Origin of the sequence: Enterobacter vonholyi (genome assembly GCF_040834095.1) — a bacterium.
Classification (GTDB): Bacteria; Pseudomonadota; Gammaproteobacteria; order Enterobacterales; family Enterobacteriaceae; genus Enterobacter; species Enterobacter vonholyi.
In genome coordinates, this window is record NZ_CP162152.1 from 1,373,710 (window position 1) to 1,430,566 (window position 56,857).

The 56,857-nt window shown below is 57.5% G+C and carries 49 protein-coding genes (2 of these 49 running past the window's edge); 24 read left to right on the forward strand and 25 right to left on the reverse strand.

Annotated elements, in window-relative coordinates; genetic code table 11:
• Positions 1–774: the 3' portion of a 23S rRNA (adenine(1618)-N(6))-methyltransferase RlmF gene (gene rlmF / locus AB3N39_RS06485; RefSeq protein ID WP_172621908.1), read on the forward strand. The gene continues 138 nt to the left of window position 1, outside the view; the window shows 774 of its 912 coding nt (coding positions 139–912); its start codon lies off the left edge, out of view; its stop codon occupies positions 772–774.
• 48 nt (positions 775–822) lie between these two features.
• Here the strand turns inward: rlmF and ybiO are convergent, their stop codons facing one another.
• From ybiO to rhtA, 6 genes are all read right to left on the reverse strand, one after another.
• Entirely contained in the window at positions 823–3,036 is a 2,214-nt protein-coding gene (gene ybiO / locus AB3N39_RS06490; protein ID WP_143344856.1) for a mechanosensitive channel protein, read from the reverse strand.
• 125 nt (positions 3,037–3,161) lie between these two features.
• Positions 3,162–3,884, reverse strand: a complete 723-nt coding sequence (glnQ, locus tag AB3N39_RS06495) for a glutamine ABC transporter ATP-binding protein GlnQ (protein WP_028012446.1) — start codon at positions 3,882–3,884, stop codon at positions 3,162–3,164.
• A complete protein-coding gene (glnP, locus tag AB3N39_RS06500; RefSeq protein ID WP_014169254.1) occupies positions 3,881–4,540 on the reverse strand; it encodes a glutamine ABC transporter permease GlnP in 660 nt (219 codons plus the stop codon). Before glnP ends, glnQ begins: the two co-directional genes overlap by 4 nt.
• A gap of 84 nt (positions 4,541–4,624) precedes the next feature.
• Entirely contained in the window at positions 4,625–5,368 is a 744-nt protein-coding gene (glnH, locus tag AB3N39_RS06505) for a glutamine ABC transporter substrate-binding protein GlnH (protein WP_133294043.1), read from the reverse strand.
• A gap of 362 nt (positions 5,369–5,730) precedes the next feature.
• Complete coding sequence (dps, locus tag AB3N39_RS06510; protein ID WP_063408106.1) at positions 5,731–6,234, reverse strand: DNA starvation/stationary phase protection protein Dps; 504 nt, start codon at positions 6,232–6,234, stop codon at positions 5,731–5,733.
• 299 nt (positions 6,235–6,533) lie between these two features.
• The gene (gene rhtA / locus AB3N39_RS06515) at positions 6,534–7,421 is read right to left on the reverse strand and encodes a threonine/homoserine exporter RhtA (protein WP_133294044.1); all 888 of its coding nucleotides are present in this window, start codon (positions 7,419–7,421) and stop codon (positions 6,534–6,536) included.
• A gap of 354 nt (positions 7,422–7,775) precedes the next feature.
• On the opposite strand from rhtA, the gene ompX reads away from it, so the two are divergent.
• Positions 7,776–8,294 (forward strand): outer membrane protein OmpX, encoded by a 519-nt coding sequence (gene ompX, locus AB3N39_RS06520; RefSeq protein ID WP_023310884.1) that lies wholly within the window; start codon positions 7,776–7,778, stop codon positions 8,292–8,294.
• A 94-nt stretch (positions 8,295–8,388) separates the two neighbouring features.
• Here the strand turns inward: ompX and AB3N39_RS06525 are convergent, their stop codons facing one another.
• Entirely contained in the window at positions 8,389–9,972 is a 1,584-nt protein-coding gene (locus AB3N39_RS06525; RefSeq protein ID WP_133294045.1) for a phosphoethanolamine transferase, read from the reverse strand.
• A gap of 283 nt (positions 9,973–10,255) precedes the next feature.
• Positions 10,256–10,384: a manganase accumulation protein MntS gene (gene mntS, locus AB3N39_RS06530; protein ID WP_136195380.1), complete on the reverse strand. Its 129-nt coding sequence runs from the start codon at positions 10,382–10,384 to the stop codon at positions 10,256–10,258.
• A 183-nt stretch (positions 10,385–10,567) separates the two neighbouring features.
• Here mntS and mntR point away from each other — a divergent pair, with 183 nt between their 5' ends.
• The 6 genes from mntR (at position 10,568) to AB3N39_RS06560 (ending at position 17,582) form a co-directional block, all read left to right on the forward strand.
• Positions 10,568–11,041 (forward strand): manganese-binding transcriptional regulator MntR, encoded by a 474-nt coding sequence (mntR, locus tag AB3N39_RS06535; protein ID WP_023310887.1) that lies wholly within the window; start codon positions 10,568–10,570, stop codon positions 11,039–11,041.
• On the forward strand, positions 11,038–12,147 hold the full coding sequence (locus AB3N39_RS06540; protein WP_133294046.1) for an anion transporter: 1,110 nt from the start codon (positions 11,038–11,040) through the stop codon (positions 12,145–12,147). Before mntR ends, AB3N39_RS06540 begins: the two co-directional genes overlap by 4 nt.
• A gap of 101 nt (positions 12,148–12,248) precedes the next feature.
• Positions 12,249–13,343, forward strand: a complete 1,095-nt coding sequence (locus AB3N39_RS06545) for an HlyD family secretion protein (protein ID WP_047742414.1) — start codon at positions 12,249–12,251, stop codon at positions 13,341–13,343.
• Complete coding sequence (locus tag AB3N39_RS06550) at positions 13,340–14,911, forward strand: DHA2 family efflux MFS transporter permease subunit (protein WP_133294047.1); 1,572 nt, start codon at positions 13,340–13,342, stop codon at positions 14,909–14,911. The genes AB3N39_RS06545 and AB3N39_RS06550 overlap by 4 nt, the downstream gene beginning before the upstream one ends.
• The gene (locus AB3N39_RS06555) at positions 14,911–16,434 is read left to right on the forward strand and encodes an efflux transporter outer membrane subunit (RefSeq protein WP_136195382.1); all 1,524 of its coding nucleotides are present in this window, start codon (positions 14,911–14,913) and stop codon (positions 16,432–16,434) included. Before AB3N39_RS06550 ends, AB3N39_RS06555 begins: the two co-directional genes overlap by 1 nt.
• Positions 16,435–16,541: 107 nt before the next feature.
• Positions 16,542–17,582 carry an aldo/keto reductase gene (locus tag AB3N39_RS06560; RefSeq protein ID WP_133294049.1) on the forward strand — a complete coding sequence of 347 codons (1,041 nt, stop codon included), beginning with the start codon at positions 16,542–16,544 and terminating at the stop codon, positions 17,580–17,582.
• 113 nt (positions 17,583–17,695) lie between these two features.
• Here the strand turns inward: AB3N39_RS06560 and AB3N39_RS06565 are convergent, their stop codons facing one another.
• On the reverse strand, positions 17,696–18,799 hold the full coding sequence (locus AB3N39_RS06565) for a succinylglutamate desuccinylase/aspartoacylase family protein (protein WP_252092666.1): 1,104 nt from the start codon (positions 18,797–18,799) through the stop codon (positions 17,696–17,698).
• A 298-nt stretch (positions 18,800–19,097) separates the two neighbouring features.
• On the opposite strand from AB3N39_RS06565, the gene AB3N39_RS06570 reads away from it, so the two are divergent.
• Genes AB3N39_RS06570 through AB3N39_RS06580 form a run of 3 tightly spaced genes read left to right on the forward strand, consistent with a single transcriptional unit; the run spans position 19,098 to position 22,580 of the window.
• Positions 19,098–20,474, forward strand: coding sequence for a glycoside hydrolase family 1 protein (locus AB3N39_RS06570; protein ID WP_367897145.1), 1,377 nt, complete (start codon positions 19,098–19,100; stop codon positions 20,472–20,474).
• 51 nt (positions 20,475–20,525) lie between these two features.
• Complete coding sequence (locus tag AB3N39_RS06575; protein WP_367897146.1) at positions 20,526–21,848, forward strand: PTS sugar transporter subunit IIC; 1,323 nt, start codon at positions 20,526–20,528, stop codon at positions 21,846–21,848.
• A gap of 15 nt (positions 21,849–21,863) precedes the next feature.
• Positions 21,864–22,580: a GntR family transcriptional regulator gene (locus AB3N39_RS06580; RefSeq protein WP_115874566.1), complete on the forward strand. Its 717-nt coding sequence runs from the start codon at positions 21,864–21,866 to the stop codon at positions 22,578–22,580.
• A gap of 42 nt (positions 22,581–22,622) precedes the next feature.
• On the opposite strand, the gene ldtB is transcribed toward AB3N39_RS06580, so the two are convergent.
• Complete coding sequence (gene ldtB / locus AB3N39_RS06585) at positions 22,623–23,543, reverse strand: L,D-transpeptidase (RefSeq protein WP_023335026.1); 921 nt, start codon at positions 23,541–23,543, stop codon at positions 22,623–22,625.
• A 222-nt stretch (positions 23,544–23,765) separates the two neighbouring features.
• Here ldtB and AB3N39_RS06590 point away from each other — a divergent pair, with 222 nt between their 5' ends.
• Entirely contained in the window at positions 23,766–25,361 is a 1,596-nt protein-coding gene (locus AB3N39_RS06590) for an ABC-F family ATPase (RefSeq protein WP_008501187.1), read from the forward strand.
• Positions 25,362–25,444: 83 nt separating this feature from the next.
• Here the strand turns inward: AB3N39_RS06590 and AB3N39_RS06595 are convergent, their stop codons facing one another.
• Both AB3N39_RS06595 and AB3N39_RS06600 read right to left on the reverse strand, forming a co-directional pair.
• Complete coding sequence (locus tag AB3N39_RS06595) at positions 25,445–27,808, reverse strand: TIM-barrel domain-containing protein (RefSeq protein WP_367897147.1); 2,364 nt, start codon at positions 27,806–27,808, stop codon at positions 25,445–25,447.
• A 17-nt stretch (positions 27,809–27,825) separates the two neighbouring features.
• Positions 27,826–29,127 carry an MFS transporter gene (locus AB3N39_RS06600; protein WP_127730155.1) on the reverse strand — a complete coding sequence of 434 codons (1,302 nt, stop codon included), beginning with the start codon at positions 29,125–29,127 and terminating at the stop codon, positions 27,826–27,828.
• 288 nt (positions 29,128–29,415) lie between these two features.
• On the opposite strand from AB3N39_RS06600, the gene AB3N39_RS06605 reads away from it, so the two are divergent.
• Positions 29,416–30,489, forward strand: coding sequence for a LacI family DNA-binding transcriptional regulator (locus AB3N39_RS06605; protein ID WP_252092669.1), 1,074 nt, complete (start codon positions 29,416–29,418; stop codon positions 30,487–30,489).
• Here the strand turns inward: AB3N39_RS06605 and AB3N39_RS06610 are convergent.
• From AB3N39_RS06610 to AB3N39_RS06625, 4 genes are all read right to left on the reverse strand, one after another.
• On the reverse strand, positions 30,486–31,742 hold the full coding sequence (locus tag AB3N39_RS06610; RefSeq protein ID WP_133294055.1) for a DUF1479 domain-containing protein: 1,257 nt from the start codon (positions 31,740–31,742) through the stop codon (positions 30,486–30,488). The two genes, AB3N39_RS06605 and AB3N39_RS06610, sit on opposite strands and share 4 nt — an antisense overlap.
• 150 nt (positions 31,743–31,892) lie before the next feature.
• Positions 31,893–32,708 carry a Cof-type HAD-IIB family hydrolase gene (locus tag AB3N39_RS06615; protein ID WP_367897148.1) on the reverse strand — a complete coding sequence of 272 codons (816 nt, stop codon included), beginning with the start codon at positions 32,706–32,708 and terminating at the stop codon, positions 31,893–31,895.
• A 193-nt stretch (positions 32,709–32,901) separates the two neighbouring features.
• The gene (locus AB3N39_RS06620) at positions 32,902–35,334 is read right to left on the reverse strand and encodes a formate C-acetyltransferase/glycerol dehydratase family glycyl radical enzyme (protein ID WP_133294057.1); all 2,433 of its coding nucleotides are present in this window, start codon (positions 35,332–35,334) and stop codon (positions 32,902–32,904) included.
• A 4-nt stretch (positions 35,335–35,338) separates the two neighbouring features.
• Positions 35,339–36,238 carry a glycyl-radical enzyme activating protein gene (locus tag AB3N39_RS06625; protein WP_248173132.1) on the reverse strand — a complete coding sequence of 300 codons (900 nt, stop codon included), beginning with the start codon at positions 36,236–36,238 and terminating at the stop codon, positions 35,339–35,341.
• A 128-nt stretch (positions 36,239–36,366) separates the two neighbouring features.
• Between AB3N39_RS06625 and fsa the strand changes: the two genes are divergently transcribed.
• Positions 36,367–37,029: a fructose-6-phosphate aldolase gene (gene fsa / locus AB3N39_RS06630; protein ID WP_367897149.1), complete on the forward strand. Its 663-nt coding sequence runs from the start codon at positions 36,367–36,369 to the stop codon at positions 37,027–37,029.
• 89 nt (positions 37,030–37,118) lie between these two features.
• On the opposite strand, the gene moeB is transcribed toward fsa, so the two are convergent.
• Both moeB and moeA read right to left on the reverse strand, forming a co-directional pair.
• Complete coding sequence (gene moeB / locus AB3N39_RS06635) at positions 37,119–37,871, reverse strand: molybdopterin-synthase adenylyltransferase MoeB (protein WP_367897150.1); 753 nt, start codon at positions 37,869–37,871, stop codon at positions 37,119–37,121.
• Between the two features lies 1 nt (position 37,872).
• Positions 37,873–39,105, reverse strand: a complete 1,233-nt coding sequence (moeA, locus tag AB3N39_RS06640; RefSeq protein WP_367897151.1) for a molybdopterin molybdotransferase MoeA — start codon at positions 39,103–39,105, stop codon at positions 37,873–37,875.
• 187 nt (positions 39,106–39,292) lie between these two features.
• Between moeA and iaaA the strand changes: the two genes are divergently transcribed.
• The 5 genes from iaaA to gsiD are packed head-to-tail and all read left to right on the forward strand — an operon-like array spanning position 39,293 to position 45,515.
• Positions 39,293–40,231: a beta-aspartyl-peptidase gene (iaaA, locus tag AB3N39_RS06645; RefSeq protein WP_115876043.1), complete on the forward strand. Its 939-nt coding sequence runs from the start codon at positions 39,293–39,295 to the stop codon at positions 40,229–40,231.
• An 11-nt stretch (positions 40,232–40,242) separates the two neighbouring features.
• Positions 40,243–42,114, forward strand: a complete 1,872-nt coding sequence (gene gsiA, locus AB3N39_RS06650) for a glutathione ABC transporter ATP-binding protein GsiA (RefSeq protein ID WP_115874576.1) — start codon at positions 40,243–40,245, stop codon at positions 42,112–42,114.
• Positions 42,115–42,137: 23 nt separating this feature from the next.
• Positions 42,138–43,676, forward strand: coding sequence for a glutathione ABC transporter substrate-binding protein GsiB (gene gsiB, locus AB3N39_RS06655; RefSeq protein ID WP_115874577.1), 1,539 nt, complete (start codon positions 42,138–42,140; stop codon positions 43,674–43,676).
• A 5-nt stretch (positions 43,677–43,681) separates the two neighbouring features.
• Complete coding sequence (gene gsiC / locus AB3N39_RS06660) at positions 43,682–44,602, forward strand: glutathione ABC transporter permease GsiC (protein ID WP_111963862.1); 921 nt, start codon at positions 43,682–43,684, stop codon at positions 44,600–44,602.
• A 1-nt stretch (position 44,603) separates the two neighbouring features.
• Positions 44,604–45,515, forward strand: coding sequence for a glutathione ABC transporter permease GsiD (gene gsiD / locus AB3N39_RS06665; protein ID WP_115874579.1), 912 nt, complete (start codon positions 44,604–44,606; stop codon positions 45,513–45,515).
• A 63-nt stretch (positions 45,516–45,578) separates the two neighbouring features.
• Here the strand turns inward: gsiD and rimO are convergent, their stop codons facing one another.
• A complete protein-coding gene (gene rimO / locus AB3N39_RS06670) occupies positions 45,579–46,904 on the reverse strand; it encodes a 30S ribosomal protein S12 methylthiotransferase RimO (RefSeq protein WP_133294064.1) in 1,326 nt (441 codons plus the stop codon).
• A 216-nt stretch (positions 46,905–47,120) separates the two neighbouring features.
• On the opposite strand from rimO, the gene bssR reads away from it, so the two are divergent.
• Together bssR and AB3N39_RS06680 are read left to right on the forward strand one after the other, a co-directional pair.
• Positions 47,121–47,504, forward strand: a complete 384-nt coding sequence (gene bssR / locus AB3N39_RS06675; protein WP_111963863.1) for a biofilm formation regulator BssR — start codon at positions 47,121–47,123, stop codon at positions 47,502–47,504.
• A gap of 106 nt (positions 47,505–47,610) precedes the next feature.
• Complete coding sequence (locus AB3N39_RS06680) at positions 47,611–48,729, forward strand: PQQ-dependent sugar dehydrogenase (RefSeq protein WP_133294065.1); 1,119 nt, start codon at positions 47,611–47,613, stop codon at positions 48,727–48,729.
• On the opposite strand, the gene AB3N39_RS06685 is transcribed toward AB3N39_RS06680, so the two are convergent.
• Entirely contained in the window at positions 48,730–49,356 is a 627-nt protein-coding gene (locus AB3N39_RS06685; protein WP_111963865.1) for a glutathione S-transferase family protein, read from the reverse strand.
• Between the two features lie 240 nt (positions 49,357–49,596).
• Here AB3N39_RS06685 and dacC point away from each other — a divergent pair, with 240 nt between their 5' ends.
• Positions 49,597–50,802 carry a serine-type D-Ala-D-Ala carboxypeptidase gene (dacC, locus tag AB3N39_RS06690; RefSeq protein WP_143344870.1) on the forward strand — a complete coding sequence of 402 codons (1,206 nt, stop codon included), beginning with the start codon at positions 49,597–49,599 and terminating at the stop codon, positions 50,800–50,802.
• Between the two features lie 66 nt (positions 50,803–50,868).
• Here dacC and deoR read toward each other — a convergent pair whose 3' ends face one another.
• The 3 genes from deoR to AB3N39_RS06705 form a co-directional block, all read right to left on the reverse strand.
• Positions 50,869–51,627, reverse strand: a complete 759-nt coding sequence (deoR, locus tag AB3N39_RS06695; RefSeq protein WP_008503427.1) for a DNA-binding transcriptional repressor DeoR — start codon at positions 51,625–51,627, stop codon at positions 50,869–50,871.
• Positions 51,628–51,694: 67 nt separating this feature from the next.
• Entirely contained in the window at positions 51,695–52,303 is a 609-nt protein-coding gene (gene ybjG, locus AB3N39_RS06700; protein WP_111963866.1) for an undecaprenyl-diphosphate phosphatase, read from the reverse strand.
• A 7-nt stretch (positions 52,304–52,310) separates the two neighbouring features.
• Entirely contained in the window at positions 52,311–53,039 is a 729-nt protein-coding gene (locus tag AB3N39_RS06705; protein WP_143344872.1) for a phosphatase PAP2 family protein, read from the reverse strand.
• Positions 53,040–53,207: 168 nt separating this feature from the next.
• Between AB3N39_RS06705 and AB3N39_RS06710 the strand changes: the two genes are divergently transcribed.
• Positions 53,208–54,440, forward strand: a complete 1,233-nt coding sequence (locus AB3N39_RS06710) for an MFS transporter (RefSeq protein WP_367897152.1) — start codon at positions 53,208–53,210, stop codon at positions 54,438–54,440.
• A 59-nt stretch (positions 54,441–54,499) separates the two neighbouring features.
• Here the strand turns inward: AB3N39_RS06710 and AB3N39_RS06715 are convergent, their stop codons facing one another.
• Together AB3N39_RS06715 and AB3N39_RS06720 are read right to left on the reverse strand one after the other, a co-directional pair.
• The gene (locus AB3N39_RS06715; RefSeq protein WP_367897153.1) at positions 54,500–55,312 is read right to left on the reverse strand and encodes a Cof-type HAD-IIB family hydrolase; all 813 of its coding nucleotides are present in this window, start codon (positions 55,310–55,312) and stop codon (positions 54,500–54,502) included.
• Positions 55,302–56,516: an MFS transporter gene (locus AB3N39_RS06720; RefSeq protein ID WP_325848046.1), complete on the reverse strand. Its 1,215-nt coding sequence runs from the start codon at positions 56,514–56,516 to the stop codon at positions 55,302–55,304. The genes AB3N39_RS06715 and AB3N39_RS06720 overlap by 11 nt, the downstream gene beginning before the upstream one ends.
• 81 nt (positions 56,517–56,597) lie before the next feature.
• On the opposite strand from AB3N39_RS06720, the gene AB3N39_RS06725 reads away from it, so the two are divergent.
• Positions 56,598–56,857: the beginning of a TetR family transcriptional regulator gene (locus AB3N39_RS06725; protein ID WP_325848472.1), read on the forward strand. The gene runs 292 nt beyond the window's last position; the window shows 260 of its 552 coding nt (coding positions 1–260); the start codon lies at positions 56,598–56,600; its stop codon lies beyond the right edge, outside the window.

The window sequence follows — 56,857 nt, forward strand, 5'->3', positions numbered from 1 at the left end:
GCTGACCCGCAGGCGGTGAAAATGCTGAACAAAGCCCTGCTGGCGCATTTTTACGGTGTGGCTCAATGGGATATTCCGGAAGGCTTTCTCTGTCCACCCGTACCGGGCCGGGCTGATTACATTCACCACCTTGCTGACCTTCTTGCCGAAGGTAATGAGGGTGTTGTTCCACAGCAGGCCACCATTCTGGATATTGGCACCGGGGCAAACCTGATTTACCCGCTGATTGGCGCGCATGAATACCAGTGGCGCTTTACCGGAAGCGAAATCGGTGACGAGGCCTTTGCCAGCGCCCAGGCGATTATCAACGCTAACCCGGGATTAAGCCGCGCCATTCGCCTGCGTCGACAGAAAGATACGGCTTCGATCTTCAACGGCATTATTCACAAAAACGAAAGCTATGACGCCACGATGTGCAATCCACCTTTCCATGATTCGGCGGCATCGGCCCGTGCGGGCAGCGAGCGCAAGCGCCGCAACCTGGGTCAGGCTGAGGATGCCGCGCTGAATTTCGGTGGTCAGCAGCAGGAGCTCTGGTGTGAAGGGGGCGAAGTGGCGTTCATCCTGCGCATGATTGCGGAAAGCAAACAGTTTGGGCGTCAGGTGAAGTGGTTCACGACGCTGGTATCCCGCGGAGATAACCTGCCGCCACTTTACCGCGCCCTGACCGAGGCGGGCGCCGTAAAAGTGGTGAAAAAAGAGATGGCGCAGGGTCAGAAGCAAAGCCGCTTTATCGCCTGGTCGTTTATGGACAATAACAAACGTCGCAAATAGCACTCCGTCGTAGGCCGGGTAAGGCGAAGCCGCCACCCGGCAACCAGGCTACAGCGTCGGCTCCTGCGGAGGGAGCGGCGATGCGGGCGGCGGCAATACCTGATACGTCTGCACGGGCATCCGCACGTTCGCCAGATCGAAGTGTTTTTTCACCATGCTGTCGAGGGCAAAGCGCACCGTCCACTGCTTCAGCGGCTGGGTGGTGAACGACACGCGCAGGGTAAACGCCGTGTTCGTCAGCCCGACAATGCCGGCAAATGACGGCTCGCCAATCACCAGTCCGCGAATATCCTCCATCTGCATCAGCTCTTCTACCGCATCGCGCAGCGCCTGTTTCGCTTTATCGGCATCCTCATGACGATCCACATCGTAGTTCGCCACCACGGAACCAATGCCGCGCACAAAGTTGGCGAAGGTGGTTATCGAGGACCAGGGAATGATGTGGTACGCCCCGGTGTCCTGGCGCACGCCAACTGAACGGATGGACATCCTCTCAACGGTGCCGGTTAACGGCCCGATGGTTACCAGATCGCCCGTGTTCATCCCGTTCTCAAACTGGATAAAGATGCCGGTAATAATATCCTTCACCAGCGTTTGCGACCCGAAGGAGATCGCCAGGCCCAGGGCACCGGCACCGGCCAGCAGCGGGGCGATATTCACCCCGATTTCCGACAGCACAATCATGATGGTGATGGTACTGATAATGACCGCCAGCGCGTTACGGAACAACGTTAACAGCGTTCTTGCCCGAGCGCTGGGCAGGGGACGGCCGTGAATATCCGACACCAGACGGTTCTCGATAAGGCTCGCCAGCAGCGTCCAGCCGACGGCAGAGAAGAACAAAATCAACGCGATGCGAATCAGGATGTCGACCGTTTTCTCACCCGCACCGTTGTGCAGCCAGTTCCAGAAATCAAACAGGCTCCAGGCATTCAGGAGCAGCATGATCGCCACGCAGACGGTGAGGATGCGCGCCACCTTCAGCGATACCGACATCCAGCCGTTTACCCGTTTTTGCAGTTCCGGGTAATTACGCTGTACCTGCGGCGACAGGGTGATGGTTTTCGAGATCCATCGCGAGAGCAGCCCCGACACAAACGCCGCGATCCCGATAATGGCCAGGCTTTTGAACGTCGCCCCCATCATAAATTTCAGGCTATTGCCTGGGTCGAACAGCGAGAAGAAGCACAATACGATGAAGTAGGCGCTTGCCAGCCAGTGCCACACCAGGGCGAAAGCGCGGATAAAGAGGCTAAAGAACGAAAGGGAGCGATCGGCCAGATTCAGCAGGCTTTGGGTAATGGTTTTTTTATTGTGGAAGATAAGATACAGCGACCAGACGGTAATGCAGATCATGATAATGACGTTTGCCAGCGCGCCAAACTGGACGTTTACCTGGTTGGAGATGATCGGCACGGCAACCAGCAGACCATAGCCAATCAGCCCGCTGAGCACGCTCAGACGCAGCGCCCAGTACCTGGCGCTCGCATCGCGAATTGAGAAGGGACGTAGCTCCGGTACGTGCGGACAAAAGAGTAACCGCAGCAGCGCCTTGAAGAACTCGATCAGGGCAAAGGCATTCAGGAAAAGCGACTGCTGAAAGGCGATGGTTTTATTGCCCGCGTTCAGCCTGTCGGCGAGCATCTGGCCTAAAAACAGCGTCAAGGCCAGCAGCAGTAAATCGATGATAAACGCTGAGGCTATCATCAACGGCAGGTGCAGCCAGCTGCTTTTATGCTGATTCTTCCTTCGTCCCCATTGTCCCATTTTGCGGTACAGCGGCCACGCGCACAGGCGCACCAGCCAGTAAAAAAGAAATACCGCACCGGCCAGCATCAGGAACTGCGTGGCCGCGGCGGTAAACGTGTGTGGGTTAAACGGCTTATGCGGCGATCCAATCAGGTTGCGGTAGAGCTGAGCAAAGCGCGAGGAGAGGGCTTCCCCATAGTGGCGGCTTACGTCGGTGACATTTTCCAGCACCGTTTTTTGCTCCTCCACCTGGGGAGGGGTGATGACAGGCACCGGCTCCTGCGGCGGCGTGGCGGCCACTTTCCTCAGCTGGCTGATGAGTTCCTGCCGGGAAGTGTCGTTCTCAAGGACGTCGGCGAGGGCGCTGTAGGCGGCTTTTTTCTGTTCGACATCCGGTTCCGGCGGGGGAGTATTTTGCTGGCTGGCGGTTGTTCCGGTGGTCACGCCGGGGATCGCGACGGCGAACGATGACGCACTAAACAGGCTAATCAACAGTAACAGGATCCACGGCACGGCGTCCTCCGGTGAAAATGTCGAACAAAATGATAAGTATAGAAGTCGGGACGCGGAGGGGGATTTTTGGGAACAATCTGGCGTAAAAAAGCCGGGCATGCCCGGCTTACGTGTAAAGCGAGAGATCAGGATACGTGCTGCAGGAACTCCTGCAAACGCTGACTCGGCGGGTTCGCAATCAATTCCTGCGGGTTACCGTCTTCCGCGATACGGCCTTTATCAATAAAGATCAGGCGGGACGCCACTTTCTCAGCGAAGCCGATTTCGTGGGTCACGATAACCATCGTCATCCCTTCTTCCGCCAGATCCTGCATGACTTTCAGCACCTCGTGGCGCAGCTCCGGGTCGAGTGCGGACGTAGGCTCATCAAACAGCATCATTTTCGGTTTGACCGCCAGGGCGCGGGCAATCGCCACGCGCTGCTGTTGACCACCGGACAGCTCGGAAGGGTAGTGGTGCGCGCGTTCAGCCAGGCCGACTTTCGCCAGCAGATCTTTTGCCAGCGCTTCCGCCGCCGCTTTGTTGGCACCGCGCACGCGCAGTGGGCCAAACATCACGTTCTCCAGCGCCGTCAGGTGCGGGAACAGGTAGAACTGCTGGAACACCATGCCCGCTTCCTGACGAATCAAGCGCTCGTCGACTTTCGGGTCGTTCACTTTCAGGCCGTCGACGATCAGATCGCCGCTGGTGATCTCTTCCAGCTTGTTGATGCAGCGCAGCAGGGTGGATTTACCGGAGCCGGATGGCCCAATAATCACCACCACTTCACCCTGTTTAATGTTCAGATCGATATTGTGCAGCACCTGGGTTGGACCAAAGTGCTTGGAAACGTTTTTAAATTCAATCACAGGATTTTCATCCTTCTTTCAAGACGACGCAGAACGAAGCTCAGAACCAGAGTAATGATCAGGTAGACAACGGCTACCGCACTCCAGATTTCCAGCGCGCGGAAGTTGCCAGCAATGATCTCCTGACCCTGACGGGTCAGCTCGGCCACGCCGATAACAATGAACAGCGACGTATCTTTAATGCTGATGATCCACTGGTTGCCGAGCGGTGGCAGCATGCGACGCAGCGCCAGCGGCAGAATAACGTGGCGGATCGTTTCGCGACGAGAAAGACCTAACGCCAGACCGGCTTCACTGAAACCTTTATGAATCGACAGCACCGCACCGCGGGTGATTTCCGCAATATAGGCACCTGAGTTGATCATAATGGTGACAACGGCTGCGCTGAACGGGTCGATGCGCAGGTCGGTGAATGCCATTGGCAGGGCGAAGTAGATGAACATGACCTGCACAACAATAGGTGTGCCGCGGATCACTTCGATGAAAACCAGTGCGATGTGGTTTGCGATCCAGCCGCCGTAGGTGCGAGCGAAACCGGCGACAAGACCGATAATCAACCCACCAACCAGACCCAGGACCGAAATCCAGAGGGTCATTTTAGCGCCTTCAAGCAAGATAGGAATGGCAGGCCAGATGGCGCTCCAGTCAAACTGCATGATAATTTCCTGTTACTGTTACCGTGTTTCAAAAATAGCAGGGGCGAAAGGTCGCCCCCGAGTGAACGTCATTTTTACGTCTTATTATTTAGGCTCGGTACCGAACCATTTTTTGTAGATTTCGTTATAGGTGCCGTTCTCTTTCAGCGTTTTCAACGCGCCGTTAACTTTCGAGCGCAGGTCGTCGCTGCCTTTCGGGAACGCGATACCGTACTGCTGTGCTTCCAGAGACTCGCCAACGGCTTTGAACTTACCGTTACCGGCTGTTTTGATGAAATACAGGATGTTAGGCGTGTCGTGCAGAACAGCGTCAGCACGGTTGGTGCCGAGTTCCATGTACGCGTTGTCGATGTTCGGGAACTGGCGCAGGTCTTTGGTTTTGATATTTGCTTTCGCGTAATCAACAGAACCGGTGCCGCTCTTCACCGCAACTACTTTGCCGTCGAGATCTTTCACGCTTTTTACGTCGTTATTATCGGCTTTGACCATGACCAGCAGGCCGCTTTTGTAGTAGCCGTCAGAGAAGTCGATCGCTTTTTTACGTTCATCGGTAATGGTGATACCTGCCAGCGCCAGATCAACGTTCTTGGTTTGCAGTGCCGGGATAATGCCGCTGAAGTCCATAGGCTTCAGGGTGTAATCCAGTTTGAGTTCTTTTGCGATAGCGGCCCACAGATCCACATCAAAACCAACGTATTTATCACCCTGTTTGAATTCAAACGGAACGAACGCCGTGTCGGTCGCCACAACCAGTTTGTCGGCAGCCTGAGAGGACACTGCAAAAGCCAGGGTAAGTGCAGCCAGTGAAACTTTTAATACAGACTTCATAGCATTTCCTTTTATATCCACGGGGCGATCCCCTGCGAGAACAGCTGGCACAATGAAAAAATCGTGCCAACTTTACAAGCTATTGTTTTGCAAAGGGGATGATGTCATGCATTGCACAATTAATGGGGCAATGAGGTTTTATTGCACCAAAGTGGAGCACTGTTTTGGTGCGCTTCGTTTGGCTCAACTGACGGGGAGATATTTAGCGTAAATTCTGACGAAAAAACAATCTTCCGTTAACGGTTGTGTGAGGTGATTATTACAATTTTTTCACTTTTGCACTGTCTCAGGCAAAAAACGTGCACCATAGATGTGCAAAACCCTCACCGGAAGGCGAGGGTTGGATAGAAATTTCGTATGAATTATTCGATGTTAGATTCGATGAACCACAGGAATTGATCCAGGTCGCGGGACGCGGCGGTAAAGATATCTGCAGTATCTTCATCTTTGGCTTCGCCAATCGCTTTGCGTACATCGTTTGCCACAATTGCGTAGCGGTCCGCCAGCTCTTTCAGGTGATCCTGAACGGTATGGATATCGAGCGGATAACTCTTCAGAGGCGTTTTGCTGTTGATCACCTGTGTGGTTCCCAGCGCCACGCCGCCTAGCTGAACGGCACGCTCAGCCATCGTATCGAGGTGGGTAACCAGTGCTGTGCGGAAGCCATCCAGCATTTCATGAACGGCAATAAAGTTTGCACCGCGCATATTCCAGTGGGCCTGTTTGGTGATCAGCGAAAGATCGATGAACTGGATCACCTGGCGATTCAGCAACTCAATGGTCGCTTTTTTGTCGCTGTCCGGTACATCGTTACGGGTATAAAGCAGATTAGACGCTTTCGTTTTCACCAGTTTAGCGGTACTCATAATCTCATATCCTCTTGATGTTTATGTCCCAGGTAATTACGGAACTAAGTATAGCACCGGATTTTTTCTCTGCGGTTTGGCTGTGCCTATCGGTTTAATAGCGAGAAGTGGGTTGAGAATTTAATTTATTGAAATTAATGACTAATTTTTAAATTTATACAGATCAATCTTAATTGCTGGATGGGGACGCAAACGTAGAGGGATATTTCGAAAATAGCGCAAAGTGTGTAAGAAATTATAACGTCTGTCTTTCTGGCCTTTATTCTGCATGGCGTGGAAGCCATGCAGAATATATGGCCTTAGCTGATATCCACCTTTTCAACTTTAGGTTCCGGGCGCATAGTGAGCGTAGAGCCCATTGAAGCCGCGATAATCGAGCAGAGCGCCAGCGTCTGGGTCAACGTGAGGGTTTCGCCGAGAAACACCATTCCGGAAATGGCGGCAAGGGCAGGCTCCATGCTCATCAGGGTGCCAAATATGCGTGTCGGCAGACGCGTAAGGGCAATCATCTCCAGAGAATAGGGGAGTGCGGTAGAGAGAATCGCGACTGCCAGCCCGATGGGCATGACGGACCATTGCCAGATAGATACTGTTGCCTGCGCCATGCCGATGGGCACAAATACGATGGCCGCAATCAGAGAACCCAACGCCACCGTTGCCGGACCGTGCTCTTCGCCTGCACGCTGTCCCGTGAGAATATAGACAGCCCAGCAGGCGCCTGCACCCAGCGCCAGCGCGGCGCCCGTCAGATCAATCTCAGCGACACTCTGGCCCAGGGGAAGCAGGAACCATAAGCCCAGAACGGCTAGCACTACCCAGATAAAATCGACCGGACGTCGCGAGGAGAAAAGCGCCACCGCCAGCGGACCGGTAAACTCCAGCGCGACGGCGATCCCCAGCGGTATCGTCTGAATAGAGAGGTAGAACAGATAGTTCATTGCTCCCAGGGAGAGTCCATAAAACAGCAGGGGTAAACGCTGCTCCTTTTTGAAGCGCAGACGCCAGGGTTTGAAAATGACCACCAGTATCGCAGTGCCCAGCACGATACGCAGGGCTGTTACCCCGGGCGCACCGACCAGCGGAAAAAGTGATTTTGCAAGCGAAGCACCGCTTTGAATGGACAACATGGCAATGAGTATCACTGCGACCGGCAACCAGACCGACGATGTGCGGGATAACCCAGGCATCCTTTCTCCTGTCAGCTTATGTCAAATGAGGTAAAGGTTGCAGTGTAAAGGAAATATGCGGCAACGGTTGAGGCGCTGTTGAAAAAAAACCACGTGAAATCCGTAAAATGGTTAAGCGCTGGTGGATTTATCGCCTGTCAGATTAGGAATAATCTGGATGAATGTAACGGCGCAGACGCGCACTATGCGCATTTAGTAGTGAAAATTGCATGTGATTTGAAAGAGATAGCTTAGGCTGGAAACGTTCTGTTACAGGAAAGGTTTCATTAGACATCACGAATCACAAAGAGTTTCGCAAATTTTTTTGATATATTTAAAACTTACGGACTTACTTGAAGCACATTTGAGGTGGTTATGAAAAAAATTGCATGTCTTTCAGCACTGGCCGCTGTACTGGCTGTTTCCGCAGGTACCGCTGTAGCTGCTACTTCTACTGTTACTGGTGGTTACGCTCAGAGCGACTATCAGGGCGTGATGAACAAAGCTAACGGCTTCAACCTGAAGTATCGCTACGAGCAGGATAACAACCCACTGGGCGTGATCGGTTCTTTCACCTACACCGAGAAAGATCGTTCTGAAAACGGCGCATACAACAAAGGCCAGTACTACGGTATCACCGCTGGTCCAGCTTACCGTCTGAATGACTGGGCGAGCATCTACGGTGTTGTAGGTGTTGGCTACGGTAAATTCCAGCAGACTGAAAACCAGAGCGAAAGCCGCACTGCAAGCAACAGCGACTACGGTTTCTCCTATGGCGCAGGCCTGCAGTTCAACCCAATCCAGGACGTTGCTCTGGACTTCTCCTATGAGCAGAGCCGTATCCGCAACGTTGACGTTGGCACCTGGATCGCGGGCGTAGGTTACCGCTTCTAATCACTTCGGTGATTAAATAAAAAATCCGCCCACTGTGGCGGATTTTTTTTGTCTTTTCTCTCCCCCCGTAGGCCAAGGTGAGAGCATCGAACCGCTACTTATTCTTAATATCAAAAATATCCGTACCCAGATGGTTGTAGTCAACTTTCTGTAACTTGAAGTTGGTAACGTACACTGGGGGAGCTTTCTTGTTAGAGACAAACGGGTAAGCCGTTTTTATCTGTTCGGCCGTAATCCCCGTCCACTGCGAGAAGAACTGCAGGAAATCATTTGCCGAACGGCGCGCTTTAATAACGCGATGCGTTTTATCATCACTCGACAGCACCATAAACGGCACCTGGAAGTTCTGCTGGAACTTGTCATCGTGCGCCAGATACTGCACCTCTTTACCACGCTCTTTAAACGCCAGCCCGTGATCCGAGAAATAGACCATAGAGAAGCTGTCGCCCGTATTGCGTAGCTGATCGTACAGCTTGCTCAGCAGATCGTCGGTTTGCGTCATGGTGTAGAGGTAGCACGAGGTCTCTTTGGACTGCACGAACTCCGCGTACTTCCCGCCAGTCCGATCGCAGGCCTGCGGATGCGACCCCATCAGGTGCAGGACGATCAGCTGAGGCTGCGTGCGCGGGGTGGCGAAGACCTGTGCCGTCATTTTCAGCAGCGCTTCGTCTTTGGTGTTTTTGTCGGCTTCAAAATCGCCGTTTTTCAGGAACTGCACTTCGTCAGCCCGTTTGGCGATGCTGGCGATGGCCGTATCGTATTCGCCAATTTGCCCCTGATTGGAGAACCACCAGGTCTGATAACCTGCGCGGTTTGCCAGAGTGACAAAATTATCCTGATACTGCGGTTTACCATCTACCACTCGGTTAAGGGTCAGACCGAGCGATTTCTGCGTTGAGCCGCTGGCCGCGACATAATCGGTAAACAGAGTGCCTTTGACCGAACTCGCAAACGGGGTGTTGTCCCAGTGGCCGCCAAACGCCCCCATTGCATCGCGACGCGCGCTTTCGCCAATCACCACCACATAGGTGTGATATTTCGGCTTAACGGCCAGCACGTTCCAGGTGTCTTTCATATTGGAAAGCTCAGCCATGCGCGCCTGTTCGTCGAGAACCTCTTTATTATTTACAACAACGTCTTTAACGAAGCGGAAAACCGGATAGCCGATATTGATGAGCCTTAACTTACCGTCCCAGGGAATATTCTGGATGGGGGCGACAAACGCCACGGCAATGCTGAACACCAGACAGAGTATTTCGATCTTACCCCAGGATTTTTTCTCGCCCGACTGACGGCGGATGGCAATAACGCCCAACGCGAAGATAAAAAGCCCGACCACATAGCTGTACCACGGGAAGATCGTCAGGATCTCGGTCGACTCTTCCATATTGGTCGAGTGCAGCGCCAGCAGGGTATTAAAGTTTGGCGAGCCGTAAGCCTGACCGAACGGGAAATAGAGTGCAGCAACCAGCGAACAGATCCCGATTACTGTTTTTTGCACGCGCGGGGCGGCTCGCCACAGCACATGCAGAATGCAGGTGAAGGCTACCGCGTAGAGCAGACTAAAGGGATAACCCAGCGCAAAGTTAATCAGTAATGACTGCAAAAAGTAAAAACCCGTCCACGGGCTTAAGGCCCGGCTGCGGGTAACAACGGTATCTATCAGGGTTACATTCATAGGTCACTATCATGGATGAAAACGCCATGTGCTCACCCTGGCGTCAAGGGTCATAACCTGCCTGACAGTGCGTGGAGAGGGAATGAGGGTCCGCTTCAGCGAGCCGCAAATTGTGCAGGGCTGCAAGAAGATAGTGCGAGCGCTAAATAATATCAACAGTTGCTAAGCAGATGTTTTGCGAAGGGGATTGCAAATCCGTAAAAAAGATCGGGAATAAGGCGGCTGAAAGCCAGTTTACAGCGAGAATGTGACGGGAAAATGAAGCGGCGTACCGCAACGCCGCTTAGTTGGAAGTTTTATCGTCCTGATGCGGTTTGTTGTTAAACATATCGCACAGCATGTTCAGCAGCATTAAGCGCACTTTAAAGGGGGAGTGGGTAAACACGGTCATGCACCTCTTGAATTCATTCATAAGACCTCCTGAGTTTTGATCCCTTCGATCCATGAAGGGTGACTGCATTACATACAGATATAGCACAGGCTATATTGTATAGCTATGGCTATTTCGTTAATTTTTTGTGCTTGCAGAGCTATGGTTTACAATGTGCGCTCTCGAAACCGGGCGCTGGAAGCGTCACCCCACTGAGGAAGTACAATGAACCGTCGCGCAGGTCATCCGACAATGAGGAAAACGACGCAACTGGTGAATGTTGAAGAACATGTCGAAGGTTTTCGCCAGGTCCGTGAAGCGCACCGGCGTGAACTGATTGATGATTATGTTGAACTCATTTCCGATCTGATTCGTGAGGTTGGTGAAGCGCGCCAGGTCGATATGGCCGCCAGGCTGGGGGTTTCACAGCCAACTGTCGCTAAAATGTTAAAACGCCTGGCCTCCGTGGGCTTAATTGAAATGATTCCCTGGCGCGGTGTTTTTCTGACGCCGGAGGGGGAGAAACTCGCGCAGGAGAGCCGCGAGCGCCATCAGCTTGTCGAGAATTTTTTACTGGTGCTGGGCGTCAGCCCGGAGATTGCCCGCCGGGATGCGGAAGGCATGGAACACCACGTCAGCGAAGAGACGCTGGTGAAGTTTCGCGAATTTACCCTTAAATATGGTCCCTCCGCTGAATGAAAATCCCTGGACTGCAGGCCCTGGCACGCGATCGTTTCTTCCATCTCTTATTACTCATTGGCGCAGGGTTAAGCCTCTTTGTGCCGTTTACGCCGCAGGCCTGGCCCGCCGCGATTGACTGGCGCACCATCATTACCCTGAGCGGCCTGATGATGCTCACCAAAGGGGTTGAGCTGAGCGGCTACTTTGACGTTCTTGGCCGTAAAATGGTGCGCCGCTTTGCCACCGAACGCAGGCTGTCCCTGTTTATGGTGTTTTCTGCCGCGGTGCTGTCGACGTTTCTGACCAACGATGTGGCGCTGTTTATCATCGTGCCCCTCACGCTTACGCTGCGTAAGCTGTGCGAGATCCCGGTCAGCCGGTTGATCATCTTTGAAGCGCTCGCCGTCAATGCAGGCTCACTTCTGACGCCTATCGGCAATCCGCAAAATATCCTTCTCTGGGGACGTTCCGGGCTGTCGTTCGCCGCCTTTACCTGGCAGATGGCCCCTCTGGCGCTGGTGATGATGTTGTCGCTGCTGGCGGTATGCTGGTTTGCGTTTCCTGATAAAAAACTGCAGTACCACAGCGGCACAACGGGCCCGCAGTGGCAGCCGCGTCTGGTGTGGAGCTGCCTCGGGTTATACATTGTCTTTCTCTTTGCGCTGGAGCTGAAGTATGAGCTGGCGGGCGTCCTGCTCGTTGCCGCAGGCTTTGTCGTCCTGGCGCGTCGCGTTCTGGTCAGCGTGGACTGGACGCTGCTGCTGGTCTTTATGGCGATGTTCATCGACGTGCATCTGCTTATTCAGCTCCCGGTACTGCAAAGCGTCCTGCACAGCGTCAGCAGTCTGCCGCAGGCAGGGCTGTGGCTGACGGCGATTGGCCTGTCGCAGTTTATCAGCAACGTGCCTTCCACCATTCTGCTGCTCAACTATGTTCCGCCGGACACGCTGCTGGCCTGGGCGGTGAACATCGGCGGGTTTGGGCTGCTGCCCGGCTCGCTGGCAAACCTCATTGCCCTGCGTATGGCCAACGATCGTCGTATCTGGTGGCGCTTCCATCTCTGGTCAATCCCGATGCTGGTTTGGGCCGCGGCGATCGGTTTCGGAATATTCCTTCTCATATAGTGCGCAATTTGTCAGTTTTTCCTGGCAAACGTATAGCAACGTCCTAGCTTTAGTGAACGGCATAGTGTGATGCCGCTCACTGACAGGACCGTTGCTGAACTATGGCTGAAGATCAAAACCCGCCTGCTGACGAGCAGGACAAAAACAATAATGAGCGTAAGCGCCCGGGCAAGAAACCGTTAATTATCCTCGGCATTGTCGTCGTGGTAATGGTCGTCGTGGCGCTGGTCTGGTGGTTTTTAACCCGTAACGAAGAGACGACCGACGACGCCTTTACCGACGGCGACGTGGTGACGATTGCCCCGAAAACGGCGGGCTACGTCACCGAGCTGCGCGTACGTGATAACCAGCGCGTGAAAAAGGGCGATCTGCTGGTGGTCATAGATCCGCGAGATACCACCGCGCAGCGCGATCAGGCCCAGGCCCAGCTTGGGCTGGCTATCGCGCAGCTGCATCAGGCCCAGGCGCAGCTGGCGCTTTCAAAAGTCCAGTATCCCGCCCAGCGTGACGAAGCCAAAGCGCAGGTGCTGAAAGCGCAGGCCGATCTGGCTAACGCACAGGCGGAGTACCGTCGCCAGCGCGGCGTCGACCCGCGGGCAACCACCCAGCAAAGCATTGATTCCGCGAACGCTCAGCTGCGTAGCGCCCAGGCAGGGCTGGCCAGCGCCCAGGCGCAGCTGGAAGTGGCAGAGCAGGTACAGCTGCAAATCCGCCAGCAGGAAACCAACGTTGAAGCGCGCGAGCGTCAGGTCGATCAGGCGAAAGCGCAGCTTGAAACGGCCAATCTGAATCTCTCTTACACCGAAGTCCGCGCCCCGTTCGACGGATTTGTCACCAAACGCAACGTGCAGCCCGGCACGCTGGTGCAGGCGGGAACGGCGCTGTTCTCACTGGTTTCGCCGAACGTGTGGGTGGTGGCGAACTTCAAAGAGTCCCAGCTTGAGCGCATGAAGCCGGGCGATAAGGTCACCGTGTCCGTCGACGCGTGGCCGGATATGGAGCTTGAGGGGCACGTAGACAGTATCCAGCAGGGCAGCGGCTCGCGCTTCTCCGCCTTCCCGGCAGAAAATGCTACCGGTAACTTCGTCAAAATTGTGCAGCGCGTGCCGGTCAAAATCGTGATTGATAAAGGCCTCGATCCGAACAAACCGCTGCCGCTGGGGCTGTCGGTTGCACCGAAGGTGACGGTGGAATGACGGATCACAGCCACGACAGCTGGAAGCCCGCCAGCAATCCGTGGGCGGTGGCGATTGTCGTCACCCTGGCGGTGTTTATGGAAATTCTGGACACCACCATCGTCAACGTGGCGCTGCCCCACGTGGCGGGTTCGCTCTCGTCCAGCTATGACGAATCCACCTGGGTGTTAACCAGCTACCTGGTCGCGAACGGCATCGTGCTGCCCATCTCGGCGTTTCTGAGCCGGGTATTCGGCCGCAAACAGTTCTTCCTGATCTGCATCGTCATGTTTACCGTCTGCTCGTTTCTGTGCGGGATTGCCACCGAGCTGTGGCAGATCATCCTGTTCCGCGTGATGCAGGGCTTTTTTGGCGGCGGGCTGCAGCCCACGCAGCAGTCGGTGCTGCTCGACTACTTCAAGCCGGAGGACAGGGGCAAAGCGTTTGGGCTCTCATCCATCGCGATTATCGTTGCACCGGTCCTCGGCCCGACGCTGGGCGGCTGGATCACCGACAACTACTCCTGGCGCTGGGTGTTCTTTATCAATATTCCGGTGGGGATTGTCACGGTGCTGGCGATCTACCAGCTGCTGGAAGATCCGCCGTGGGAGAGCAAATCAAAAGAGAAGCTGACTATCGACTGGACGGGGATCGGCCTGATCGCCCTGGGGCTGGGCTGCCTGCAGGTGATGCTTGACCGGGGGGAAGATGAGGACTGGTTCTACTCGAACTTTATTCGTACCTTCGCGGTGTTAACGCTTATCGGCATTATCGGTGCCATTTACTGGCTGGTGTATGCCAAAAAGCCGGTGGTAGATCTGCACTGCATGAAGGACCGCAACTTTGCCATCTCCAGCCTGCTGATGGCGGGGATGGCGATGATTTTGTACGGCAGTTCCGTGGTGATCCCGCAGCTGGCGCAGCAGGACCTGGGCTATACCGCCACCTGGTCCGGGCTGGTGCTGTCGCCCGGGGCGGTGCTGATTGTGCTGACTATTCCGCTGGTGCTGAAGCTGATGCCGGTTGTACAGACGCGCTGGATTATCGCCTTTGGCTTTACCTGTCTGGCGGTGTCGTTCTTCTGGTCGCGCACGCTGACCCCGGATATCGACTTCGAGACGCTGGTGCTGTTCCGCAGCGCCCAGTCGCTGGGGCTGGGATTCCTGTTTGTGCCCCTGACCACCATTGCCTTTATTTCGATCCCAAGACGGCTGAATGCCGACGCGGCGGCGCTGTTCACCATGTTCCGCAACGTGGCGGGCTCGGTTGGGATCTCGCTGTCGACGGCGGCCATCACCGAACGGTCTCAGGCGCACAGTGCGCATCTTGCGTACCACGCCTCACCGTTTAACGAGCAGTTCCAGCTGGCAATACGCGAAAGCGCCCAGGCAATCCAGAACTTCACCACCCAGGTAGGGGACCCCATCGGGATTGCCACCGGACGCATGTACCAGACCATGATTGAGCAGTCGCGCTTTTTGGCCTACATCGACGTCTTTACCATCCTGAGCGCCGTGGCCTTGTTACTGATTCCGTTTTGTTTGTTGCTCTCGCCGGTTAAGAGCGAGGGGAGTGCAGGAGCACATTGATGATACACAGACGTTTACACCCCCTGATGATAATGATGATGCTGGCAGGCTGCGCCGTCGGGCCGGACTATCAGCCGCCCGCGCCGCCTGCCGTCACGCACTGGAACGATAAGGTCGACAGCACGGTGAAATCGCAAACTACCTCCGCCGCGACAAACCCGCGCTGGTGGAAAACCTTCGGTTCGCCGCAGTTAAATAGCCTGGTTGAGCGCGCCATCGCCGGGAACCTGACGCTGCAGCAGACGGTGCTGCGCATCGCCGGAGCGCGTGAGCAGATTAACCAGGCGGGCGGGGCGTTTTACCCGTCGGTGAACGGCAATCTGCAGGCGACGCGCCAGCAGCTCGGGCTGGAAGGGGAGCTGAAGTCCCACGGCGTGTACGACCAGCTGGATAATGTCGATCCTGAGCTGCGGGGCGCGTTAGGCCCCCTGACGCAGCCGATCAACCTCTACCAGGGCAGCTTCGACGCTCAGTGGGAAATTGACCTGTGGGGCAAGGTACGCCGGCAGGTGGAAGCCGCCGAAGCGCAGCAGAAAGCCGCTATCGAGCAGCGTAACGACGCGCTGGTGTCGCTGGAGGCGGAAGTGGCGCGCGCGTGGCTCCAGCTGCGCGGGGCGCAGAGCATTATCGCCACGCTGAACACCCAGATTAAAAGCGCGCAGCAGACGCTGGATCTGACCGAAAGCCGCCAGCGGGGCGGGCTGTCGCCGCAGATGGATGTAGAAAATGCGCGGGCGCAACTGGGCAACCTGGAGGCGCAGCTGCCGCAGTACCAGGCGCAGGAGCGGCAGGCGATGAACGGTCTGGCGATCCTCCTCGGCAAGCCGCCGGGTGCGCTCGATGCGGAGTTACAAAGCGTGCAGCCGATGCCCGCATTGCCGGATATCGTGCAGACCGGCATTCCGTCTACGCTCGCGCGACGCCGTCCGGACGTGCGCGAAGCTGAGGCGAACCTCCATGCTGCCACGGCGCAAATTGGCGTCTCGGTGGCGGAGCTGTTCCCGAGCTTTACCCTCTCCGGGCAGTTTGGCCTGCGCAACAGCGAAACCAACTGGCTGACCGACTGGAGCAGCCACTTCTACAGCTTTGGCCCGCAGGTCTCCATTCCCATATTCCAGGGCGGGCGGCTGGTCTCCAGCGTCAAGGTGGCGCGCGCGCAGCAGGGGGCGGCGGTGCTGGACTATCGTCAGACGGTGCTCACCGCGCTTGGCGATGTCGAAAATGCGCTGGTGAGCTATCGCACCGACCAGCAGCGTGAGGCGGGCCTGGCGAAAACCATTGATGCCCTGCAAAACGCCTTCGATTTAGCCAGCGACAGCTACCGCCAGGGGATCGCCAGCTTTATCGACGTGCTGGACGCCCAGCGTCAGCTGGCGCAGGCCCAGCAGCAGCGCGCGCAGGCGCAGGTGCAAAGCGCCCTCGATCTGGTGGCGCTCTACAAGGCGCTCGGCGGCGGCTGGGAGCCGTATCAGCAGGTGCAATTACCGGACTACAGCGTCTTTGGCGACGCCCCGCGCGGATAAATATTCAGAGGATTGGGCAAGAAACGGACAGGAACACCACATTCGCGATGGCTGAGGGGCGGGTATAACTATCGTGTACCCCTTAAACGACATGCGAGGATTATCTTATGCGTTATCAAAAACTGGGCAATACTGGACTGTTCGTTTCTGAACTCTGCCTCGGCACCATGACCTTCGGCGGTGAAGGCGGCATGTGGGGCAAGATTGGACAGCTCCAGCAAAGCGAAGCAGAACAGCTGGTGGGCCGCGCGCTGGATGCCGGGATCAACTTTATCGATACCGCGGACGTTTACTCGGAAGGGCGTTCGGAGGAGATCGTCGGCCAGGCGCTGAAAAACCTGAAAATCCCTCGCGAGAACGTGGTGGTCGCGACCAAAGTGTTCGGCGAAACCGGAACGGCAGGGGTGAACTCGCGCGGCAGCTCGCGCTATCACATCATCAGCAGCGTGAAGGAGAGCCTGCGCCGCCTGCAGCTCGATCATATCGATCTCTATCAGCTGCACGGCTTCGACCCGGCCACGCCGATTGAAGAGACACTGTATGCGCTGGATAACCTGGTGCAGCACGGCCACGTGCGCTATATCGGCGTCTCGAACTGGGCGGCGTGGCAGATTGCCAAAGCGCTGGGCATTTCCGAGCGTCTCGGGCTGGCGCGTTTCGCATCCCTCCAGGCGTATTACACCATCGCCGGACGCGATCTTGAGCGCGAGCTGGTGCCGATGATGCAGAGCGAAGGCGTCGGGCTAATGGTCTGGAGCCCGCTGGCAGGCGGCCTGCTGAGCGGAAAATATGGCCGCGACGGGCAGAGCGAAGCCGGTAGCCGCCGTCTGGAGTTTGACTTCCCGCCGGTGAACAAAGAGCGCGCCTTTGACTGCGTGGACGTGATGCGCGTGATTGCCGAAAGCAAGGGCGTCTCCGTCGCGCAAATCGCGCTGGCCTGGCTGCTGCATCAAAAAGCCGTGACCAGCGTGATTATCGGGGCCAAACGCGTCGAACAGCTGGACGACAACATTGCCGCCACCGGGATCCGCTTAAGCGAAGACGAGCTCAAACAGCTGGATGCGGTGAGCGCGCTGCCGCGGGAATACCCTGGCTGGATGCTGGAGCGTCAGGGGGAATATCGCAGCAATCAGCTAGCGCAACAGTAACCTTTTTCATCAGGAGATTTTAAATTTCTTTGCCCATCGTTACAGCAATCGGCGAAAGCGGCTTATTTCACTGAGCATGCTTTTGCCGATTCAACGATGGGCTCTGGCGGAAATCAGCAACCGTCTTTGCAGGTTGCCGCTGGATTTTGCTCAAGAACTCTTACCAGCAGGGCTCGGGGTTCTCTTACTACATCCGTTCCAGCTGACAGTACTTTGCCGTCCCGCTCTGCTGAATACTTCGCGACAACATCACCGAATGCATTTCGCTGCAGGGCGACTTCTTGCCCTGCTTTTACCGTATCGCCGGGCTTAACGAATACTTCCGCAAACCCACCCGTGGTCGCTCGTATTGAACTGATAGCATTACCAATATACGTTTTATTGCTGCTGGCGGTTGCGCCGATTTTGCCTTCAATCACCTTATAATGGATCAGTACATTGCGGGCACCTTCTACACCCCGGGCAATCATATCCTGCTGGTAAATCCTCGGCTCTCCCGTCTCGGCCGTTATCGCCGGGATACCATTTTGAATAAAGGTAGTTTCCATTGAGCCGGCTTCACCGGGATCTTTCTTAATTTGATCTGCCGGAAAAAGTTCTGCAATAGTCCGGGCATCCGCATTGCGGTAGTCAGCATAAATGAACAGCGGATAAGCCGTTCCGGTAGACTGGGTGTGATAGTCAATCGCCAGGTCGACATTTCCCTTGTAAACGTTATTCCACATCATCCATGCCTGACGCTCGGCAGGGTTACCCGTTTCTTTTCCCGGATGCACGCGGTTGTAGTCGATCGTCTCACCCCCATCGGTTGAAACGGACCATGTCCGGGAGACCCTTTCAAGTCCAGAACGGTTTGGACCAATAATGCCAATAACGCTGCCGTTCATTTTTGCGGGGTCCAGTTGTTCCATTACTTTTTGTACGATGCGCACTCCGTTTAGCTCATCCCCGTGGACGCCCGCCTGCAGCAGAACTTTCTTCCCGTCCGTTTTCCCTTTTGCCACCATGATGGGTACATACCAGCGCTGTCCCGTTCCTGTCTCAACCCCCTCGAACATGAAGCGATGTTGTCCTGCTGTCAGGTCTGATACATCCAGAGTCGAGATGACCGGCACTCCCTGTACCTTATCACCCGTATACACCGTTGCCGCGTAAGTCATTGAGCATGGCAGCGCTAAGCTGAGAGCGAATGCGATACGGCCAGTAGATATCTTCATGAGCGTCATTTTCCATTTGATAGAGTTAAGATTTTTATTTTCCGGCCTGGGCCGTGGTTCGTGCTCATTAAGTTAATAGTGATTTTATGAGGCCAGCCAGCGGCACGAGCGGGAAATGTGATTTTGCATAGGCTAAGGCACCGGCTTCAATAACAGGGTTTGCGCGATTCATTTCCTGCCCGACGTTTTCTTTCCGACATGTCTCACAAAAAACGATCCTCCGCTTTGATCGACATGCCATCTTCACCTATATGACTAGTCATGAATTTTTAAATGACTAGTCATATAGGGAGAGACCATGAACAATCAGCTGCCGGCAAACTTTTTATGGGGCAACTCGGTATCGAGCATGCAGACGGAAGGTGCCTGGAATGAGGGCGGAAAGGGGATGTCTGTGTACGACATTCGTGAAGCCGGGGAGAATGTCTCCGACTGGAAAGTGGCGACCGACTCCTATCACCGCTACCGGGAGGATTTCGACCTGATGCAGGATCTGGGGATGAACTGCTACCGCTTCCAGATCTCATGGAGCCGCGTCTGCCCGCTGGGTGACGGCCCGTTCAACGACGAAGGCATCGCGTTTTACGACCGCTTTATCGACGATCTCATCGCCCGCGGCATCGAGCCGATGATCTGCCTGTACCACTTCGATATGCCGCTGGCGCTGGCGCAGGAGTACAACGGCTTCAACGACCGCCGCGTGATGGACGCCTTTATCCGCTACGGCAAAAAGATGATTGACTGCTATGGCGATCGCGTAAAGTACTGGCTGACCTTCAACGAGCAGAACATCTTCCATATGCCGGAAGCGTTTCGCATATCCGGCTACATTAAAGGGGAGAAAACCCTGCGCGAGCTGTACGAGCTGCAGCACCACACCATGGTGGCGCACATGTCGCTGACCGAGTACCTGCACCAGACCAAACCGGGCCAGCTGATGGGTGGCATGCTGGCGCACCAGCTGATCTACCCGGCCACCTGCAAACCGCGCGATATTTTCTGCGCCCAGCAGTACGACGAGTTCCTCAACCAGAACCTGCTGCGCGTCTTTGCCGGGCAGGGCTACAGCCCGGCGGTGATGGCGGTGGTGGAGCAGGAGGGCTTTGGCGATATCTACCGCGCTGAAGATTTAGCGCTGCTGGCGCGCACCAAAAACGACTATATGGCCTTCAGCTACTATGCCAGTAAAACGCTGGACAGCGATGCGATCCCGGAAGGCACTCCCGTGAACTATTACCTGCTGCACGGCGAGAAAAACAATCCGTACCTGAAAGCCACCGAGTGGAACTGGCAGATAGACCCGCTCGGTTTTCGCACCATCATTACCCGTTATTATAACGACTGGCGCCTGCCGGTATTCCCGATCGAGAACGGCATTGGGGTGATTGAGTCCTGGGACGGCGTGAACCCGATTGAGGACACCTACCGCATTGACTACCACCGGGCGCATATCAATGCCATGAAAGAGGCGATGTTCGAAGACGGAGCAGAAGTTCTCGGCTACCTCGGCTGGGGCCTGATCGACATTCTCAGCTCTCAGGGTGATATGCGTAAGCGCTACGGCGTGGTCTATGTCAACCGTGAAAACCACGACCTGAAAGACCTGAAGCGCGTGCCGAAGAAGAGCTACGCGTGGTTAAAACAGGTTATCCATACCAACGGACGCGAGATGTAAGCCGTACGCTGCCAGGCCGTTTTTGTGACTGATTGATGGGAAATATCCGCTATGTCTGAAACAAAAATAACACCGCACATGCAGTCTTTTGTCGATAAATTTGTAGAGTTCTCGGCGCGCCTGGCAAACCAGGTGCACCTTCGCTCCCTGCGCGACGCCTTCGCCACGGTGATGCCCATTTTCATCCTCGCCGGTCTGGCGGTGCTGGTGAACAACGTGGTGTTTCCGTGGATTTTTCACGGCGACACGCTCGCGCAGTGTAAGGTGTGGGGCGAGGCGATTATCAACGGCACGCTGAACATCGCCGCGCTGCTGTTGGCCCCGATGATTGCCTGGTCGCTGGCGCGCAACAAAGGTTTCGACAATCCGGTCTCGGCAGTGGTTATCGCCGTCAGCAGTTTTATCATCATGATGCCGATGCGCTTACAGGTTACGCCCGTTGGCAGCGACGCTGCGGTGAACGTCACGCAGGTGCTGACGTTCGCCAATATCGGCTCAACCGGCATTTTCGCCGGGGTGCTGATTGGGCTGCTCTCAACGAAAGTGTTTATCGCTATTTCGCGCCTGAAGGCGCTGCACATATCGCTCGGGGAAAATGTGCCCCCGGCGGTGAGCAAATCCTTTACCGCGCTGATCCCGACGATCCTCACGCTCTCCCTGTTCGCGGTGCTGGCGGCGATACTGGCAAACGTGCTGCATACGGACCTGATCCATCTCATTACGACCTTTATCCAGCAGCCGCTGCGGCTGATCAACACCAGCCTGCCGGGGACGATTTTTATCTACAGCTTCGGTAACTTCCTGTTCACGCTCGGCATTCATCAGTCAGTCGTTAACAGCGTGGTGCTGGAGCCGTTCCTGCTGATCAACACCAACGAGAACATGCTGGCCTTCGCCAACGGCCAGCCGATCCCGCACATCATCAACAACATCTTCGTGCCGACCTTTGGCATGGTGGGCGGGACGGGCAGCACCATCTCGCTCCTGATTGCCATCTTTATCTTCTCCCGACAAAAGTCGGCGAAGCAGGTGGCGCGTCTGTCGCTGGCGCCGGGCCTGTTTAACATCAACGAACCGGTGATTTTTGGCCTGCCGATTGTGTTTAACCTGCCGCTGATGATCCCGTTTGTGCTGCTGCCCGCGATAGGCATTTACGTCGCCTGGCTCTGTACCACGCTGGGGTTAATGTCGCGCTGCGTGGTGATGATCCCGTGGACCACGCCCCCGATTCTCAGCGCCTGGCTGGCGACGGCAGGGGACTGGCGGGCGGTAGTGGTGCAGTTGGCAATCATCGTATTTGGTGTATTCTTCTACCTGCCTTTCCTCAAAATTGCCGAGCGAGTGGCCTTGAAAAACAGCGGGATAGAAAACTAACTGAAAGGAAGGACGATGGCGGCGAAGTACATCACCATAGCGCGGGAAATCAAGAAACGCATTATCAGCCAGCAGTACGCCGCCAATGAACCGCTCCCGGACCAGTTTGCGCTGGCGGCGGAGTTCAGCACCAGCCGGATGACCATTCAGCAGGCGATGCGCCAGCTGATCGTCGAAGGTCTGGTCTATACCCGTCAGGGCCAGGGCACGTTTATTCGCAAAAACTTCCTCCAGCTCTCGCAGTGGGATCTCTCCGGCAGCGACTACTTCGGCGCGACTAAAACCTGGGAACACCTGGGCAAGGTAACCAGCCAGGTGGTGCATTTTGAGCTGCGCTTCCCGAACGAGAAAGAGCAGGCGTCGCTGATGATCAATGCCGATGCGCCGATCTATGACTTCATTCGCCTGCGTTTGCTGAACGGTGAACCTATGTCGCTGGATTCCACGGTGATGCCGATGAATCTGGTGCCGGGCCTGACGAAAAACCATCTTGAAGGTTCAGTGTTCCAGTACGTGCAGGAGACGCTGGGGCTGAAAATTATGGGGTCGTATCGGGTGGTGCGGGCGCTTAAGCCCAGCGCGCTGGACAGGGAGCATCTGGTCTGCGAGGAAACCGATCCGGTTCTGGAGGTGGAGCAGGTCATTTATCTGGAAGATGGCACAGCGCTGGAGTATGCCCACTGTCACTATCGGTACGACCACGGCGGGATTGTGATCGTGAATAACGGGTAAAAAAAAGCGGGCAACGAGGCCCGCTTTTTTAATGCTTCTCTATCAGTTCAAACGCACCGGCATACCGGAGCGGTTCTGCACGGCCTGGTCAACAATCGCCGTTTCTACGTCAGGCTGAGAAGTCACCGCCTGTACCGCGCTGTTCAGCGTAACAGGGACGACTTCGTTGTTGTTGATCTGGTCTTCGCTGGTGGACAGCGGGTTGTGCACTTCGATGTAGCGGCTGCCGTCTGGCTCAGAGGTCGCTTTCACCGGTTCGTTGATGAACTGCACGCGCGTACCGACCGGCACGTTTTCGAACAGGAATTTAATGTCATCGTTACGCAGGCGCACGCAGCCGTGGCTCACGCGCAGGCCGATACCGAAGTTGGCGTTAGTACCGTGGATAGCGTACAGGCGACCAATGTACAGGGCATACAGACCCATCGGGTTATCCGGGCCTGCCGGTACTACGGCTGGCAGCGGTTCGCCCGCAGCGATGTATTCCGCGTGCATTTTGGCAGTCGGCGTCCAGGTTGGGCCCGCTTTCTTACGCTCGACTTTCGTGGTCCAGTTCATCGGGGTGTCTTTACCCAGCTGGCCGATACCGATTGGCAGCACGATAACGGTGTTGGTGCCTTTCGGGTAGTAATACAGACGCATTTCGGCACTGTTAATCACGATACCTTCATGAACGGTATCCGGCAGGATCAGCTGCTGAGGAATATTCAACACGGTACCCGCTTTTGGCAGATACGGGTCAACGCCCGGGTTTGCTTCCAGCATGTTAGACAGGCCCAGCTGGTACTGCGCCGCGAAATACTCCAGCGGCTGAGAGTTACCTTCTGGTACCGTCACAACCTGGTTCTGGCCTACCAGACGGCTACCGTCTGTTGGCAGGGGATACGTCACCGCAGACGCGGTCTTACAAAAACCTACTACGGCTAACGCCGCCGCAAAAAGCGTTGTTAATTTCATGTTCATGTTGTGCGAGGTATCTAAGCCATTCTGGCGATGAGTTGATAAGTCTGAATCTGTGATGGGAGCGCATTATATGTGCATTCCCGCTAACAGGGAATTCAGATGTGTACGAAATCACATTTTTTTCGATTTTGTTAAAGTTTAGTGGATTGCCGCAACACGGGATCTCAATTCGGAATTGTGGCATAATGCCGTGTTTATCACACTTTTCGCAGGAATCTCCCCGTGTTAGTTACCAGCAACGTCACTATGCAGTTTGGCAGTAAGCCGCTGTTCGAAAACATTTCCGTCAAATTTGGCGGCGGCAACCGTTACGGCCTGATTGGTGCCAACGGTAGCGGAAAATCCACCTTTATGAAGATCCTCGGCGGCGATCTGGAGCCGACCCTCGGCAACGTCTCGCTCGACCCTAACGAGCGTATCGGTAAGCTGCGTCAGGATCAGTTCGCCTTCGAAGAGTTCACCGTGCTCGACACCGTGATCATGGGGCACGCGGAGCTGTGGGAAGTGAAGCAGGAGCGCGATCGCATTTACGCGCTGGCCGAAATGAGCGAAGAAGATGGCTATAAGGTGGCCGATCTGGAAACGCAGTACGGCGAGATGGACGGTTACTCTGCGGAAGCGCGCGCGGGCGAGCTGCTGCTGGGCGTGGGGATCCCTGTTGAACAACATTACGGCCCGATGAGCGAAGTCGCGCCAGGCTGGAAGCTGCGTGTGCTGCTGGCACAGGCGCTGTTCTCTAACCCGGACATCCTGCTGCTCGACGAACCGACGAACAACCTGGACATCGACACCATCCGCTGGCTGGAGCAGACGCTGAACGATCGCGACAGCACCATGATCATCATCTCGCACGACCGTCACTTCCTGAATATGGTCTGTACGCACATGGCGGATCTGGACTACGGCGAGCTGCGCGTGTATCCGGGCAACTACGACGAGTACATGACGGCGGCCACCCAGGCGCGTGAACGTCTGCTGGCGGACAACGCCAAGAAGAAAGCGCAGATTGCCGACCTGCAGTCCTTCGTCAGCCGCTTCAGCGCTAACGCCTCTAAATCGCGTCAGGCAACCTCGCGTGCGCGTCAGATTGATAAAATCAAGCTGGAAGAGGTTAAAGCCTCCAGCCGTCAGAACCCGTTCATCCGCTTCGAGCAGGACAAGAAGCTGTTCCGTAACGCGCTGGAAGTGGAAGCTCTTACCAAAGGCTTCGATGAAGGCCCGCTGTTTAAAAACTTCAACCTGCTGCTGGAAGTGGGCGAGAAGATTGCCATTCTGGGCGCCAACGGCGTGGGTAAATCCACCATGCTGAAAACCCTGGTCGGCGAACTGCAGCCGGACAACGGCACCGTGAAATGGTCCGAAAACGCGCAGATTGGTTACTACGCGCAGGACCATGAATATGAGTTCGAGAATGACCTGACCGTCTTCGACTGGATGAGCCAGTGGAAGCAGGAAGGCGACGACGAGCAGGCGGTGCGCAGCATTCTGGGTCGTCTGCTGTTCAGCCAGGACGACATCAAGAAGCCGGCTAAAGTGCTTTCCGGTGGCGAGAAGGGACGCATGCTGTTCGGCAAGCTGATGATGGAAAAACCAAACATCCTGGTGATGGACGAACCGACTAACCACCTGGATATGGAATCGATCGAATCCCTGAACATGGCGCTGGAGATGTATCAGGGCACCCTGATCTTCGTCTCTCACGACCGTGAGTTCGTCAGCTCCCTGGCGACCCGCGTGATCGAAATTACGCCAGAGCGCGTGGTGGACTTCACCGGTAACTACGAAGATTACCTGCGCAGCAAAGGTATCGACGGCTAAAAAAAAGCCCGGTGGCGCTTCGCTTACCGGGCCGACGGGTGACTTTGTAGGCCGGGTAAGGCGAAGCCGCCACCCGGCAATCTTCAGAGCACCCACTCACTCCTTTCAACCCCGTTCACCCGCAGCGTACGTTTCTCCCCCGCCGGTAACGACACTTTCAGCGCTTTCCACGCTGGACGATAATCCCCGCGCGCGTTCACCTTCAGGTTGATGGTTGCGCCGTCGCACACCATCTCCCAATCCACCCACAGCGCATTGCCGTTCTGGTAGCCCCAGCTTTCACCGTCGTCTTCAAACAGCAGCCCCGAGCTTGTGCCGACGCCTTTAATCGGGAACAGCTTAAGCTCGCGGGTCGTATCTTTTTCGGCACTCACATGCGTGATGCGCTCGCTCAGCGGCAAACCGGCCCCGGCGCGCACCAGCAGCGGCAGTTTTTCCAGCGGCGCATCGAGAACGATGGATTGTCCGCCCGCATACCACGCGTGGGTGTAAAAATCGTACCAGCCCGTTTCGTTATCCGGCAGCCAGACCCGGCGCTCGCGCTGCCCGGCTTCGACGACGCTGGCGACCAGCAGGTCGCGGCCAAGCAGGAAGTCGTCGCACTCTTCGAAGGTCTGCGCATCGCGCTCGTGGTCGAGGAAGGTCGGGCGCAGCATCGGCTCGTCGTCGGCGTGCGCCTGCCAGAGCAGGGTGTAGAGATACGGCAGCAGGCGGTAGCGCAGCTCAATCGCGCCGCGAATGGCAGGCGTGACGCCCGGATACATCCACGGCTCGTTGACGGTGTGGTCATCGTTCCACGAGTGAATGGTAAAGCGCGGGTGCATCACGCCGTTCTGCACCCAGCGCACGAACAGCTCTGCGTCCGGCTTGTCGCCGGAGAAACCGCCGACGTCGTGGCCGACGTTGAACAGCCCGGACAGGCTCATGCCCAGCCCCATGCGGATGTTATAGCGCAGCGTGTCCCAGCTGGTGCGGTTGTCGCCGCTCCAGGTCTGAACGTAGCGCTGCATCCCGGCGCATCCGGAGCGGGAGATGAGATACGGACGTTTTTCTGGCGCAAAGCGCTGCTGCGCTTCCAGCGAGGCGCGCATCATCAGCAGCGGCATGACCGGGCGAATATGCTTGATGGCGATCTCCTTGCCGAATCCAAAGCAGCGGGCTTCTCCGTCCCACACTTCATATTCGTTGTTGTCGTTCCAGGTAGAGTCGATGCCCATCTCCAGCAGCTGCGTAGTGACGCCGTTCTGCCACCACTGCACCGTCTGCGGGTTGGTAAAGTCGAGGTGCGAGCCTTCGTCATCCCAGAAGCTGGAGCGTTCGGGTGCATCGGTTTCCGAATCGCGAATGAACAGGCCGCTCTCCGCCACTTCGCTGTAGCGCGGATGGTCCTGCAGCAGGCACGGCTTGATGTTAGCCGCAAGCTTCAGTCCCGCGTCGTGGAACGCCTGGCTCATTACCTTCGGCTGCGGCACCTTGTCGTAGTTCCAGTTGAAGACGTAGCGCTTGCCGTTGATGGAGGTATAGCCGGAGGAGAGCTGGAACGAGTCGCACGGAATGGCGTGCTCTTCGCACAGGCGGATGAAGTTCATCAGCTGGTTTTGCGCGTCCGGCGCGTCGGTGTAGTGCATGGTCGAACCGCTGTAGCCCAGGCTCCATTTCGGTCCGAACAGAGTTTTCCCTGTGAGGCGAACAAAGGCTTTGGTAACGTCCAGCACGCGTTCGCCGGTAAAGATGTAGTAGTCGATATCGCCCGCTTCCGCCTGCCAGCGGCGATAGGCGGTATGGTAGTTGTCGATCTCGTTGCCCAAATCCAGCCAGCAGCTGCTCAGGTTGTCGTAGAACAGGCCGTAGCTCACGTCGTCGCGGCGGGTGATAGTGAAAGGAATATGCTTGTAGAGCGGGTCGGTGCTGGCGGCGTTATAGCCCATGGCGTCGAGGTTGCGCATCTCATAGCGTTTACCGTTGCGCTGCAGATCGCCCGCTTTCTCGCCCAGGCCGTAGAAGCGCTCGTCCTTGCGGCGGCTCAGGTAGTGCGCCGCGCCGTCGCCGTGGGCGTTCAGCAGGTAGGCGCTGGTGGGGCGGTCGTTGACCAGCGGCTGCCACTCGCCCGCGTCATTGCGATAGTGCCACTCCAGCCACAGCGGCTGGTGCACGGTGACGCGCAGCTGTTCGGTTGCCACGGTTAACGTGTCGTCCTGCTGCGTCAGCGTCCAGGCCGGGCAGGTGAAGCCGCTGATATCGTCACGACGGCGGCCTTCCCACGGCACGTCTTGTTCCGGCGCGATGCTCCAGGTGCGGTCCAGCGCCAGCTCGCCCTTGCGTTTGATCAGCACGCGGAACAGGTTCTCTTCCAGCACATACAGGCACAGGCGGTGCTGGTTATCGACCAGCAGTTCCAGATGGTTTGCCGACTGCGTATCAACGGTCCAGTTTTTCAGGGTTTTCATATGCAATACATCCACTATCAGGCGCGCTTGGCGCGACGTTCAGCAATAAATGCTACCAGGAAGACGGCGCCAATCAGGTCAAAGAAGCCCATGGCGATAAAGAGCGGGTTAAAGCCGATTTTGTCGGCGGTCACACCGATTAACAGGGAGAACAGGAAGCTGGCGATCCACGCCGCCGAGCCGCGCATGCCGTTGACGGTCGCCATCTGACCTTTGTCGAACGACTCCACGACCAGGGCGCTCAGCATGCAGGAAATAATCTGGTGCCCGAAACCGCCGATGGAGATCAGCACGATGGTGATATACGGGTCGCGGGTAATGGCCACGATCGCCAGAGAGATCATCAGGAACGCGCCCGTCACGGAGCTGGCGACGACCGAGTTAACGCGTGAGCAGCCGAACATGCGGGTGTACAGACGCGTCAGGTAGCCGCTCGCCACGCTGCCGAGGTCGGCGGCGAGGAACGGCAGCCAGGCAAACATCGCAATCTGCTTCAGGTCCATGCCGTGCTCTTTGGCGAGGTACAGCGGTACCCAGAAGCTCAGCACCGCCCAGGCCGGTTCCGCCATAAAGGCCGGGATGGCGATACCGTAGAAGCGTTTGTTTTTCGAGACGGTTTTCAGCGCGGTCAGGAAGGGCAGCTTCACCGCAGGCGGTTCGTTGTCCTGCTTGATAAACGCCAGCTCGTCCTTGCTCAGGTTCGGGTGCTGCTCCGGGTTGTGGTAGAACGCCCACCACAGGATCACCCACAGCAGCGCCAGCACGCCGGTAAACATAAACGCGCCCTGCCAGCCAAACGAGGCGTGAGCAAAGTAGATGATAGGCGGAGCCAGCATCGCGCCGATGGAGAAGCCCACGCCCGCCCAGCCGGCGGCAACGGGACGCTCTGATTTCGGGAACCATTCGCCGATGGTTTTGGCGTTCGCCGGGGTAGCGGCGGCCTCAGAGGCACCCATAAAGAAGCGCAGAATGGCCAGGTGCAGCCAGCTTCCGGCACCCGCGTGGAAAATACACATCAGAGCCCAGATCCCGGCGCAGACCATAAAGCCAATCTTCAGGCCAATGACGTCAATCAGCCAGCCGCACAGGGGCTGGAAAATGGTGTAGGCGATCTGGAAAGCTCCTACGATCCAGGAGTACTGCTCGGTGGTGATCCCGAGGCTCTCTTTCAGTTCCGGGGCGAGGATCCCGAGCGAGTTTCGGGTGATGTAGTTAACGGTAACGCCAAGTAAGAACAGCACCAGCACGTACCAGCGCAGGTTCTTGATGACGCGACGGGTTTTGCTTGTCGCAACGGTGTTATTGATGTCCTGACTCATTTTACTCTCCACAAGACGGACGGTAAGGGGACGGAGGTTCAGGTGTCACACGGATTTTTATGACTTTGATTTTTATCCGTTTAAAATTCTTAATCTGGTATACAACTAGTATGGAAGTTGTGTGACAAGTTCACCTTAAGGAAGAAAATGAGTGGGCAAAAGTGGATTTTGTGCAAAATTTCTCATAACTGACGAAAAGCCTCTGGCAAGATGGTATTTATGTCAGTAATTGCCTGACGAATACGCTATGAAAATTTTTTCATTTCACAAATGGAGCCAGATCACAAAATGGACAAAAGGCTAAAAATCACCGAAATCGCGGCCCGCACGCAGCTCTCGATCAGCACCGTGTCGCGGGTGCTGGCGGGAAAAGCGAATACCAGCGAAAAGGCGCGCACAAAGGTGCTGGCGTGCGCGCGGGAGCTGGGGGTGATAGAGGGTATGGCGGCGGGACGGCTGCTGCTCAATAGCCTGGTGGTTTTTGCCCCTCAGCGTGCGTTCGACGAGCGGTCCGACATCTTTTACTACCGTGTGATCCAGAGCGTGAGTAAAGGCCTTGCATCTCACGATGTGCGCTTGCGCTACTGCGCGCTGGAAGAGAACGATAGCGATGCCCAGCTGTTTCTGGCGCGCATGAATGAGGCGGATACCCAGGCGGCAATCCTTCTTGGCATCGACGACCCGCATATCCACGATCTGGCTGTGGATGTCGGCAAACCCTGCATGCTGATTAACTGCCGTGACCGCCACATGCGCCTGCCTGCCGTCGCGCCGGATCATCGCGCCATTGGCGAGCGGGCGGCGGAATATCTGTTTGAGATGGGACACCGTGAGGTAATGAGCGTGCTGTGCCTGCGCCGCTATACCATGGAGCTTCGCCTGGCGGGGATCCGCGACGCGTGGCAGTCTCACAACCTGAAATTCAACGACAAGCGCGATCTGCTGGTGGTGCCCAGCTTCAGCGCACGCGAAAGTGAACAGGTAGTCAGCAGCTGGCTCAGTGAAATGCAGGGCAAGGATTTGCCAACCGCATTTTTGGTTGGCGGCGATTTTATGGCGGCGGGCACCATCAGCGCATTGCAAAAAAGAGGATTGCGCGTGCCGCAGGACGTGTCGGTGATGAGCATTGACGGGTTTAACCTGGCGGCAATCCAGGATGTTCCATTAACGGCCGTGCACGTTCCCCGCGATGAGCTGGGAACGGAAGCGGTTTATATGCTCCAGCAGCGGCTCATGCGCCCGGACGCGCCGGTGGGGACGTTACTGCTTAACGGCACGCTGGCCGTGCGGGAATCGGTACGGCGGATACGTCAGGGGAAACGACGCACCGCCGTTGAGCGGGAAGGTCTGTATGACAGTTAAACCATGCCCAGCGCGCGCTTGCCGTGGATGTTGAGATCGTTAACGGTAAAGCGGTCCTGCCAGCTCTTTTCATAATCTTCGCGCGGGAAATCTCCCGGTGACGCGCCGGTTTCGAGCGCTTCCTTGACCTTTTTGGCGTAGGCGAGGTTCTTTTCGCACATCGGCGCAGCAGGAATGTACATCACGTTGCCCCAGCCCTGCTGATTTTCCACCGGCGCGACGGAGTGGATCACATCGCAGTGCCACCACACGGAATCGCCCGCGTCGAGTGCCGGAATACTGCTTAATGCTTCGATGAGCAGCGGGTGCCACTTCTCGGAAACCGGCAGCACGCGCCCCGGCGCCACGCCGCACAGCTCGTCTTCCGGCACGTCGTCCAGCAGCGGGCGCAGCAGAATGTACGCCATCGCTTCCGGGATTGGCACCACGTGCAGCAGCCCCTGACCGGGGATCATGTCCGACAGCGCCGTCCAGCCCTGGAAGGTGCGGAACACCGAGCATTTGGTGGTGTTATCGACGGTGTACTCTTCCACTTCGGTACGGTGCGCGGCGTTCCACGGATCGTACTTATCGACGTTGCCGTCAAACACGTGGGCAAAGACCTGCTGGTAAGCCGGCAGCAGCCAGCGCTCCAGCGCGCCGGAGTCGGTATGGGCGCCGAGTCCTTTCGAGGTGGTTCCCGGCGGACGGCGGCGGATACGGTCCGGGTAAATCACGCTCACATCCGGGTCGAACCACTGCTTGCCGTTGCTCTCGAACGTCCATAAACGGTTCAGGAACGACTGCACCTGCGCCATCTCTTCGCTCTGACGCGCCTGCATCTGCGCCTGCGACCAGTAGATCGGGTAAATCTCCGGACGGGAGGCCGTTAAGGTGCCGAAGAAGTTATCGCCAGGCCCTTTGTACACTTCGTCAAACTTGTTCAGATCGAGGTAGTCGAGCATCGACTGATCCCACGCCAGCGCCTGCTCGCGGAGGAAGTGACCTTTAATCACCGCGCAGCCGCGGCGTTTAACGGCCTCGCGCTGTGCGTTGGTAATCGTGCCGTTTTTCACATCCGCAAACGGAATCACCGGCCAGACGGATTCGCCTTTGTTCTTAAGAGCGTTGATTTCCGCCACGCGGGTGGCAATTTTATCGCTGAGCTTATTGAACACCGCCTGCACGTCGCCGATCTGCGCGCGCAGCTCACGTTTCAACTGACGGATTGCCGCTTTGTGATCCGCCGGCAAAGTTTCACTGGTAAAAGTCATAACTGCCTCGCGTCTTTCATTCGAAAGTGAAAATGTCTACAGGTGATACTTTAAGTTAAAATTAAGTTAATGCAAGTTTAAAAACTTGACGCAAGCCACAGGACGGGAAAAGAGTCAGGCTGCCGGAGCAAGGCTCCGGCGAGGAGAAGATCAGGCGTCGAACGGGGAATGGTTGTCGAGCACGGCCTGAATGACGTTCAGCGCGCCCTGATGGTTGTTGTCGTCGGTGCTGTAGCGGCTGATTTCTTTGATGCTTTCCGCCGCGTTACCCATCGCAAAGGAATATTTTACCAGCTTCAGCATCTCGGCATCATTGCCGCTGTCGCCAATGGCCACGCACTCCTGAGGGGAGATTTTCCAGCGCTTCAGCAGACGGCTGATGCCGTTGGCTTTGTGCAGGCCGGGGATAATCAAATCGACAAACCCAAAGCCGCTGGTGACCGGCTTCATGATGCCGTCCAGGGAGACGTGCAGCTTATCCACCAGATTCGGGATATCGCTATCCGGCAGGTTAAGGGAGAACTTGAACAGCACGTCGTCAATGTCGCGGTAATCGCTGATGCGCTTTAAGCGGTGGTAGTGCTTTGACATCAGCGCCACGAAGGCGTCCGGGGCTTTGTCGCTGACGTAGGCGCTCTCCAGCCCGCAGGCCACGAAGTTCAGGCCTTTGTCTTTCAGCAGTTCGCCAATCACGATCTGCGATTCATGGCGGGTCAGCTCGCCGTGAAAAATCTGTTCTCCGCGGTCGAACACCAGCGCGCCGTTTTCCGCCACGAAGGAGATCCGATCTTTTAGCGCCGGAAAGAAGGAGAGGAGCTGGTAATACTGGTTGCCGCTGGCGACAACGAATTCAATATCGCGGGCTTTAAGCTGTTCAAACTGTGCCTGGAAGCGGTCACGATCGTACTGCTTGGCATCATCAAGGAAAGTTCCGTCCATATCGGTGACGATAACTTTAACGGTCATACTGTGCTCCTGGGTCACTGCGTTTTGAAACATTCTAATAACAAGGTGACGGGGAGCACAAATTTAATTTCATTCGAAAGTAAAAGCAAAACGGCAACCGAGGTTGCCGTTTTTAGTGTTTTCTCCCTCACCCCGTGGGAGAGGGTCGGGGTGAGGGCATCAGCGTGCGCATTTCCCCTGAGGGGATACACCGTTACAGCGTATGCTCAGTACGGGCAATAATATCGTCCTGCGCATCCGGCGACAGGGCGGTGAAGAACGCCGAGTAACCCGCGACGCGCACCACCAGGTCACGATACTGGTCAGGGTGTTTCTTCGCCTCCAGCAGCGTTTCGCGGGAGACAATGTTGTACTGAATATGCCAGCCCTTATGCACCTCGAAGAAGGTCCGCAGCAGCACCATCAGCTTCTGGCGATCGCTGTCGTTTTCCAGCGTTGACGGATTCAGCTTCTGGTTCAGCAGCACGCCGCCGAGAATCGCTTCGGTAGGCAGTTTGCCCACCGAGCCAATTACCGCCGTCGGGCCAAGGTGGTCGGTACCGGAAGCCGGGCTTGCCCCTTCCGCCAGCGGCGTGTGTGCCTTACGTCCGTCCGGCGTTGCCATCGTCGCCGCGCCAAACGGCACGTTTGCGGAGATGGACGACGTGCCCGCGTAGTAGTTACCGCCAATCGGGCCGCGGCCGTAGCGAGGGTTGTGGTACTGCTTAAGCTCTTCAATGTAGGTCTGATAAGCACGGGTCAGCAGCATATCCACGCTGTCATCGTCGTTACCGTACTTCGGCGCGCCGTTAATCAGACGTTGACGCAGCTGCTCGTGAGTCAGCCCGTCGAAGTCATCCGCCAGCGCCGCCGCCAGCTGCTGTTGGCCGATAGTGCCCTGTTCGAACACCAGCTTTTTCACCGCTGCCAGGCTGTTGCCGAGGTTGGCGATACCCACCTGCAGGCCGGAGACCCAGTCATACTTCGCGCCGCCCTGCTTGATGCTTTTCGCGCGCTCGATGCAGTCGTCCACCAGCGCCGAGCAGAGAATATCGTGGACGTTCTCTTCCAGCATGGTGTCCACCACGTACTCAATCTCAATGGACTTGCGGGTGTAGTAGCGGATCTGGCTATCCCAGGCTGCCATCACCTCCTCGAAATTGTCGAAGTTACCGGCGGAGAGCGCTTTCTCCTGCGGCAGGAATACCTTGCCGCTGGTGGCATCGCGGCCGCCTTCCAGCGCAGCCAGCATCACGCGGGCGAAGTTGATGAAGCTCATGCCGGTGCAGCGATAGCCCCACTTGCCGCCCACTGCGGTTTCGATACAGCCAATGGCTGCGTAGTCGTAGGCGTCGTCGCGCTCAACGCCGAGCTTAATGAATTCCGGAATGACGATTTCATCGTTGTTGAACGCAGGCATCCCGAAGCCGCAGCGGATCACCTGCACGCACGCATCGAGGAAGTCGTTGCTCATGCCCGCGTGATAGCGCACGCTCAGGTTCGGCTGGGTGGAGCGCAGACGGCCGCAGGATTCCAGAATTGCGTAGGAGAGCGGGTTTACCGCGTCCATCGGCTCACCGTTGACCAGCTTCTGGCCGCCGATGGTGACGTTCTGGTACAGCGGGCTACCGGCAGAGGCTTTGGAGTGCGAGCCAGATCGGATCTTGTTCACTTCCAGCAGCTTCAGCCAGCAGCTGTGCAGCAGTTCAATGGCGTGTTCGCGGTCGAGGCTCTGGTTCAGCTCCACGTCGCGGCGGTAGTACGGATAGAGATACTGGTCCATACGCGCAAAGGAAACGGAGTGGCCGTTGGACTCAATCTGCAGGATCAGCTGAATGAAGTAGCACAGCTGCAGCGCCTGCCAGAAGGTTTTCGGCGGCTCGTGGGCAATCACGTCGCAGTTTTCCGCCATTGCCAGCAGCTCGTCGCGGCGGCTTACGCGGGTTTCGGTCGCGGCCATTTCGCGCGCCAGGTCGGCAAAACGTTTGATGTGCAGGCTTACCGCTTCCAGCACGATATCGATCGCCTTCAGGAACTGATCGCCGTGCAGGTCTTCCAGCACCGTCAGGTTGATGCGCGAGCGGCGTTCGGCCACTTTGGCGCGCAGGCCGTCGAGACCTTTCTCCAGCACCAGCGGGAAGTTCACCGCCAGGTGCGCGTCGCCTGAGGTCATGTTGCCTTCGGCTTTGATAATGCCGGTTTCCAGCAGGCCTTTCTGCTCGTCGGTGAACATGCCGTAGCAGCGATCCTGCACCGTCTGGCCGCGCCACCAAGGGCAGATCTCGTGCAGCACACGCTTGTTCTGTTCGCTCACCGCAAAGCCCGCGCCCGGGCGGTCTGCCAGGTCGTCGATCTCTTTCTCAATCCAGGAGACGGTGTATTCCGGGAAGATCGGCGCGGCGCGCACCTCGCTTGCCTGGTTACCGATAATCAGCTCGTCGTGTTTGATCCAGATGGTACGTTCGGCCAGGTGATGCGCCAGCGCCAGAGCGCGACGCACCGGGATCGGCTTGTCCATGTGCTGCTGGTACATTTCGGTGTAATGCTGCGCGCGCTCGGTACAGACTGGCGGCTTGACGATATGCACCAGGGCCGTTTTGTGCGCCTTAATGCGTTCGCTGAGGGTATTGAGATTCAGGGTGGTCATAAGTTTATCCTCGTAAGGTCGCGGTTAACCCTTTCTGGCGGGCGTACTGCTGCGCAAAGTCCAGCAGAGCAGGGTTATCCAGCGGTTTGTCAGGGGCAGAGTAGGGTTGGCCGAGCAGGGTGTATTTGTTCATGCCCAGCGTGTGATACGGCAGAAAATGAATATCGTCGACGCCGAGTTCATCGGCAGCGAAGTTGGTAATGGCGGTTATGGAGGCTTCATCTGCGTTGAAGCCCTGGATGAGCGGTACGCGGATGGTGATGTTCTTCCCTGCGGCGGCCAGGCGTTTCAGGTTATCCAGGATGCGCTTAGCCGAACCGTCCGTCCACTGCTTGAAAAGGTCACCGTCGACATGCTTCAGGTCTGCGAGGAACAGATCGACGTACGGTAATGACGGCTCGATATAGTGCCACGGCACGTGAAGGCAGGTTTCGACGGCGGTGTGGATCCCCTGGTCATGGCTGGCTTTAAACAGGGCCTGCGCCAGATCCGGGTTCATAAACGGCTCGCCGCCGGAGAGGGTGATCCCGCCACCGCTGCGGTCGTAGAAGGGCTTGTCGCGCAGTACGGTCGCCATGATCTCCTCGACATGCTGTTCTTCGCCACAGACGGTCAGCGCCTGCGTCGGGCAGCAGTCGGTGAGGGCGTTAAGCGTCTCTTCACTCAGCTTTTCGCGGTGGATGATCGGGCCATTCAGCGCGCGTTCGATGCAGCCCGGCGCTGCCTGCTGGCACAGGTCGCAGCCGTCCAGGCACAGACGTGCATCAAACAGCACGTCCCGGCTGCGGGAGCGGCTTTCCGGGTTCTGGCACCAGCGACAGCCCAGCGAGCAGCCTTTCAGGAACACCACGGTACGAATACCGGGGCCGTCGTGGGTAGAGTAACGCTGAATATTGAAGATCATGTTTTTGCCTCTCATCTTGCATATGAAGATTAAATTACTTTCGAATGAAAGTTATCTTGATGCAGGTCAACTCTTCAGCAGGTTTTGTCGTGATAGGGTAAGTGCAGGCTAATTTTGAGGGTGACATCATGGAACTTTATCTCGACACATCTGACGTTGCGGCAGTCAAAAAGCTGGCGCGTATCTTCCCGCTGGCGGGCGTGACCACCAATCCAAGCATCGTAGCTGCCGGTAAAACGCCGCTCGATGAACTGCTGCCCGCGCTGCACGACGCGCTTGGTGGTAAAGGTCGTCTGTTCGCACAGGTGATGGCGACCTCCGCCGAAGGGATGGTGGAAGACGCGCGTAAGCTTCGCGCCATCATTAACGATCTGGTGGTGAAAGTGCCGGTAACCGCAGAAGGGCTGGCGGCGATCAAGATGCTAAAAGCGGAAGGGATCCCGACGCTGGGCACGGCGGTATACGGTGCTGCGCAGGGGATGTTGTCCGCGCTGGCGGGGGCGGAGTATGTGGCCCCTTACGTTAACCGCGTGGACGCGCAGGGCGGGGACGGGATCCAGACCGTAATTGAGCTGCAACAGCTGCTGACGCTGCACGCGCCGCAGTCAAAGGTGCTGGCCGCGAGCTTTAAAACCCCGCGTCAGGCGCTGGACTGCCTGCTGGCAGGGTGCGAGTCCATCACGCTGCCGCTGGACGTGGCGCAGCAGTTTATTACCTCTCCTGCGGTAGATGCGGCAATTGTGAAGTTTGAGCAGGACTGGCTGGGGGCGTTTGGCAGGACGTCGATTTGACGGGTGCGGCCTGATGCCCTCACCCCAACCCTCTCCCACAGGGAGAGGGAGCAAACACTAAAACGGCAACCTGAAGGTTGCCGTTTGCTTTAACCTCCGCACACCACACACCCCGGGTTACGCATCAGCTTCATCTCGCGGAACTGGCAGGTTATCGCGTCATACATCACGATTTTCCCCGCTGCCGGCGTGCCGTAATTCGCCAGCACCTTGATCGCTTCCATTGCCTGCAATGAGCCAATCACGCCGACGAGCGGCGCCATCACGCCCGCCTCAACGCAGGTCAGCGCATTCTCGCCAAACAGACGGCTCAGGCAGCGGTAGCAGGGTTCACCCTCGGCGTACGTGAAGACGCTGATTTGCCCCTCCATGCGGATAGCCGCGCCGGAAACCAGCGGCGTTTTATGGGCAAAACAGCCCGCGTTGAGCTGGTTACGGACGGTGACGTTATCGGTGCAGTCCAGGACCAGATCGTGCCGGGAAATCTGCGCGGAGAGCGCGTCGTCATCCAGCATTGCGTCAATCAGCGTGAACCGAACGTGGGGGTTGATGCGCGCCAGCGCAGCCCTTGCGGATTCCACTTTCGGCTGGCCCACCGTCGCGTCGCTGTGCAGCGTCTGGCGCTGCAGGTTGGACACCGACACGGTATCGAAATCCAGCAGCGTCATCCTGCCCACGCCCGCCGCGGCAAGGTATTGCGCGGCGGCGCAGCCCAGCCCGCCCAGCCCGACGACCAGCACGTTTGCCGCCTTGAGCGCTTCCTGGCCTTCGAAGTCAAACCCGCGCAGCACAATCTGGCGGTTGTAGCGCATCATCTCCGGGTCGCTCAGCTCCACCGTCATATCAGCCTCCGAACAGGTGGTTAAAGCGCTCTATCTCAACCCATTCGCCGGCTTCCACGTTGCCGCGCTCGCGCTCCAGCACGATAAAGCAGTTGCCCTGGCTGAAGGAGCTGAAAATGTGTGAGCCCTGGTGTCCGGTGGTGCTCACTTCGAGCTCTCCGTCCGCGTTGCGCGCCAGAATGCCGCGCTGAAAATCGAGACGACCCGGTGATTTTTTCAACCGCGTGGCGGCACGCACGCGCACGCGTTCCGGCAGCGGGCTGGCCTTGTAGCCGGAAAGCTTCGCCAGCAGCGGGATCGCCAGCTGGTAGAAGGTGAGTGCCGCCGAGACCGGGTTACCCGGCAGGCCGCAGAACCAGCTGTGTGAAAGCTTGCCAAACGCAAACGGCTTGCCCGGCTTGATCGCCAGCTTCCAGAAGGCGATTTCGCCCAGCTCTTCAAGAAGGGTTTTGGTGTAATCCGCTTCGCCCACGGAGACGCCGCCGGAGCTGATGACCACGTCGGCGGATTTATCCGCCTCGATAAACGCCGCGCGCAGTTTTTCCGGGTCGTCTGGAATGATGCCGAGGTTAATCACCTCGCAGCCCAGTTGCTCCAGCATCAGGTGTACCGCCAGGCGGTTGGTGTCGTAAATCTGGCCGTCCTGCAGCGGCTGGCCCGGAAGCTGCAGCTCGTCGCCGGTGGAGAAGACGGCGACGCGCACTTTGCGGATAACGTCGACTTCCGCGATGCCGAGCGAGGCCAGCACCGGCAGCTCTGCCACCGTCAGCCTTTGCCCGGCGGCAAAAACGGTCGCGCCGAGGGTAATGTCCTCGCCGGTACGGCGGATGTTCTGGCCCGCTTTAACGTTGGCGGTAAAACGCACGCCTTCGTCGGTCTGTTCGGTCTCTTCCTGCATTACCACGGCGTCGCAGGCGGCCGGAACCGGCGCGCCGGTCATGATGCGCACGCAGGTGCCCGCAGGCCATTCACCGCTAAACGGCTGACCCGCAAAGGCTTTGCCCGCCACCGGCAGGGCATTACCCGTCTGGAGATCCGCCAGGCGTACTGCGTAACCGTCCATCGCTGAGTTATCAAACCCCGGCACGTTAAGCGGAGAGACGATATCGCGCGCGGCAATACGGCCAAAACAGCGCACGAGGGGCAGCGTCTCTACGTCATGCAGCGGGGAAACTCGGTCAAGCATCTGCGTGAGTGCCGTCTCAAGCGGCATCAGTCCGGCGGTAAAATCCATGGTGGGCTCCTGCGGAGTAACAACGAAAGCGTCCATTATGGCAGAAAAGTGCGGCTAACTGTATGACCGAAGGGTGCACGCTTTACATCACTGTTACGTCTTTCTATATTCAAAAATCATCTGAAGTTTCGTCGACGATAATGATATTTATAGAAAAAGCCGCAAAACAGGCTAACGGGTGATGCGAATGGTTAATGCGGTAATCGCAATTCATGGTGGCGCCGGGGCAATCACCCGAGCACAGCTCAGTCCCGAGCAGGAAAAGCGCTACATCGACGCGCTGTACGCCATTGTGGAAACGGGCCAGAGAATGCTGGAAGCGGGCGAAAGCGCGCTGGACGTGGTCACCGAGGCGGTGCGCCTGCTGGAAGAGTGCCCGTTATTTAATGCGGGGATCGGTTCGGTCTTTACCCGGAATGAAACGCACGAGCTGGATGCCTGCGTGATGGACGGTATTACCCTGAAAGCGGGCGCCGTGGCGGGCGTCAGTCACCTGCGTAATCCGGTGCTGGCGGCGCGTCTGGTGATGGAAGAGAGTCCGCACGTGCTGCTGACGGGGGCCGGGGCGGAGACCTTTGCCTTCGAACACGGGATGGAGCCGGTATCGCCCGATCTGTTTTCCACGGAAGCGCGCTATCAGCAGTTACTGGAAGCTCGTTCGGCGGGCATGACGCAGCTTGACCATACTGCGCCGCTGGATGAGCGCAGCAAAATGGGCACGGTCGGCGCGGTGGCGCTCGATAAAGCCGGCAACCTCGCGGCGGCGACGTCAACGGGTGGGATGACCAACAAGCTGCCTGGACGCGTCGGCGACAGCCCGCTGCCGGGCGCCGGCTGCTATGCCAATAACGCGACGGCGGCGGTGTCGTGTACCGGCACCGGGGAAGTTTTTATTCGCGCCCTCGCGGCCTACGACATTACCGCGCTGATGGATTACGGCGGCTTAAGCCTGAGCGAGGCCTGCGAGCGCGTGGTGATGGAAAAACTGCCTGCCCTGGGCGGCGTCGGCGGACTCATTGCGGTGGATCGTGAGGGCAACGTGGCCCTGCCGTTCAACAGCGAAGGCATGTATCGCGCCTGGGGCTATGCCGGCGATGAGCCGAGCACGGGGATTTATCGTGAATAAGGGGGCAGCGCGTGCCGCACAGTGAAGAGCTGGACAACCGCGAAGTATTGGCTGTCCATCAGCTGAATATTGCGTTTCAGGAAGAGCGGCAGTTCTTCCCCGCAGTACAGAATTTATCGTTCACGCTCAGGCGCGGCGAGACGCTGGCGATTGTTGGCGAATCCGGTTCCGGGAAATCGGTTACCGCGCTGGCGCTGATGCGCCTGCTGGAACAGACGGGCGGGCAAATCAGCAGCGAGAAAATGCTCCTGCGCCGCCGTAACCGGCAGGTCATTGATTTAAATGAGCTGAGCGGTGCGCAGATGCAGGGCGTGCGCGGGGCGGATATTGCCATGATTTTCCAGGAACCGATGACCTCTCTGAACCCGGTGTTCCCGGTCGGGGAGCAAATTGCCGAGTCCATCCGCCTGCATCAGGGGCTGAGCGGCGATGAAGCGCTCAAAGAGGCCCGACGGATGCTTGAGCTGGTGCGCATTCCGGAGGCGCAGGCCATTCTGGGCCGCTATCCGCATCAGCTTTCCGGCGGCATGCGCCAGCGGGTAATGATTGCCATGGCGCTCTCCTGCCGTCCGGCGGTGCTCATTGCCGACGAGCCGACAACGGCGCTGGACGTGACCATTCAGGCGCAGATCCTGCAGCTCATCAACGTGCTGCAGCAGGAGATGGAGATGGGGGTGATCTTTATCACCCACGATATGGGCGTGGTTGCCGATATCGCCGATCGCGTACTGGTGATGCATAAGGGCTGCGCGGTAGAAACCGGCCCGGTCGAGCAGATTTTTCACGCGCCCGCGCATCCTTACACCAAAGCACTGCTGGCGGCGGTCCCGCGACTGGGGGCGATGAACGGCAGCGATCTGCCGCGCCGTTTTCCGCTGCTTTCCCTCGAGGCGTCTGAGCTGCAGGAGGATGAGCGCGAGCAGGACACCGTGGTGCCGGGCAAGCCCATTCTGGAAGTACGAAATCTGGTCACCCGGTTTCCGCTGCGCAGCGGCGTACTGAACCGGGTGAAGCGCGAAGTGCACGCGGTGGAAAACGTCAGCTTCGACCTCTGGCCGGGCGAAACGCTGGCGCTGGTGGGGGAGTCCGGCTGCGGTAAATCCACGACCGGGCGCGCGCTGCTCCGTCTGGTGGAATCTCAGGAGGGCAGCATTACCTTTAACGGCGAGCGCATTGATACCCTTCCGGACAGCAGGCTGCAGGCGGTGCGGCGGGATATTCAGTTTATTTTTCAGGATCCGTATGCCTCCCTCGATCCGCGCCATACGGTGGGGTATTCGATCATGGAGCCGCTGCGGGTGCATAACCTGCTCGACGGCGAGGCGGCGCAGCGTCGCGTGGCCTGGCTGCTGGAGCGCGTTGGCCTGAAGCCGGAACACGCCTGGCGTTATCCGCACGAGTTTTCCGGCGGGCAGCGGCAGCGTATCTGCATCGCCCGCGCGCTGGCGCTGAACCCGAAAGTGGTGATTGCGGATGAATCCGTCTCGGCGCTGGATGTCTCTATCCGGGCGCAAATCATCAACCTGCTGCTTGATTTACAGCGGGATATGGGTATCGCCTTCCTGTTTATCTCGCACGACATGGCGGTGGTCGAGCGCATCAGCCATCGCGTGGCGGTAATGTTTATGGGGCAGATCGTGGAGATTGGGCCGCGAAGGGCAGTGTTCGAGAACCCGCAGCACCCGTACACCCGCAAGCTTATCGCGGCGGTTCCGGTTGCCGATCCCGCACATCGTCACGGCCAGCGCGTGCTGCTGCAGGATGATATGCCGGGCAATATTCATAAACTCGGCGAGGCCGTGGAGCGCGTGACGCTTCGCGAGGTCGAGCCGGGTCATTTCGTCGCTCCCCCGCGTCAGGACAATGCTTTTTCGCGGTTATAACTTACAACAGGCAGGAGAACACAATGGTTACATTTGTAGCGCGTAGATGGTTGTTAGCCGCGAGCGTGACGGCAGCCCTGGCCGCTGCCCCCGCGTTCGCTGCCAAAGATGTGGTGGTTGCCGTCGGCTCCAATTTCACCACGCTCGATCCGTATGACGCCAACGACACGCTCTCTCAGGCGGTGGCGAAATCGTTCTACCAGGGCCTGTTCGGCCTGGATAAAGAGATGAAGCTCAAAAACGTGCTGGCGGAGGGGTACACCGTGTCCGACAACGGGCTGGTCTACACCATCAAGCTCAGAACCGGCGTGAAGTTCCAGGATGGGACAGACTTCAATGCGGAGGCGGTGAAGATTAACCTCGATCGCGCCAGCAATCCTGAAAACAGCCTCAAGCGCTATAACCTTTATAAAAACATCGCCAAAACCGAGGTGGTCGACCCGGCGACGGTAAAAATCACCCTGAAAGAGCCGTTCTCCGCGTTTATCAATATTCTGGCGCATCCGGCAACGGCGATGATTTCCCCTGCTGCGCTGCAGAAATACGGCAAAGAGATCGGTTTCCACCCTGTTGGCACCGGCCCTTACGAACTGCTCACCTGGAACCAGACCGATTTTGTGAAGGTGAAGAAGTTCGCGGGCTACTGGCAGCAGGGGCTGCCGAAGTTGGATACCATCACCTGGCGCCCGGTGGTGGACAACAACACCCGCGCGGCGATGCTGCAAACCGGCGAGGCGCAGTTTGCCTTCCCGATCCCGTATGAGCAGGCCGCCATTTTGCAGAAAAACAGCAAGCTGGAGCTGGTCGCCAGCCCGTCGATCATGCAGCGCTACATCAGCATGAACGTCACGCAAAAGCCGTTCGATAACCCGAAGGTGCGCGAAGCTATTAACTATGCCATTAACCGTCAGGCGCTGGTGAAGGTCGCTTTTGCGGGCTATGCCACCCCGGCCACCGGCGTGCTGCCGCCGGCTATCGCCTATGCGCAAAGCTATCAGCCGTGGCCGTACGATCCGGCTAAAGCGCGCGAGCTGCTGAAAGAGGCGGGCTTCCCGAACGGTTTTAGCACCACGCTGTGGTCGTCGCATAATCACAGCACCGCCCAGAAGGTGCTGCAGTTTACCCAGCAGCAGCTGGCGCAGGTGGGTATCAAGGTACAGGTCACGGCAATGGATGCCGGACAGCGTGCGGCAGAAGTGGAGGGGAAAGGGCAGAAAGAGAGCGGCGTGCGGATGTTCTACACCGGCTGGTCGGCATCGACTGGTGAAGCCGACTGGGCGCTGTCGCCGCTGTTTGCCTCGCAGAACTGGCCGCCAACCCTGTTCAACACCGCGTTCTACAGCAACCCGCAGGTGGACAAAGACCTGGCCGATGCGCTGAAAACCACTAAACCGGACGAGAAAGCTCGTCTCTATAAGGACGCACAGGACATCATCTGGAAAGAGTCGCCGTGGGTGCCGCTGGTGGTGGAGAAACTGGTGTCAGCCCATAACAAAGCGTTGACCGGGTTCTACATCATGCCTGATACGGGCTTTAGCTTTGACGATGCGGATTTAAAATAACGCCCATGCTGAATTATGTTTGTAAACGCCTGCTGGGGCTTATTCCGACGCTGCTGATTGTGGCGGTGCTGGTGTTTTTGTTTGTCCATATGCTGCCGGGCGATCCGGCGCGTCTGGTTGCCGGGCCCGAAGCGGATGCCACGGTCATTGAGCTGGTGCGTAAACAGCTGGGTCTTGACCAGCCTCTGTATATGCAGTTTCTGCACTATATTGGCAACGTTCTTCAGGGTGACTTTGGTATTTCGATGGTGTCGCGTCGTCCGGTGTCGGAGGAGATCGCCACCCGCTTTATGCCGACGTTCTGGTTGACGATTGCCAGCATGAGCTGGGCAGTCGTGTTTGGGCTTGGCGCCGGTATTGTCGCAGCCGTCTGGCGCAACCGCTGGCCGGACAAGCTCGGCATGGCGCTGGCGGTGACCGGCATCTCCTTCCCGGCGTTCGCGCTGGGGATGCTGCTGATGCAGATCTTCTCCGTTGAGCTGGGCTGGCTGCCCACCGTCGGGGCCGATACCTGGAAGCATTACATCCTGCCTTCCATGACGCTTGGGGCTGCCGTGTCGGCCGTGATGGCCCGCTTTACCCGCGCCTCGTTCGTTGACGTGCTGAGCGAAGATTATATTCGCACCGCGCGGGCGAAAGGGGTCAGCGAGAAGTGGGTCATTCTCAAGCACGGGTTCCGCAACGCGATGATCCCGGTGGTGACGATGATGGGGCTGCAGTTTGGCTTCCTGCTGGGCGGCTCTATCGTGGTGGAAAAAGTCTTCAACTGGCCGGGGCTGGGACGCCTGCTGGTCGATTCCGTCGAGATGCGCGACTACCCGGTGATTCAGGCGGAAGTGTTGCTTTTCTCGCTGGAATTTATTCTTATCAACTTAGTGGTGGACGTGCTCTACGCCGCCATTAACCCGGCCATCAGGTATAAGTAAGATGCGATTATTGAACTGGCGACGTCAGGCCGTTTTAAACGCGATGCCGGGGCTAAAACCGGACCACGTCCACACCCCGTGGTCTGAATTCTGGCGGCGTTTTCGCCGTCAGCCGGTCGCGATGACCGCGGGGCTGTTTGTGCTGCTGCTTATTGCAGTGGCGGTGATTGCGCCGTGGGTGGCGCCATTTGATGCGGAAAACTATTTTGACTATGACCGTCTGAACGACGGACCGTCGATGCTGCACTGGTTCGGCGTGGACTCCCTCGGGCGCGATATCTTTAGCCGCGTGCTGGTCGGGGCGCAAATCTCGCTTGCCGCCGGGGTGTTCGCGGTGCTGATCGGCGCGGCCATCGGTACCGTGCTGGGGCTCGTTGCCGGATATTACGAAGGCTGGTGGGACCGCATCATCATGCGCATCTGCGACGTGCTGTTTGCTTTTCCCGGCATTCTGCTGGCGATTGCGGTGGTGGCGATCATGGGCAGCGGCATGGCCAACGTCATCATTGCGGTCGCGGTGTTTTCGATTCCGGCGTTTGCGCGCCTGGTGCGCGGCAACACGCTGGTGCTGAAACAGCAGACCTTTATAGAATCTGCCCGCAGCATGGGGGCCAGCGACGCCACCATCCTGTTCAGCCATATTCTGCCGGGTACGGTGTCGTCCATCGTGGTCTATTTCACCATGCGTATCGGCGTGTCGATTATCTCGGCGGCCAGCCTGTCGTTTTTAGGGTTGGGTGCTCAGCCTCCAACGCCGGAGTGGGGCGCGATGCTGAACGAGGCGAGGGCGGATATGGTGATTGCACCGCACGTGGCGATCTTCCCGAGCCTGGCGATTTTTCTGACCGTGCTGGCGTTTAACCTGCTGGGTGACGGTCTGCGCGACGCGCTGGATCCGAGGATTAAGGGATAGCGCAGTAAAATGTGCCGGGTGGCGGCTACGCCTTACCCGGCCTACAAAAGAGGAGCAGGAAGATTAAACCCGGCTACCCCACAGGTCATACTCGTCCGCGTTTTCAACCTTCACGCGAATAATATCACCCGGCTTAACGCTGGTTTCGCCGTTCAGGTACACCGCACCGTCGATTTCAGGGGCGTCCGCCATGCTGCGGCCAATCGCGCCTTCTTCGTCAACTTCGTCGATAATAACCATGATCTCGCGGCCCACTTTTTCCTGCAGACGCTCGGCAGAAATCTGCTGCTGCAGCTGCATGAAGCGGTTCCAGCGTTCTTCTTTCACCTCTTCCGGCACCTGGTCCGCCAGCTCGTTGGCGGTTGCGCCTTCTACCGGGCTGTACTTGAAGCAGCCGACGCGGTCCAGACGCGCTTCTTTCAGGAAGTCGAGCAGCATCTGGAAGTCTTCTTCGGTTTCACTCGGGAAGCCGACGATAAAGGTGGAGCGCAGCGTCAGATCCGGGCAGATCTCACGCCACTGCTTGATGCGGGCCAGCTGGCGGTCAACGGAGCCAGGACGTTTCATCAGCTTCAGGATACGCGGGCTCGCGTGCTGCAGCGGGATGTCCAGGTACGGCAGAATTTTGCCTTCCGCCATCAGTGGGATGACATCGTCAACGTGCGGGTACGGGTAGACGTAGTGCAGGCGCGTCCAGATACCGAGTTTGGACAGCTGCTCGCACAGGCCAACCATGCTGGTTTTCACCGGCTCGCCGTTGTGGAAACCGGAGCGGTGCTTTACGTCCACGCCGTAGGCAGAGGTGTCCTGGGAGATGACCAGCAGCTCCTTCACGCCCGCGTCGGCCAGACGTTTGGCTTCAGCCAGCACTTCGCCAATCGGACGGCTCACCAGATCGCCACGCATGGACGGGATGATGCAGAAGGTGCAGCGATGGTTGCAGCCTTCGGAAATTTTCAGGTACGCGTAGTGGCGCGGCGTCAGCTTCACGCCCTGTTCCGGCACCAGGCTCAGGAACGGGTTATGCTTTGGTTTTGGCACGTAGTGATGAACATGTTGCAGCACCTGCTCGTAGCTGTGCGGGCCGGTGATCTCCAGCACCTTAGGGTGCACTTCGCGGATCTGGTCTTCTTTCGCGCCCAGGCAGCCGGTCACAATCACTTTGCCGTTTTCGGTCAGGGCTTCACCGATGGCTTCCAGTGATTCCTGGACCGCGCTGTCGATAAACCCGCAGGTGTTAACGATCACCATATCGGCGTTGTCGTAGCTTGGCACCACGTCATAGCCCTCGGTGCGCAGTTCGGTCAGGATGCGTTCTGAATCCACCAGGTTTTTCGGGCAGCCCAGGGAGACGAAGCCGATTTTCGGCTGGTGCGTAACATTGCTCATAGGTTAAAAATTCATCAATTATGGAGTTATCAGGGCGGGATTTTACAGCGTATCGCGGGGGATTTATACACTCTTTGCAAGGTGGATGCGTCGGGCTGACGTTGTAACATTGTAAATTATGTTAATCAGTTAATAAAAATTGATCCCAGGCATTAAACTGTACAAAAAATGTACTTATCCTGACTATGCACCATGGCTGACAGAGGAGGAAAGAGCATGACCGTTGACAGACTAAAACGCGATCTGCTGAACAAGCTGATCAACGCCCGAATCGACCTGGCCGCGTACCTGCAGTTGAGGAAGGCAAAAGGGTATATGTCAGTCAGCGAAAGCGAACATCTGCGTGATAACCTGTTTGAACTGTGTAATTTCATGCGTGAAAAAGCACCGACCCTGAAGGCGAATTACGGCGAAAGTGAGCTGATCGCGCTGCGCCGCGCCGCTGAGGTGCTCTCCATCGCCGGGGTATGTCTGATGAACGGACGCCACGACTGCCCGAACTTTATCGCCGTAAACGCGGAGAAGCTTGAAAACTGCCTGACAACGCTCTCTCTATGCATCATGTGCCTGAACGAGCACGAGAAGCTTGAACAGCACTGATCCAGGGGGAGGCGACTCCCCCTTCTGCTTAAGCTTTTGTAAAAGTGCTAACGCGCCCGGACGCAGTGGCTAATCTTTATGCCATATGCCGATAAAGGAGTGCGTTATGCCTCGATCCTCGCTGATTTCCCTGCCTGTATTATTCATTCCGTTTTCACTTCTTGCTGCGCCAGAGGCGGTGAAGGTCGAGGTGCTGCAAAACAGACTCGATCACCCCTGGTCCCTGGCGTTCCTGCCGGATAATGACGGGCTGCTGGTGACCCTGAAGGGTGGTCAGCTCAAACGCTGGCAGACCGGAAAAGGGCTCTCCGATCCGATTGTCGGCGTGCCGAAGGTCTGGGCAAACGGTCAGGGAGGGTTGCTGGATGTGGTGCTTGCCCCGGATTTTGAGAAGTCGCGCCGCGTCTGGCTGAGCTACGCCGAGGCCGGGCATGACGGCAAAGCCGGCACGGCGGTAGGCTATGGCCGCCTGAGCGACGACTATTCCCGCATCGAGGGATTCCAGGTGGCGTTTCGCCAGATACCGAAACTCTCAACCGGTAACCATTTTGGCGGGCGGCTGGTGTTCGACGGCAAAGGCTCTCTCTTTATTGGACTCGGCGAGAATAATCAGCGTCCGACGGCGCAGGATCTGGATAAATTGCAGGGTAAAGTGGTGCGCCTTACCGAAGACGGAAAAGTCCCGTCGGATAACCCCTTTGTGAATACCCCCGGTGCGCGACCCGAAATCTGGTCTTACGGCATTCGCAACCCGCAGGGGATGGCGATGAACCCCTGGAGCGACACGCTCTGGCTGAACGAGCACGGCCCGCGAGGCGGGGATGAGATCAACATTCCGGAGAAAGGAAAAAACTACGGCTGGCCGCTTGCGACGCACGGCATTAACTACAGCGGCCTGAAAATCCCGGAAGCTAAAGGCGAGCACGTTGAGGGAACCGAAAAACCGCTGTTCTTCTGGAAAGTCTCACCCGCGGTGAGCGGCATGGCGTTTTACAACAGCGACGTTTTCCCGCAGTGGAAAAACAAGCTGTTTATCGGCGCGCTGAAGGAGAAGGACGTGATCGTGCTGAGCGTGGACGGCAATAAGGTGACGGAGGACGGGCGCATTCTGGGCGACCGGGACCAGCGTATTCGCGACGTGCGGGTGGGGCCGGATGGGTATCTGTATGTCCTGACCGACGAGACGGACGGGCAACTGTTGAAAGTCAGCCCGTCCGGCGCGTAATCAGGTGACCGGGATCATTACCACGTTGCGGTAAGCCGGGCGATCGCTCAGCTGTTTAAGCCAGCGCTCCAGGTGAGGGCGCGGCGTCCACTTCAGGCCCATATTGGTCAGGTTCCAGACGAACGGCGCCACGGCAATATCGCCCACGCCGAACGCCTCGCCGGAGAACCAGGCGTGCTTCGCCAGCTCGTCATCCATCATCGCAAACAGATTTTCGCAGGCATCCTGCGCGGCGTGAATTGCGGGATAGTCGCGTTCAGCTTCCGGCGTGCGGATAAGCCCCATCAGGATCACGCGGTGGGTCGGGGACAGCGTCTGGTTCGCCCAGTCCATCCACTTTTCGCCCTGAGCGCGCCGGGCGGGATTCTCAACCCACAGGCGGCCCTGACCGTACTGCGCGGCGAGGTAACGCACAATGGTGTTGGACTCCCAAAGCGTCGCGTCTGTTTCATCATCGCGCAGCAGCGGCACCAGGCCGTTCGGGTTCATGGCCAGATAGTCGGCCTCTTTGTTTACGCCGAACGACATGCCGGCCATGATTTGATTGAACGGTAAATCCAGCTCCTCGAGCGTCCAGAGCACTTTCTTAACGTTGGTCGAGTTGTTCCTGCCCCAAAGCGTAATCATATTTACTCCTGATGAGATGTGAATCCGTGTCAGCTTTCGCCATGGTGAGATAAACCTAACAATTACGCAACAGAAGACAAAAAAATCGTCTGAATCAAAGCGTATCTGAATGTTATTGCATAAACTTTAATAACTTTACCCTCGTTGGGTTTCTTTAACCGTTTTAGTGCGCTATTACTCATCGCTTCTTGCGACACGGTGATGTGACGTAATTTTTGAATGGACACTCGGGTGGCATTTATGACGCGTAAAATGACTTCTCTGCGCAGCCTTGCGACAGGCTCTGCGCTCCTTTTCCTGTTTGCACCAACTCTCTACGCAGCTGAGCAGGCTGCGCCCGAAGCGCCGCCTGTGGACGCGCGCGCCTGGATCCTGATGGATTATTCCAGCGGTAAAGTGCTGGCGGAAGGTAATGCAGATGAGAAACTCGATCCGGCAAGCCTGACCAAAATCATGACCAGCTATGTGGTCGGCCAGGCGCTGAAAGCGGGCAAGATCAAGCTGGACGATATGGTCACCATCGGGAAGGATGCCTGGGCGACCGGCAACCCGGAGCTGCGGGGATCTTCCGTGATGTTCCTGAAGCCTGGGGATCAGGTCTCCGTTTCCGATCTGAACAAAGGGGTAATTATTCAGTCGGGAAATGATGCGTGCATTGCGCTGGCCGATTATGTTGCCGGCAGCCAGGATTCTTTCATTGGCTTGATGAATGGCTACGCGCAGAAACTGGGCTTAACCAACACCACGTTCAAAACAGTTCACGGTCTGGATTCGCCGGGACAGTTCAGTACCGCGCGCGACATGGCGCTGCTGGGGAAAGCGCTGATCCACGACGTGCCGGATGAATACGCCATCCATAAAGAGAAAGAGTTTACCTTCAATAAAATCCGTCAGCCGAACCGCAACCGCCTGCTGTGGAGCAGCAACGTTAACGTGGACGGAATGAAAACCGGCACCACGGCGGGCGCGGGCTATAACCTGGTGGCCTCCGCGACCCAGGGCGACATGCGCCTGATTTCGGTAGTGCTGGGCACCAAAACCGACCGTATTCGCTTTAATGAGTCAGAAAAACTGCTGACGTGGGGCTTCCGCTTCTATGAAACCGTGACGCCGATTAAACCGGATGCCACGTTCGTCAGCCAGCGCGTCTGGTTTGGTGACAAGAGCGAAGTGAACCTGGGCGCGGGTGAGGCGGGCTCGGTGACCATTCCGCGCGGTCAGCTGAAAAACCTGAAGGCCAGCTACACCCTGACCGATCCGCAGCTCACCGCGCCACTGAAAAAAGGCCAGGTAGTCGGGACGATTGATTTCCAGCTAAACGGTAAATCAATTGAACAGCGTCCGTTAATTGTAATGGAAGCGGTCGAAGAGGGCGGCTTCTTCAGCCGGATGTGGGATTTCGTGATGATGAAATTTCACGGGTGGTTCGGCAGCTGGTTCAGCTAAACCTGATGGGTTTTCTCCCTCTCCCTGTGGGAGAGGGCTGGGGTGCGGGCATCAGACCGCACCCTCTTAATACATCAATTTCACCTGCTGCGCCTTCGCGTGGGCCACAATCTCGTCGTCCGGGCGGCAGTCGCTGACGATGGCGTCGAACTGCGCCAGCTCGCCCATTCTTGCCGAACGGACCTTACCAAACTTGCTGTGATCGACCACCAGAACATGGTACTGCGCGGCGCTTAATGCCCAGTGCTTCACCGGCAGCTCTTCCAGGTTAAAGCAGGTTGCGCCCTGGCGCACGTTGACGCCCGCCGCGGAATAAAACGCGATATCCGGGCAGAGATTGCTGAGCGTGTCCTGCAGGTTGAGCGGCTTAAAGATGGCGTTGCTGGCGTGAAACTCGCCGCCGCACAGGATCACCCGGCACTCGGGTTTCTCCTGAAGCGCCAGAAAGGTGTTCAGGGAGTAGCACACGGCAGTAAAAGGAATGCTGCTGTCGATGGCCTCGATAATCCACGGCGTGGTGGTGCCGCAGTCAAAAAATAGCGTCTGGTGCGGCTGTACCAGCGAGGCTGCAAGCCGGGCGGCTTTGCGTTTCTCTTCCACCAGGCGCGTCTTCTGGTCGCTGATCAGATAATGGCTGGCGCTACGCGGCTCAAGCACAATATACCCGCCCAGCAGCACGACGGGCGCGCTTTCGCTGTTAAGATCCCGACGAATGGTCATCTCTGAGACGCCGAGGAGGTTGGCGGCTTCCTTAAGATGCAGCTTATCGCTGCGCTTCAGCGCCTGTAGCAGCTGAGCAATGCGGTCATCGCGACGTGTTTCCATAGTTCCTCGGGATAAAAAAGTGAACCCCCGCAGGGCGGGGGTTCAAGTGTAACCTGACAGGTTGGGGTTAGTCACGTATCCAGCCTTTGCGGATCGGGATAGCGAAAATGGCGCGATACAGTGATGACAGCGTGCGGTAGAGCGCTTCACCGAAGAGGCTCCACAGGATAGCCGCGCTCACGCAGCCAATCAGCCCGACCAGGAAGCCGCCCACCATATCCAGCGGCCAGTGGACGCCCAGGTAAACGCGAGACCAGGCGATGGCCACGGCGACCACCATCAGCACCGCACCAGACCACAGGCGATGCCAGAACAGGAAGGCTAGCGCAAAGGTGAAGATCACCGTACCGTGATCGCTCGGGAACGAGTCATCCGGCGCATGATGCAGGAAGGTATAGCCGACGTGATCGACAAACGGACGATCGTGCGGGAACGCGTGGCCCAGAATGTAGCTCACCAGGACGCTTACGCCGAGAGCCATCGCCACTTTGATTACCAGCTTGCGCTGTGCTTTTACCTGGCTACGAGGCCCCCACAGCCAGAGAATGGCTGCCAGCGCGGGCACGATACCGATCAGGTCTTTTGCCAGAAAGGTGGCAAAGTCGATCATCCACTCGGGCGAGGCCGGTGTGGCGTTGATCAGATAAAACAGCTGATAATTCAGATTCTCTAGCATAGCGTTATCACTCTTTAGCAAACCGGGTGGAAATCAGCCCGTAGACCACCACCTGGGAAAACCAGACCCACCACCCGGCCCACAGGTTGTGAGAGAAAAAATGCGCCCCGCGCATGACCTGACCGAAGCCCATCGCCAGACCTAACACCACGCCCAGCGCGACGAAGCACCAGGCGAGACGCGGACGTTCGCGCCAGAAGGCAAAAAACAGCCCCATCACCATAAAGCCGCTGGAGGCATGACCGCCGGGGAAACAGCGCCCCGGACCGCTGTCAGCAGGAATGGAGCTGAACAGGGGGTAGGACACGGCCTTCCCGCCATATTCCACCAGATCCCACGGACAGCTGTGATGGCTCATGCTTTTCAGCAGGCCCACCACCAGCGCGCCAACGCCCATCAGCAGCGCTGCCGTAACCAGCCTTGCGTTACGCTTGTAGGCGCCGTAAACCAGCGCCACGGCGCCAAAGGCGATGGCAATGTACTTCGCCAGTCGGTGGTTGAGCAGATCCAGCAGGTGGTCTTTCTGCAGCGGAAAGCTCTGCGTCGCCGCGTCATACCAAAAGCCGGTAATCCATCTGTCGAGCGCTTCATTGCGCGATAGCCACGTAAATACCACGGCAAGGGCAATCAGTATGAAAAGCTGATAACCATAAAAGCGGGACGGTAAGCGGTAAAGGCGTTTTGTCTTATTTGTCTGTAACTTAGACAATTCTGAACGGCTGGAGGTAAGTGCCATGATTTGGGGTCGTTGACGAGTAATGGGGCTATCATAAAAGTGTCAACTTAAGGAAACCTTAAACGAAGACGATATGTGCTTTATTTCTGTTTATCCTCGATAAATCACTATCTCGGGCTGCGGCATTTCATTACACTCGTCGCGATTTTGTCATTATAAAGAGATTGCATGTTAAACCGTTCTTCTTCTGGTTCACGTCTGGGTCGTCAGGCGTTGCTTTTCCCTCTGTGTCTGGTGCTCTACGAATTTTCTACCTATATCGGCAACGATATGATCCAGCCCGGTATGCTGGCGGTGGTGGCGCAGTACAACGCCGGAATCGAGTGGGTACCGACCTCCATGACCGCCTATCTGGCCGGCGGCATGTTTTTGCAGTGGCTGTTAGGCCCGCTGTCGGATCGCATTGGCCGCCGTCCGGTGATGCTGACGGGCGTGGTGTGGTTTATCGTCACCTGTCTTGCCACGCTGCTGGCGCAAAACATTGAACAATTTACCTTGCTGCGCTTCCTGCAGGGGGTGAGCCTGTGCTTTATCGGCGCCGTGGGGTATGCCGCCATTCAGGAATCGTTTGAAGAGGCGGTGTGTATCAAAATTACCGCGCTGATGGCGAACGTGGCGCTCATTGCCCCCTTACTCGGGCCGCTGGTGGGTGCCGCGTGGGTGCATATGGCGCCATGGGAAGGGATGTTTGTGCTGTTTGCCGTTCTCGCCGCCATCGCGTTCTTTGGTCTGCACCGGGCGATGCCGGAAACGGCCACCCGCATCGGCGAGAAACTCTCGCTGAAAGAGCTGGGTCGGGACTATAAAGAAGTGCTGAAGAATGGCCGCTTTGTGGCGGGCGCGCTGGCGACCGGGTTCGTTAGCCTGCCGCTGCTGGCGTGGATCGCCCAGTCTCCGGTTATTATCATCAGCGGTGAAAAGCTCAGCAGCTATGAGTATGGTCTGCTGCAGGTGCCGATCTTTGGCGCGCTGATTATCGGGAACCTGGTGCTGGCACGTTTGACGTCACGCCGCACAGTGCGTTCGCTTATTATCATGGGCGGCTGGCCGATTGCGGCAGGGTTGATTCTGGCGGCGGTGGCGACCGTCGCGTCATCACACGCTTATCTGTGGATGACGGCAGGGCTGAGCATCTACGCCTTCGGGATTGGCGTGGCCAACGCCGGTCTGGTGCGCCTGACGCTGTTTGCCAGCGAGATGAGTAAAGGCACGGTCTCCGCGGCGATGGGGATGCTGCAGATGCTGATTTTTACCGTCGGTATCGAGGTGAGCAAGCATGCCTACGCGATGGGCGGCAACGGGCTGTTCAGCCTGTTTAACCTCGCCAACGGCGTGCTGTGGGTTGGCCTGATGGTGTTGTTCCTGAAAGACAAGCGCGTCGGAAACGCCCTGCAACCTTAACTGTTTATTCCCTCTCCCTGTGGGAGAGGGGTAGGGTGAGGGCACCAGACCGCACGGTGTTAATTAAACGGTGCCTCTCCATCCAGCACCTTATCAATCACATCCAACACGCCTTCATCGTTATTGTGCGGCGCTTCAAAACGCGCCGCCGCTTTGATATGCGGTCTGGCATTCGCCATCGCAAAGCTGAATCCGGACTGGCGCAGCATCTCCACGTCGTTGCCGCTGTCGCCGAAGGCCACCACTTCGCTATCGTCTATGCCCCAGCGCTTTTGCAGGATCCGCAGGCCGTTAGCTTTATGCACGCCGGGTATGATCAGGTCGATACTGCCGTGACCAGTGGTGACGGGCACCATGATGTTACTCAGCTTTTCATGCAGCAGCGCCTGAATACGCGGAATTTCATCGTCAGACACGTTGAGCCCGAACTTGAAGAAAATATCGTTCAGGTTGTCGAAATCGCTGACCATTTCCAGACGGTGATAGTACTTCGCCGCGATACCCTTAAAGCCTTCGTCATAGCACTTCAGCGTGTAGGCGCTGCTCTTCCCGCAGGCGATAATCTCAATGCCGGGAACGTCGCTTAACACGTTCGCAACGGTCTCGAAATGGGCTTTCGACAGCTCACCGTTAAAGACGTCTTCACCCTCACTTACGACCCAGCCGCCGTTTTCGGCGACGAATGAAATTTCATGCGCAATCTCCGGGAAAAAGGAGATCAGCTGGTAGAACTGGTTGCCGCTGGCGACCACGAAGCGAATGCCTTGCGCCTTCATGCGGGCGTACTGCGACAGAAAGCGCGGGCGATTGTAGGTCTTGGCATCGCTCAGAAATGTACCATCCATGTCGACGGCGATCAGTTTAACGCTCATATCCCTTCTCCAGTGTCGTTTGATTCGTTTCCGGCTTTGCCACCGCGCGCGCCACCAGCGCTGCGATGATCACCAACCCTAACACCACCAGCATGGCGCTGCGCAGCCCGTAGTGCTCGCCGAGGAAGCCGAGCAGCGGCGGCCCGACCAGGAAGGCGAGATAGCCTGTGGTTGCCACCACGCTGACGCGCGTCGGGGCATCCGGGCCGGTATCGCTGGCGGCGGAGATGGTCAGCGGGAAGCCGAGGGACGCGCCCAGCCCCCAGAGGATCACCGAGACGCCGGCAATCCAGTCCACATCCACAAAGATGATCATCGCGATACCCAGCCCGCCGAGCAGGGCGCTGGCGCGCACTACCGCCACGCGGCTGTAGCGGTCGATAAACCAGCCGCCGGTGAAGCGCCCGACGGTCATCCCCAGCGTAAACCCGGCGTAAATCAGCGAGCCGGAAGTCGGGCTAAAGCCGTGACCGTCTACCATCAGCAGCGGCAGCCAGTCGTTGGCGGAGCCCTCCGCGAACGCCATCGCCAGCACCACCACGCCGATCAGCATCAGCTGGAAATCGCGGTAGAAGGGCAGCCCTTTTTCGGCTGAGTGCTGTTCGTCCGCGGAGTTTTTACCGGTGCCGTCCGGGATGGCCCGGATGCCGGTCAGAATGGGAATGATGCACACCAGTGCCGCCAGCAGAATATGCAGATTCGCGCTCACGCCAGTGGCCGTCAGCGCCATCCCCACGCCCGCACCGGCCAGCGTGCCGAGGCTATAGAAGCCGTGCATCATCGGCAGAACGGTTTTGTTCATCTCACGTTCGACCGCTGCCCCTTCCACATTTATCGCCACTTCCGCCGAACCAAAGCTGCCGCCAAATACCGTCAGCCCGAGGGCAAACAGTACCGGTGAGGCAAACCACAGCGCCGCGCTCAGCACGATCATCCCGAACACCGCGAAGCACATGGTGGTGCGGATCACCGCTCGCGTACCGAAGCGCTTTACCAGCCACGCGGAGCAGAGAATGCCGCTCATGGAGCCTATCGACAGGCCGAACAGCACGATGCCCATTTCCGCGGTAGAAACGGACAAAATGTCGCGAATGGCGGGGGTGCGCGTGGCCCAGGAGGCCATCAGCAGACCGGGAATAAAGAAGAACATAAACAGCGCCCACATGCGGAGCTGCAGGGCTTTGCGGGAAGAGGTCAGCGTCATTGGGGTAGCACCAGAAGTACAACAATAGCGACAACACTAGCAAGTTTGTGTACATTTGTACACAAACCAGGTGAGGAAATGATGAGCAGACCACCCAACGATCCGCATCGCCGGGAGAAAATCCTGCAGGCGACCCTCGACACCATTGCTGAACACGGTATTCACGCCGTCACGCACCGGAAAATCGCCACCTGCGCGGGCGTGCCGCTGGGGTCGATGACCTACTATTTCGACGGTATGGAGCCGCTGCTGGAGGAGGCCTTCACGTGGTTTACCCGCCAGATGTCGCAGCAGTACCGGGATTTCTTCGCGGGCGTCACCGGGCCGGAAATGGCGTGCGA

Excerpts from the sequence above, each read along its gene's own strand:
- AB3N39_RS06555 (WP_136195382.1), top strand. The coding sequence starts at position 14,911 with ATGATACACAGACGTTTACACCCCCTGATGATAATGATGATGCTGGCA.
- AB3N39_RS06560 (WP_133294049.1), top strand. The coding sequence starts at position 16,542 with ATGCGTTATCAAAAACTGGGCAATACTGGACTGTTCGTTTCTGAACTC.
- glnH (WP_133294043.1), bottom strand. The coding sequence starts at position 5,368 with ATGAAGTCTGTATTAAAAGTTTCACTGGCTGCACTTACCCTGGCTTTT.
- AB3N39_RS06710 (WP_367897152.1), top strand. The coding sequence starts at position 53,208 with ATGTTAAACCGTTCTTCTTCTGGTTCACGTCTGGGTCGTCAGGCGTTG.
- fsa (WP_367897149.1), top strand. The coding sequence starts at position 36,367 with ATGGAACTTTATCTCGACACATCTGACGTTGCGGCAGTCAAAAAGCTG.
- AB3N39_RS06615 (WP_367897148.1), bottom strand. The coding sequence starts at position 32,708 with ATGACCGTTAAAGTTATCGTCACCGATATGGACGGAACTTTCCTTGAT.
- dps (WP_063408106.1), bottom strand. The coding sequence starts at position 6,234 with ATGAGTACCGCTAAACTGGTGAAAACGAAAGCGTCTAATCTGCTTTAT.
- AB3N39_RS06605 (WP_252092669.1), top strand. The coding sequence starts at position 29,416 with ATGGACAAAAGGCTAAAAATCACCGAAATCGCGGCCCGCACGCAGCTC.
- moeB (WP_367897150.1), bottom strand. The coding sequence starts at position 37,871 with ATGACGGTGGAGCTGAGCGACCCGGAGATGATGCGCTACAACCGCCAG.
- AB3N39_RS06705 (WP_143344872.1), bottom strand. The coding sequence starts at position 53,039 with ATGGCACTTACCTCCAGCCGTTCAGAATTGTCTAAGTTACAGACAAAT.
- rhtA (WP_133294044.1), bottom strand. The coding sequence starts at position 7,421 with ATGCCTGGGTTATCCCGCACATCGTCGGTCTGGTTGCCGGTCGCAGTG.
- AB3N39_RS06720 (WP_325848046.1), bottom strand. The coding sequence starts at position 56,516 with ATGACGCTGACCTCTTCCCGCAAAGCCCTGCAGCTCCGCATGTGGGCG.
- AB3N39_RS06610 (WP_133294055.1), bottom strand. The coding sequence starts at position 31,742 with ATGACTTTTACCAGTGAAACTTTGCCGGCGGATCACAAAGCGGCAATC.
- glnP (WP_014169254.1), bottom strand. The coding sequence starts at position 4,540 with ATGCAGTTTGACTGGAGCGCCATCTGGCCTGCCATTCCTATCTTGCTT.
- AB3N39_RS06625 (WP_248173132.1), bottom strand. The coding sequence starts at position 36,238 with ATGATCTTCAATATTCAGCGTTACTCTACCCACGACGGCCCCGGTATT.
- iaaA (WP_115876043.1), top strand. The coding sequence starts at position 39,293 with ATGGTTAATGCGGTAATCGCAATTCATGGTGGCGCCGGGGCAATCACC.
- AB3N39_RS06570 (WP_367897145.1), top strand. The coding sequence starts at position 19,098 with ATGAACAATCAGCTGCCGGCAAACTTTTTATGGGGCAACTCGGTATCG.
- AB3N39_RS06580 (WP_115874566.1), top strand. The coding sequence starts at position 21,864 with ATGGCGGCGAAGTACATCACCATAGCGCGGGAAATCAAGAAACGCATT.
- moeA (WP_367897151.1), bottom strand. The coding sequence starts at position 39,105 with ATGGATTTTACCGCCGGACTGATGCCGCTTGAGACGGCACTCACGCAG.
- AB3N39_RS06600 (WP_127730155.1), bottom strand. The coding sequence starts at position 29,127 with ATGAGTCAGGACATCAATAACACCGTTGCGACAAGCAAAACCCGTCGC.
- AB3N39_RS06545 (WP_047742414.1), top strand. The coding sequence starts at position 12,249 with ATGGCTGAAGATCAAAACCCGCCTGCTGACGAGCAGGACAAAAACAAT.
- mntS (WP_136195380.1), bottom strand. The coding sequence starts at position 10,384 with ATGAATGAATTCAAGAGGTGCATGACCGTGTTTACCCACTCCCCCTTT.
- ybjG (WP_111963866.1), bottom strand. The coding sequence starts at position 52,303 with ATGCTAGAGAATCTGAATTATCAGCTGTTTTATCTGATCAACGCCACA.
- AB3N39_RS06525 (WP_133294045.1), bottom strand. The coding sequence starts at position 9,972 with ATGAATGTAACCCTGATAGATACCGTTGTTACCCGCAGCCGGGCCTTA.
- AB3N39_RS06575 (WP_367897146.1), top strand. The coding sequence starts at position 20,526 with ATGTCTGAAACAAAAATAACACCGCACATGCAGTCTTTTGTCGATAAA.
- gsiD (WP_115874579.1), top strand. The coding sequence starts at position 44,604 with ATGCGATTATTGAACTGGCGACGTCAGGCCGTTTTAAACGCGATGCCG.
- rimO (WP_133294064.1), bottom strand. The coding sequence starts at position 46,904 with ATGAGCAATGTTACGCACCAGCCGAAAATCGGCTTCGTCTCCCTGGGC.
- AB3N39_RS06550 (WP_133294047.1), top strand. The coding sequence starts at position 13,340 with ATGACGGATCACAGCCACGACAGCTGGAAGCCCGCCAGCAATCCGTGG.
- ompX (WP_023310884.1), top strand. The coding sequence starts at position 7,776 with ATGAAAAAAATTGCATGTCTTTCAGCACTGGCCGCTGTACTGGCTGTT.
- gsiC (WP_111963862.1), top strand. The coding sequence starts at position 43,682 with ATGCTGAATTATGTTTGTAAACGCCTGCTGGGGCTTATTCCGACGCTG.
- AB3N39_RS06685 (WP_111963865.1), bottom strand. The coding sequence starts at position 49,356 with ATGATTACGCTTTGGGGCAGGAACAACTCGACCAACGTTAAGAAAGTG.
- bssR (WP_111963863.1), top strand. The coding sequence starts at position 47,121 with ATGACCGTTGACAGACTAAAACGCGATCTGCTGAACAAGCTGATCAAC.
- AB3N39_RS06565 (WP_252092666.1), bottom strand. The coding sequence starts at position 18,799 with ATGAAGATATCTACTGGCCGTATCGCATTCGCTCTCAGCTTAGCGCTG.
- deoR (WP_008503427.1), bottom strand. The coding sequence starts at position 51,627 with ATGGAAACACGTCGCGATGACCGCATTGCTCAGCTGCTACAGGCGCTG.
- gsiB (WP_115874577.1), top strand. The coding sequence starts at position 42,138 with ATGGTTACATTTGTAGCGCGTAGATGGTTGTTAGCCGCGAGCGTGACG.
- mntR (WP_023310887.1), top strand. The coding sequence starts at position 10,568 with ATGAACCGTCGCGCAGGTCATCCGACAATGAGGAAAACGACGCAACTG.
- dacC (WP_143344870.1), top strand. The coding sequence starts at position 49,597 with ATGACGCGTAAAATGACTTCTCTGCGCAGCCTTGCGACAGGCTCTGCG.
- ldtB (WP_023335026.1), bottom strand. The coding sequence starts at position 23,543 with ATGAACATGAAATTAACAACGCTTTTTGCGGCGGCGTTAGCCGTAGTA.
- AB3N39_RS06680 (WP_133294065.1), top strand. The coding sequence starts at position 47,611 with ATGCCTCGATCCTCGCTGATTTCCCTGCCTGTATTATTCATTCCGTTT.
- AB3N39_RS06540 (WP_133294046.1), top strand. The coding sequence starts at position 11,038 with ATGAAAATCCCTGGACTGCAGGCCCTGGCACGCGATCGTTTCTTCCAT.
- AB3N39_RS06620 (WP_133294057.1), bottom strand. The coding sequence starts at position 35,334 with ATGACCACCCTGAATCTCAATACCCTCAGCGAACGCATTAAGGCGCAC.
- AB3N39_RS06595 (WP_367897147.1), bottom strand. The coding sequence starts at position 27,808 with ATGAAAACCCTGAAAAACTGGACCGTTGATACGCAGTCGGCAAACCAT.
- AB3N39_RS06715 (WP_367897153.1), bottom strand. The coding sequence starts at position 55,312 with ATGAGCGTTAAACTGATCGCCGTCGACATGGATGGTACATTTCTGAGC.